This window comes from Colwellia sp. MB3u-4, from assembly GCF_014077065.1.
Lineage (GTDB): Bacteria > Pseudomonadota > Gammaproteobacteria > Enterobacterales > Alteromonadaceae > Cognaticolwellia.
This window is the reverse complement of the sequence record NZ_JACGVE010000074.1, coordinates 115343-173013: the sequence shown is the minus strand read 5'-3', so window position 1 is coordinate 173013 and position 57671 is coordinate 115343. Positions and strand designations below refer to the sequence as shown.

The 57671-nt window shown below is 39.2% G+C and carries 54 protein-coding genes (2 of these 54 running past the window's edge); 33 read left to right on the top strand and 21 right to left on the bottom strand.

Annotated features, from left to right (window positions below; genetic code table 11):
* On the bottom strand, positions 1-468 hold the 5' portion of the coding sequence (locus H4J61_RS06260) for an RNA polymerase sigma factor (RefSeq protein ID WP_182135838.1). Its footprint begins 102 nt before the window's first position; 468 of the gene's 570 nt are visible here — the first part of the coding sequence; it begins with the start codon at positions 466-468; its stop codon lies beyond the left edge, outside the window.
* A 992-nt stretch (positions 469-1460) separates the two neighbouring features.
* Between H4J61_RS06260 and H4J61_RS06255 the strand changes: the two genes are divergently transcribed.
* The 5 genes from H4J61_RS06255 to H4J61_RS06235 all read left to right on the top strand — a co-directional run bounded on the left by H4J61_RS06255 (position 1461) and on the right by H4J61_RS06235 (position 8540).
* Positions 1461-4298, top strand: coding sequence for a TonB-dependent receptor (locus H4J61_RS06255; protein ID WP_182184398.1), 2838 nt, complete (start codon positions 1461-1463; stop codon positions 4296-4298).
* 116 nt (positions 4299-4414) lie between these two features.
* On the top strand, positions 4415-5968 hold the full coding sequence (locus H4J61_RS06250) for a tryptophan halogenase family protein (protein WP_182184379.1): 1554 nt from the start codon (positions 4415-4417) through the stop codon (positions 5966-5968).
* 27 nt (positions 5969-5995) lie between these two features.
* Positions 5996-6709 carry a SapC family protein gene (locus tag H4J61_RS06245; protein WP_182135835.1) on the top strand — a complete coding sequence of 238 codons (714 nt, stop codon included), beginning with the start codon at positions 5996-5998 and terminating at the stop codon, positions 6707-6709.
* A gap of 34 nt (positions 6710-6743) precedes the next feature.
* Positions 6744-7454 carry a DUF6445 family protein gene (locus tag H4J61_RS06240; protein WP_182184378.1) on the top strand — a complete coding sequence of 237 codons (711 nt, stop codon included), beginning with the start codon at positions 6744-6746 and terminating at the stop codon, positions 7452-7454.
* 105 nt (positions 7455-7559) lie between these two features.
* On the top strand, positions 7560-8540 hold the full coding sequence (locus tag H4J61_RS06235; protein WP_182184377.1) for a Gfo/Idh/MocA family protein: 981 nt from the start codon (positions 7560-7562) through the stop codon (positions 8538-8540).
* 182 nt (positions 8541-8722) lie between these two features.
* Here the strand turns inward: H4J61_RS06235 and H4J61_RS06230 are convergent, their stop codons facing one another.
* The 3 genes from H4J61_RS06230 to H4J61_RS17895 all read right to left on the bottom strand — a co-directional run bounded on the left by H4J61_RS06230 (position 8723) and on the right by H4J61_RS17895 (position 10715).
* Entirely contained in the window at positions 8723-8953 is a 231-nt protein-coding gene (locus H4J61_RS06230) for a TIGR02922 family protein (protein ID WP_182135832.1), read from the bottom strand.
* 623 nt (positions 8954-9576) lie between these two features.
* Positions 9577-10296 carry a cytochrome b/b6 domain-containing protein gene (locus H4J61_RS06225; RefSeq protein WP_182184376.1) on the bottom strand — a complete coding sequence of 240 codons (720 nt, stop codon included), beginning with the start codon at positions 10294-10296 and terminating at the stop codon, positions 9577-9579.
* A gap of 26 nt (positions 10297-10322) precedes the next feature.
* Positions 10323-10715 (bottom strand): DUF3240 family protein, encoded by a 393-nt coding sequence (locus tag H4J61_RS17895; protein ID WP_259363145.1) that lies wholly within the window; start codon positions 10713-10715, stop codon positions 10323-10325.
* Positions 10716-10874: 159 nt separating this feature from the next.
* Here H4J61_RS17895 and H4J61_RS06215 point away from each other — a divergent pair, with 159 nt between their 5' ends.
* The 3 genes from H4J61_RS06215 (at position 10875) to H4J61_RS06205 (ending at position 13723) form a co-directional block, all read left to right on the top strand.
* Positions 10875-11366, top strand: coding sequence for a LuxR C-terminal-related transcriptional regulator (locus H4J61_RS06215; protein ID WP_182184375.1), 492 nt, complete (start codon positions 10875-10877; stop codon positions 11364-11366).
* Positions 11367-11955: 589 nt separating this feature from the next.
* On the top strand, positions 11956-12987 hold the full coding sequence (locus H4J61_RS06210; RefSeq protein ID WP_182135829.1) for a CNNM domain-containing protein: 1032 nt from the start codon (positions 11956-11958) through the stop codon (positions 12985-12987).
* A gap of 199 nt (positions 12988-13186) precedes the next feature.
* Entirely contained in the window at positions 13187-13723 is a 537-nt protein-coding gene (locus tag H4J61_RS06205) for a hypothetical protein (protein WP_182184374.1), read from the top strand.
* Between the two features lie 104 nt (positions 13724-13827).
* Here H4J61_RS06205 and H4J61_RS06200 read toward each other — a convergent pair whose 3' ends face one another.
* Positions 13828-14976, bottom strand: coding sequence for an iron-containing alcohol dehydrogenase (locus tag H4J61_RS06200; protein ID WP_182184373.1), 1149 nt, complete (start codon positions 14974-14976; stop codon positions 13828-13830).
* Positions 14977-15134: 158 nt separating this feature from the next.
* Here H4J61_RS06200 and H4J61_RS06195 point away from each other — a divergent pair, with 158 nt between their 5' ends.
* Positions 15135-16031: an AraC family transcriptional regulator gene (locus H4J61_RS06195; protein WP_182135826.1), complete on the top strand. Its 897-nt coding sequence runs from the start codon at positions 15135-15137 to the stop codon at positions 16029-16031.
* 306 nt (positions 16032-16337) lie between these two features.
* Here H4J61_RS06195 and H4J61_RS06190 read toward each other — a convergent pair whose 3' ends face one another.
* The 6 genes from H4J61_RS06190 to H4J61_RS06165 all read right to left on the bottom strand — a co-directional run bounded on the left by H4J61_RS06190 (position 16338) and on the right by H4J61_RS06165 (position 22406).
* Entirely contained in the window at positions 16338-16679 is a 342-nt protein-coding gene (locus tag H4J61_RS06190) for a hypothetical protein (protein ID WP_182135825.1), read from the bottom strand.
* 386 nt (positions 16680-17065) lie between these two features.
* Complete coding sequence (locus H4J61_RS06185) at positions 17066-18700, bottom strand: methyl-accepting chemotaxis protein (RefSeq protein ID WP_182184372.1); 1635 nt, start codon at positions 18698-18700, stop codon at positions 17066-17068.
* Between the two features lie 177 nt (positions 18701-18877).
* Positions 18878-19546, bottom strand: coding sequence for an alpha/beta fold hydrolase (locus H4J61_RS06180; RefSeq protein ID WP_182184371.1), 669 nt, complete (start codon positions 19544-19546; stop codon positions 18878-18880).
* Positions 19547-19744: 198 nt separating this feature from the next.
* Positions 19745-20644, bottom strand: a complete 900-nt coding sequence (locus H4J61_RS06175) for an endonuclease/exonuclease/phosphatase family protein (RefSeq protein ID WP_182184370.1) — start codon at positions 20642-20644, stop codon at positions 19745-19747.
* A gap of 146 nt (positions 20645-20790) precedes the next feature.
* A complete protein-coding gene (locus tag H4J61_RS06170) occupies positions 20791-21516 on the bottom strand; it encodes a PepSY domain-containing protein (RefSeq protein ID WP_259363143.1) in 726 nt (241 codons plus the stop codon).
* Entirely contained in the window at positions 21513-22406 is an 894-nt protein-coding gene (locus H4J61_RS06165) for a PepSY domain-containing protein (protein ID WP_259363142.1), read from the bottom strand. Before H4J61_RS06165 ends, H4J61_RS06170 begins: the two co-directional genes overlap by 4 nt.
* A 345-nt stretch (positions 22407-22751) precedes the next feature.
* On the opposite strand from H4J61_RS06165, the gene H4J61_RS06160 reads away from it, so the two are divergent.
* The 3 genes from H4J61_RS06160 to ahpF all read left to right on the top strand — a co-directional run bounded on the left by H4J61_RS06160 (position 22752) and on the right by ahpF (position 26947).
* A complete protein-coding gene (locus tag H4J61_RS06160; protein ID WP_182184369.1) occupies positions 22752-23171 on the top strand; it encodes a hypothetical protein in 420 nt (139 codons plus the stop codon).
* Between the two features lie 1494 nt (positions 23172-24665).
* Positions 24666-25235 carry an alkyl hydroperoxide reductase subunit C gene (ahpC, locus tag H4J61_RS06155; protein WP_182135820.1) on the top strand — a complete coding sequence of 190 codons (570 nt, stop codon included), beginning with the start codon at positions 24666-24668 and terminating at the stop codon, positions 25233-25235.
* A gap of 110 nt (positions 25236-25345) precedes the next feature.
* Positions 25346-26947, top strand: a complete 1602-nt coding sequence (ahpF, locus tag H4J61_RS06150) for an alkyl hydroperoxide reductase subunit F (RefSeq protein ID WP_182184368.1) — start codon at positions 25346-25348, stop codon at positions 26945-26947.
* A gap of 249 nt (positions 26948-27196) precedes the next feature.
* On the opposite strand, the gene oxyR is transcribed toward ahpF, so the two are convergent.
* Complete coding sequence (gene oxyR, locus H4J61_RS06145; RefSeq protein ID WP_182135818.1) at positions 27197-28099, bottom strand: DNA-binding transcriptional regulator OxyR; 903 nt, start codon at positions 28097-28099, stop codon at positions 27197-27199.
* A gap of 270 nt (positions 28100-28369) precedes the next feature.
* The gene (locus H4J61_RS06140; protein WP_182184367.1) at positions 28370-28672 is read right to left on the bottom strand and encodes a hypothetical protein; all 303 of its coding nucleotides are present in this window, start codon (positions 28670-28672) and stop codon (positions 28370-28372) included.
* A gap of 283 nt (positions 28673-28955) precedes the next feature.
* Here H4J61_RS06140 and lexA point away from each other — a divergent pair, with 283 nt between their 5' ends.
* From lexA to H4J61_RS06115, 5 genes are all read left to right on the top strand, one after another.
* The gene (gene lexA, locus H4J61_RS06135; RefSeq protein ID WP_182135816.1) at positions 28956-29570 is read left to right on the top strand and encodes a transcriptional repressor LexA; all 615 of its coding nucleotides are present in this window, start codon (positions 28956-28958) and stop codon (positions 29568-29570) included.
* A gap of 586 nt (positions 29571-30156) precedes the next feature.
* Positions 30157-31713 carry a cytochrome c oxidase subunit II gene (coxB, locus tag H4J61_RS06130; protein ID WP_404851940.1) on the top strand — a complete coding sequence of 519 codons (1557 nt, stop codon included), beginning with the start codon at positions 30157-30159 and terminating at the stop codon, positions 31711-31713.
* A gap of 12 nt (positions 31714-31725) precedes the next feature.
* Positions 31726-33330: a cytochrome c oxidase subunit I gene (ctaD, locus tag H4J61_RS06125; protein WP_182184366.1), complete on the top strand. Its 1605-nt coding sequence runs from the start codon at positions 31726-31728 to the stop codon at positions 33328-33330.
* 11 nt (positions 33331-33341) lie between these two features.
* The gene (locus H4J61_RS06120) at positions 33342-33926 is read left to right on the top strand and encodes a cytochrome c oxidase assembly protein (protein ID WP_182184365.1); all 585 of its coding nucleotides are present in this window, start codon (positions 33342-33344) and stop codon (positions 33924-33926) included.
* Between the two features lie 30 nt (positions 33927-33956).
* Entirely contained in the window at positions 33957-34841 is an 885-nt protein-coding gene (locus tag H4J61_RS06115) for a cytochrome c oxidase subunit 3 (RefSeq protein ID WP_182135813.1), read from the top strand.
* 70 nt (positions 34842-34911) lie between these two features.
* Here the strand turns inward: H4J61_RS06115 and H4J61_RS06110 are convergent, their stop codons facing one another.
* Positions 34912-35121: a DUF2909 domain-containing protein gene (locus tag H4J61_RS06110; protein WP_182184364.1), complete on the bottom strand. Its 210-nt coding sequence runs from the start codon at positions 35119-35121 to the stop codon at positions 34912-34914.
* Positions 35122-35172: 51 nt separating this feature from the next.
* On the opposite strand from H4J61_RS06110, the gene H4J61_RS06105 reads away from it, so the two are divergent.
* The 5 genes from H4J61_RS06105 to H4J61_RS06085 are packed head-to-tail and all read left to right on the top strand — an operon-like array spanning position 35173 to position 39156.
* On the top strand, positions 35173-35919 hold the full coding sequence (locus H4J61_RS06105; RefSeq protein ID WP_182184363.1) for an SURF1 family protein: 747 nt from the start codon (positions 35173-35175) through the stop codon (positions 35917-35919).
* A gap of 52 nt (positions 35920-35971) precedes the next feature.
* Positions 35972-36532, top strand: a complete 561-nt coding sequence (locus tag H4J61_RS06100; RefSeq protein WP_182184362.1) for a hypothetical protein — start codon at positions 35972-35974, stop codon at positions 36530-36532.
* Positions 36533-37540, top strand: a complete 1008-nt coding sequence (locus tag H4J61_RS06095) for a heme A synthase (RefSeq protein WP_182135809.1) — start codon at positions 36533-36535, stop codon at positions 37538-37540.
* A 9-nt stretch (positions 37541-37549) separates the two neighbouring features.
* Positions 37550-38467: a heme o synthase gene (gene cyoE / locus H4J61_RS06090; protein WP_182135808.1), complete on the top strand. Its 918-nt coding sequence runs from the start codon at positions 37550-37552 to the stop codon at positions 38465-38467.
* Positions 38467-39156: an SCO family protein gene (locus H4J61_RS06085; RefSeq protein WP_182184361.1), complete on the top strand. Its 690-nt coding sequence runs from the start codon at positions 38467-38469 to the stop codon at positions 39154-39156. The genes cyoE and H4J61_RS06085 overlap by 1 nt, the downstream gene beginning before the upstream one ends.
* Positions 39157-39396: 240 nt before the next feature.
* On the opposite strand, the gene H4J61_RS06080 is transcribed toward H4J61_RS06085, so the two are convergent.
* On the bottom strand, positions 39397-40446 hold the full coding sequence (locus H4J61_RS06080) for a polysaccharide deacetylase family protein (protein ID WP_182184360.1): 1050 nt from the start codon (positions 40444-40446) through the stop codon (positions 39397-39399).
* A 101-nt stretch (positions 40447-40547) separates the two neighbouring features.
* On the opposite strand from H4J61_RS06080, the gene H4J61_RS06075 reads away from it, so the two are divergent.
* Positions 40548-41879 carry an MATE family efflux transporter gene (locus H4J61_RS06075; RefSeq protein ID WP_259363139.1) on the top strand — a complete coding sequence of 444 codons (1332 nt, stop codon included), beginning with the start codon at positions 40548-40550 and terminating at the stop codon, positions 41877-41879.
* Between the two features lie 55 nt (positions 41880-41934).
* On the opposite strand, the gene H4J61_RS06070 is transcribed toward H4J61_RS06075, so the two are convergent.
* Together H4J61_RS06070 and nfuA are read right to left on the bottom strand one after the other, a co-directional pair.
* Complete coding sequence (locus tag H4J61_RS06070; RefSeq protein ID WP_182184359.1) at positions 41935-42171, bottom strand: hypothetical protein; 237 nt, start codon at positions 42169-42171, stop codon at positions 41935-41937.
* Positions 42172-42198: 27 nt separating this feature from the next.
* Positions 42199-42777: a Fe-S biogenesis protein NfuA gene (gene nfuA, locus H4J61_RS06065; RefSeq protein ID WP_182184392.1), complete on the bottom strand. Its 579-nt coding sequence runs from the start codon at positions 42775-42777 to the stop codon at positions 42199-42201.
* A 235-nt stretch (positions 42778-43012) separates the two neighbouring features.
* On the opposite strand from nfuA, the gene H4J61_RS06060 reads away from it, so the two are divergent.
* A complete protein-coding gene (locus H4J61_RS06060) occupies positions 43013-45565 on the top strand; it encodes a M14 family zinc carboxypeptidase (RefSeq protein WP_182184358.1) in 2553 nt (850 codons plus the stop codon).
* A gap of 4 nt (positions 45566-45569) precedes the next feature.
* On the opposite strand, the gene H4J61_RS06055 is transcribed toward H4J61_RS06060, so the two are convergent.
* On the bottom strand, positions 45570-46337 hold the full coding sequence (locus H4J61_RS06055; protein ID WP_182184357.1) for a ComF family protein: 768 nt from the start codon (positions 46335-46337) through the stop codon (positions 45570-45572).
* A 90-nt stretch (positions 46338-46427) separates the two neighbouring features.
* On the opposite strand from H4J61_RS06055, the gene bioH reads away from it, so the two are divergent.
* The 3 genes from bioH to H4J61_RS06040 all read left to right on the top strand — a co-directional run bounded on the left by bioH (position 46428) and on the right by H4J61_RS06040 (position 48695).
* Complete coding sequence (gene bioH, locus H4J61_RS06050) at positions 46428-47210, top strand: pimeloyl-ACP methyl ester esterase BioH (protein ID WP_182184356.1); 783 nt, start codon at positions 46428-46430, stop codon at positions 47208-47210.
* Between the two features lie 163 nt (positions 47211-47373).
* The gene (locus H4J61_RS06045; protein WP_182135801.1) at positions 47374-47682 is read left to right on the top strand and encodes a hypothetical protein; all 309 of its coding nucleotides are present in this window, start codon (positions 47374-47376) and stop codon (positions 47680-47682) included.
* A gap of 5 nt (positions 47683-47687) precedes the next feature.
* Complete coding sequence (locus H4J61_RS06040) at positions 47688-48695, top strand: putative metalloprotease CJM1_0395 family protein (protein WP_182184355.1); 1008 nt, start codon at positions 47688-47690, stop codon at positions 48693-48695.
* A 114-nt stretch (positions 48696-48809) separates the two neighbouring features.
* Here H4J61_RS06040 and pyrE read toward each other — a convergent pair whose 3' ends face one another.
* Positions 48810-49451: an orotate phosphoribosyltransferase gene (gene pyrE, locus H4J61_RS06035; RefSeq protein ID WP_182184354.1), complete on the bottom strand. Its 642-nt coding sequence runs from the start codon at positions 49449-49451 to the stop codon at positions 48810-48812.
* A gap of 18 nt (positions 49452-49469) precedes the next feature.
* The gene (rph, locus tag H4J61_RS06030; protein ID WP_146879660.1) at positions 49470-50183 is read right to left on the bottom strand and encodes a ribonuclease PH; all 714 of its coding nucleotides are present in this window, start codon (positions 50181-50183) and stop codon (positions 49470-49472) included.
* A 167-nt stretch (positions 50184-50350) separates the two neighbouring features.
* Here rph and H4J61_RS06025 point away from each other — a divergent pair, with 167 nt between their 5' ends.
* The 4 genes from H4J61_RS06025 (at position 50351) to H4J61_RS06010 (ending at position 54371) form a co-directional block, all read left to right on the top strand.
* Positions 50351-50914: a thioredoxin family protein gene (locus H4J61_RS06025; RefSeq protein WP_182184353.1), complete on the top strand. Its 564-nt coding sequence runs from the start codon at positions 50351-50353 to the stop codon at positions 50912-50914.
* Positions 50892-51662: a gluconate 2-dehydrogenase subunit 3 family protein gene (locus H4J61_RS06020; protein ID WP_182184352.1), complete on the top strand. Its 771-nt coding sequence runs from the start codon at positions 50892-50894 to the stop codon at positions 51660-51662. Before H4J61_RS06025 ends, H4J61_RS06020 begins: the two co-directional genes overlap by 23 nt.
* Positions 51659-53383, top strand: coding sequence for a GMC family oxidoreductase (locus H4J61_RS06015; protein WP_182184351.1), 1725 nt, complete (start codon positions 51659-51661; stop codon positions 53381-53383). Before H4J61_RS06020 ends, H4J61_RS06015 begins: the two co-directional genes overlap by 4 nt.
* Positions 53384-53507: 124 nt before the next feature.
* Complete coding sequence (locus H4J61_RS06010; RefSeq protein WP_182184350.1) at positions 53508-54371, top strand: YicC/YloC family endoribonuclease; 864 nt, start codon at positions 53508-53510, stop codon at positions 54369-54371.
* Positions 54372-54683: 312 nt separating this feature from the next.
* Here the strand turns inward: H4J61_RS06010 and H4J61_RS06005 are convergent, their stop codons facing one another.
* Positions 54684-56108 (bottom strand): hypothetical protein, encoded by a 1425-nt coding sequence (locus H4J61_RS06005; RefSeq protein ID WP_182184349.1) that lies wholly within the window; start codon positions 56106-56108, stop codon positions 54684-54686.
* A 180-nt stretch (positions 56109-56288) separates the two neighbouring features.
* On the opposite strand from H4J61_RS06005, the gene H4J61_RS06000 reads away from it, so the two are divergent.
* Positions 56289-57305 (top strand): YafY family protein, encoded by a 1017-nt coding sequence (locus tag H4J61_RS06000; RefSeq protein ID WP_182135794.1) that lies wholly within the window; start codon positions 56289-56291, stop codon positions 57303-57305.
* A gap of 310 nt (positions 57306-57615) precedes the next feature.
* On the top strand, positions 57616-57671 hold the 5' end (the start) of the coding sequence (locus H4J61_RS05995) for a hypothetical protein (RefSeq protein ID WP_182184348.1). Its footprint extends 232 nt past the window's final position; the window shows 56 of its 288 coding nt (coding positions 1-56); its start codon is at positions 57616-57618; its stop codon lies beyond the right edge, outside the window.

The window sequence follows — 57671 nt, the reverse complement described above, 5'->3', positions numbered from 1 at the left end:
GGTTGCTATATGTTTTTCCACGGTACTTTCACTAAGGCCTAATTGAGCAGCGATCTCACGCTGCGAATATCCATACACTTTTTTTAATACAAAAACTTTGCGACATTGTGTGGGTAATTGTCTGACGGCTTCGCAAAAGTGCGAAAATTCATTGTTAATTAAAGTGTTTTCATACATTTCATCAACGTCATTTGATAATAAATACTCCAAAGCTTGTAGATCGTCAACACGGTCAACAAGTTTAACACCGGCTCTTTTTTGATAATCTAGCGCTAAGTTCCGTGCTGTTCTATACATAAACGATTTTGGTGAAGTAATATTTTCTTTATTTTCTATTTGGCAAATACGTACATAGGTTTCTTGAACAATATCTTCAATTTCATCCGGAGGAACAATGCGAGATACCACGCGAGAAATACTTTTTCTCGATGCTAAATATATTTTATAAAATAAGGTGTCGCTCGACATTAGGTTACTTCTATTTATTATTGTAATTTTTGGTAATGATTTATAGTTAACGTTTGATGTGCAAACCATTAAATTACCTTAGTAACCATTAAGACGATTCATGTTAAAAAATCCGCTAGCAATAAATGACATATTATAACCTATTAACAAATATTTATTTTTCAAAGCGGATACTAAAAAGCAGCGACTAAAAAAGTTACTGTGCCATTTTAATCAGAGAGCTGAAAACTCACTCAAAGAGAACTCAAAGATATTAGCCACACATTTTAAATGTGCTTTACAAAAACCGCTGCTATCGAATTTATTGAATCTATTCATCACTTGTAATTCTGCGTAGAGTTGAATAAGGTCGATCAGTTGTAATTTAGTTGTCATAAATAAAATAGATACCATAATTTTGAGCAAGTAGTTGTAATAAATAAAATATAAACAGTAACGTTAAGCAAGTCTAAAAGTCAGTGGGTGGCCGCTGGGTTTATATTTTTGTTTTATTCGTCTTTCGTTTTTTGCCAATAAAAAGCACCATAAAAATTAAATAAGGCTTAAAAAAAGTAATGCTGGGTTTTCTCTCAAAAAATAATTCAACCATAATTTCTAAATCCTTATGGAGGAAAAAAATAGACCAGTCGTCTTTGTTTTATGTATGGCGAAAATCTATACATGTGGAATATTTGAAATTTAAAGTACATTTTTTCTGTATTGTTATGCTTTTTAGCCTACCTAGTTGGGTGCATGCCAAGGAAAAAATATCTTTCAATATTCCCAGACAAAGAGCCGACATATCGTTAATAAGTTTTGCTGAACAGGCCGATATAACGTTACTTTTTCCGTTAAATAAAATTGCGGATAAGCAAACAAATCGAGTTTCAGGTAGTTTTTCTGTGATGAATGCGCTGAATAAGTTACTCAGAAATACCGGGCTTAAAACAGATATTAGCGAGAGTGGGCAGTTATCTATCTTAATAGATTCAAGATTTGAGAGAACAAACAACATGGCACATTATAAAAAAAATAAAGTAGCAAGTGCAGTATTAGCGGTTTTAACTACAGTCGCAGCGGCACCTTCAATTGCAGAAACAGCAAGTACAGCTAAAGAAGTAGAAATCATTGAAGTTCGGGGGATTCGGGGGGCACTGAGCCGTGCTATGGACACCAAGCGTGAAGCAAGTGGTGTTGTAGATTCAGTTTCAGCAGAAGACATAGGTAAGTTTCCAGACACTAACCTTGCAGAGTCACTGCAACGTATCTCAGGTGTTTCAATTGATCGTTCAGGCGGCGAAGGTCAAAAAATTACTGTTCGTGGTTTTGGTCCACAATTTAACACGGTATTAGTTAATGGTCGTCAACAAGCAACTGAAAGCGCAGGTCGCGATTTTAGTTTTGACACTATTGCGGCTGAAATGGTGAAGACGCTAGATGTGCATAAAACATCGACAGCAACCATGCAGTCTGGCGGTATCGGTTCTACTATTAATATTGAAACAGCTAAACCTTTCGCTATTGGTGGTTTTAAGTTAGCGGGTAGCCTTAAAGGTATTTACGATGGCAATAGTGAAGAGACCACACCACAAGCCTCTTTATTAATCAGTGATACCTTTAACGATGACACTTTTGGTGCTTTATTTGCTGTTTCTTACTTAGAGCGTGAAACGCGTTTAAATAGAGCACAATCTGCTGGTTGGCGAGAAAACTCATCATTCACTCGTGGGACACCAAAAACAGCATCAGGAGATGATTACGTAGGTAACGTCTTTATTCCTCAAAACTTTGATTCTTTAGTTACTACTGAAAAACGTGAACGTACTAATGCTAATTTAGTTTTACAGTACGCGCCTGCCGATAACTTAATTGTTACTGCAGATGTTTTATATTCTGATTTTGATGTTAATTCTGATACCACATCATACGGTCACTGGTTTACTTCTGATAACGCAGAAAACATTGTTGTTGATGAAAATGGCACGGTTACTGAGATGTATCAACAAGTGGGTTTAGCGACTGATTTTCATGCGAAAAAGGGCGACCGTTTAACAGAGTCTACTTCATTTGGTCTTAATTTTGACTGGGATGTTAATGATAACTTAAACATGCAGTTTGATATTAGTAACTCGAATGCGACACGCGCGGCTAACAATGGTCGAGGCGGTAACTTAGCGTTATTAGGCTATGCTAACCGTGTGCAATGGAATCTTGATGATAATATTTTGCCTTATTACTCAGATTTCGCAACCGCCAATGATTCAATATACAGTGGTCAGCAAGAAGGCGATGGTGTTAACCAAGACCCGACAAGTCCTGATTATGTTGCCCCTGCAGGTGTATCTGATTATTTAGATACGGCTAACAGCGGCGCACACGTGATGATCCGTGGTGGTGATGAAGTTGAAGACGATATTACGCAACTTCGCTGGGACAGTGTTTGGGCGGCTGATGGCGACACAGGTTTTGCTAAAGCAAGATTTGGCGCTATGTTCTCGTCTGAAACTAAAACGGTAAATACCTGGAATAATGATGAAAGCGGTATTCACTGTACTTACTGTAACTATAAAGATTTTCCAGATGTTAGCGCTTTCCCTCAGGAAGTATTTGATGCCGGTGATGACTTTTTAAGTAGCGTAAGTGGCAGTGGCCGTTCACCGACACAATGGTTAAGTTTTGATGGTGAAGCCTTATTTGATTTCTTAGGTAATATTGAAGGTGTCGACTTTGACGCCGTTAAAACCAACAACTCTTTTGAAGTTGAAGAAGAAACAGCATCTCTATACTTAGAACTTGATTTTTATGGCGAAATAGCCAATATGTTTATTTATAGTACCGCAGGTTTCCGCTATGAAACTACAGATGTTGCGGTGAGTGCTTCGCAAGCAAACCCTCAAAGTTTACGTATTCTGGATGCAACTGAAATGTTAGCGGCATACGGTGATACAACTAACTTTACGGAAAATAATAGTTACAGTGAAATTTTACCTAATTTCAGTGTTAAATTAGAAATAAATGAAGATTTAATTGCTCGTGTAGCCGTTTCAAAAACCTTAACACGTCCTACCTTAAGTAGTTTAAGACCTATCACTTCTTTGCAAACGACTCGTCAAGGTAACTTACAGTCATCAAGTGGTAATTCAGCTTTAGTCCCCTTTAGTTCTGATAACTTAGATTTGTCACTTGAGTGGTATTATGACGAAGCAAGCTATGTTTCTGCCGGTTATTTTAGAAAGCATGTTGCTAACTTTATTACCAACACCAAGCTAGCAAAAACTTTTGTAACAGCTGATGGTAGTTTATTAACAGATCCGTCTACGGGTACTGATGTTAGTGCGCCTGATAGTGAAGATAGTGTGGCGACTTTTACTAATACGGCTCCTAGTAATGGTGAATCAGCAATAGTAGACGGTTGGGAAATTGCAGCCCAGCATACTTTTGGTGACACAGGTTTTGGTCTTTTAGCGAACGCAACGCTTGTTGATAGTGATGCTGAACTTGATAATACTGACATTACACAAGTATTTGCGGTTACCGGTTTAAGTGACTCGGCTAACTTAGTGGCTTTTTATGAAAATGGTCCATTACAAGCACGTATCGCTTACAACTGGCGTGACACTTTCTTGCAAAGCCTTAGCCAAGGTGGCGGTGATGGTGTGACTTACGTTGAAGATTACGCACAGTGGGATGCTAGTGCTAGTTTTGATGTCACTGAAAAAATCACCGTGTTTGTTGAGGGTATTAACTTAACTGAAGAATACACTCATAGCCGTGGTCGTTTCTCTAATCAAATACTCGACGTTGTTGATAGTGGCCGTCGTATTTCATTGGGCGTACGCGGTAGCTTCTAAGCTTTATAATTTATAATCTTAGTTATGCATAAAGACTTTTACTTCCTCTAGAAGTAAAAGTCTACTTCAATACTCTCTTACTAAACGAGAGCTAAAATAACATTAGCAGATTAACTATGAATAAATTGACCAAAAAAGTCGTTGTTGTTGGTGGCGGAATAGCGGGCTGGCTGACTGCTGGGCGTTTAGCAGCAAAACATAAAAGTAATACGGAACAAGGTTTAACTGTGGTTTTAGTTGAGTCTCCTAATATCCCGGCTATTGGCGTTGGAGAGGGAACTTGGCCCACTATGCGCAGTACGTTGAGTGCGTTAGGTATTAGTGAAACAGATTTTATTCGCGAATGTGATGCCAGTTTTAAGCAAGGCGCAAAATTTGCTAAATGGGTTGATGGTAGTGAAGATGATTTTTATTATCATCCCTTAGTGCTGCCACAAGGATTTTCACAAGGCGACTTAGCGGCGCATTGGTTGGCAAAGCAAGGCCAAGCAGGGACTAAATCATTTTCTGAAGACGTTTGTTTTCAAGAGTCGGTTTGTGAAAATGGCTTAGCGCCTAAAACGATTAGAACGCCTGAGTTTGCGGCGGTTGCAAATTATGCCTATCACCTAGACTCTGTGAAGTTTTCTGTGTTTTTACAAAAGCATTGCACAGAAAAGCTTGGGGTTACTCATATTATTGATAACGTTACGGGTGTTAATTCAGCCCCAAACGGTGATATTTCATCCGTGAGTACTGAAAATAATGCGGATGTTACCGGTGATCTATTTGTTGATTGCACTGGTTTCTCTTCGCTGCTTTTAGGTCAGCATTATCAAGTGCCATTTAAGAGCTGCAGTGACGTATTATTTATTGATACGGCGTTAGCAGTACAAGTGCCCTATGATGATGCCGATTCGCCAATTGCCTCTCATACCGTGTCAACTGGCCAAGAAGCAGGTTGGATATGGGATATTGGCTTACAACATCGCCGCGGTGTTGGTTATGTATATTCGAGTAAATATTCATCTGAAGAGCAGGCCAGGGCAGTATTAGCTAAGTATGTTGGTGATAAATTTTCATCACTAACGGTACGGAAAATTCCAATTGTTAGTGGTCATAGAGAAAAAATGTGGCAAAACAATTGTGTGGCGGTAGGCTTGTCGGCAGGATTTTTAGAGCCATTAGAGGCCTCTGCTTTGGTGATGGTAGAATTGTCAGCACAAATGATCAGTGAACAATTGCCGCAGTCTCGTGACATTATGGACATAGCCGCCAAGCGCTTTAATGAAACGTTTCTTTATCGATGGGAAAAAATCATCGACTTTCTTAAGTTACATTACATTTTAAGTAAAAGAACTGATAACGCTTTTTGGACTGATAACCGCAATCCTGACTCTATTCCTGAAAGTTTAAAAGAAGCGATGGCGCTTTGGCAATATCGAGCACCTGCTGATCATGACTTTACCAGTAATAATGAAGTTTTTCCTGCGGCAAGTTATCAGTATGTTTTATATGGTATGGGTTTTAAAAGCGATTATAGCCAAAACACTTATGCACTCGATAATATTGATTTTGCACAACATCAATTTGCGCAAAATAAAAAACTCACCGACAAAGCGGTAGCGACACTGCCGAAAAACCGTGAATTAATTAATAAAATTATTGAATTTGGCTTTAACCGAATTTAAGTCATCAGCGAACAAGAGAAATTATACATGGCTAGTTTAGTCGCAGTAGATAATAAAAAGCATTTAAACACTAAAATAGATCTCAATAAAGTTGAACACCATGGTGCTAATTTACCCCTGATTCCGGTTGTTTTAGCTGAGTTTATTCATTTAGCAGTACAATATCCGATTGTACTGACTAAAAATGGCGACACAGGACAGTTTGTATTTTCTGCGATGTTAGGCTTTGAGGAAAATGAAAACTTATTTTGGCAGCAAGCACAATGGCAAGGACTCTATGTGCCATTGCAAATAAGGCGACAACCATTTTTTGTTGAAACGAGCGATGAAAAGCATCATAACGAACTTGCTGTTTGCTTGAATACCGATAGTCCCGCAGTATCAGAAGAAATCGGACAGGCACTTTTTGATGAAAAAGGTGATGAATCTAGCTATTTTAAAACCGTGAAAGCAAATCTTACGCAATTACTGCTGGGTGAAAAAGAAAATAAAGTATTAATAGCGACTCTAACGTCAATGGCATTAATTAAACCCATGTCGTTAGACATTACTTTTATGAATCAAAGCGCTACTAAATTAGCCGGTTTATATACCATTGACGAAGTGAAACTCGCAGCATTAAACAATGAACAAATTTTATCTTTACATCAAAGTGGCTTACTGTCTGCCATACATACAATGATGATATCTTTAGGGCAAATTCATACACTAATTGATTTAAAAAATAAGTCTCTAAGTTAATCACTAGAGATTTAGCAAGGGTAAACGTTATTCGATGTTAGATTTTACACTAAATGATAATCCTAGCTTAACTAAGCTGACGATTGGTAAAGAAAATATACCCTTGTTGATTATTGATGGTTTTGCCAACAAACCTGATGATTTAATTTCCTGCGCGGGTGATGGCTCATTATTTAGAGCCGATCAACAAAACTTCTATCCGGGCAAACGTTTTTTAGCACCAGAAATATATAGTGAACAAATTTGTAAAAAATACTTACCGCTATTTAAATCATATTTTGGTTTTGATACCGCCACTAGTGCTAGAGCATTAATGTCTGCATTTGCTGTTTCAGATAGAGCTCCCGAGCATTTAAAGCCGATACAAATGCTGCCGCATTTTGATACCGCCAATATTAATCAATTGGCGGTAGTACATTACTTATGTGAGCCAGAACATGGCGGAACTTCTTTTTATCGACACCGGGCCAGTGCATTTGAGCGCATCACCTCAGCGCGTTTAGTCAGTTATGGTCAGCAGCTTAAAAAGGAGGCTATGGCGCATCAGTTACATAAAAACCCCTGCTACGTAAACTCAGATAATAGCCTTTTTGAGCAATTTCATTCAGTGGCTGCCGGTATGAATAGAGCCGTGATCTATCCCAGTATGGCCTTACACTCAGGTGACATTAATCCGATATTAGGTTTGTCTTCAGATCCTAAAATAGGCAGGCTAACTATTGGTAGTTTCATTTATGTTGAATAATTTAAAGAAAGTATTTTCTAGCTGTAGGTCGTTGTGCCATCTCTAGGGCGATTAGACGCATGAGAAAATCCTTTTCCTGTCACTTTTTATATTGAGAAATAGTCAATGAAGTCACTGAAAAATAGAAATATACGTTGGGGAATTATTGGTTTAGGTAATATAGCCAATAAGTTTGCGACAGATTTATTAACCGTGGAAGGTGCTGAACTTTATGCGGTTGCATCAAGAACACAGCAAAAATCTGATGACTTTGCCGAAAAATATCAAGCAATTAAATCCTACGGTAGCTATGAAGCGTTAGTAAACGATGAAAACATTGATGCTGTTTACATAGCAACGCCACACTCTTTACATCAAGAAAATACCCTGTTGTGTTTAGAGCAGGGCAAGGCGGTATTATGTGAAAAACCTTTTGCTATGAATATCGATGAAGTGAATAGCATGATTGCTGCTGCCACTAAACATAATACTCTGCTGATGGAAGGACTTTGGACCTATTTTCTGCCGCATTATAATTTTGTCTTAGCAGAGCTGAGTCGCAAAACTTATGGCAATCTTCTGAAAATTGAAGCTGATTTTGGTTTTGTTAAGGTCTTTAATGAAGAGTCTCGGCTTTTTAACAAATCGCTAGGAGGAGGCAGTCTTTTAGATATTGGCATTTATCCTATTTTTGCTGCACTTTCAACACTTGGCGTGCCAGATACCATAACAGCCAAGGCAAGCTTTTTTGAGAATGGCGCTGACTCTTCCTGCGCTATGGTATTTAATTACCATAATGCCGTAGCAACACTAACGTCAACACTATTAGAGCCTACCCCCAGTGAAGCTATTTTTTATTGCGAGCAAGGCATTATTAAAATTAATAGTGGCTTTAATAGCCCGTCAACGGTGACTTTAATTAAAGATAATAATGAAGAATCGGTATTTTTTGACTGTAAAACCCATGGCTATAATTATCAAATTAGCCATTTTAATGAACTATTACGCGAAGGCAAAAAAGAAAGTCATATCATGACGTTTAATTTTAGTCGCCAGCTGATTACAACTTTAGATAAGGTTAGAGCCATTATTGATTTGAAATATTGATTTGAAATATTAATTTAACATCTTGAGTTAAATTATTGACACCTAAAACGGTTGCCCAGCTTTTAGTTACTTTGTTAGTTACTTTGTTAGTTACTTTGTTAGTTATTTTTTAATAATAAAAGCAGGCATAAACTGATGATTGAAAAATTTAATATGGCTTAGCTGTCGATAAAGCTTAAAGACTAAAAGTTCTCATCTTCGATGCCAAGTGACATAATTCTATCACCGATTTTGTTTATGATAGTTATCTCACCAAGACAGACGGCTAATATAGACTTATCCTGTTTGAACTCCTGTGGGATAATAACCCTGCCAGATTTATTTTTAGGATAGCTTTTAATTTCATGCTTTAATTCTAAGCTGTCTTCTTGGTAATAAATAATAGTGACGGTAGTTAAATTTTCAGTCTCCAATTTGAGCTCCTTTAAAGTAATTATTAGTGGCTAAGATACTTAAACTATCGTCTATTAAACCAAGGTTGTCCAACTATATTAAGATAGTAGCGCTTTGATGTTCTGTTAAAATTTAATCAATAAAATGAGTTAGGCGCACAAAGTGAAACCTCAGTAGTATTTACCTGTGTAGGTTATTAGCGTGATGTGGCCTTTAATTTTAATGCGGAATATAGCGGTTGTAGGTTGTGATATATAAGAATCATGGTGCGCTAAAGAGTCGGGGTTACACTGTCTTTAAACAAAAAACAATACTCGCCTTTACTGAGTACTCTTCTGGCCTAAAGGCGCTATTTTTTATTAATATCCCTAATCTAACATTAATATGGTTAGGTCAATATAAGCTATATTTAGCCTGTTTGTTGAGGAACTTATCGGCTTGCTAATCTTGATCGCGCGATTTTTATAAAGTGTATTTCCAGACCTATTTTTCACACGCTATTTTCACTTTCTATATTGGTGATGTGGATTCAAATTTTTTCATTCAAACAGCCGTTAAACACCACCTGCTAGAGTGGTGTTTAGGATTATTGTCAGTATTTTTTCGTTTTTAATTATCTTTAGTTTTTAATAAAAATTAAGCTTTAATGCTCATCAGTCTTATGCTTGGGTAGGTATTTATAACCATTGAACATGGCAGAAACAAGGGCGCTTTTTTCCCGTCTTTCAGCAATAATCACCCCAATAATATGCAGTGGAATAAGCAATAGCAGACAGTAAAAAGCATAAACATGAGCGGTAATAAAAGGTTTTCGAAAATCTCTCATCACTTGATAAGCCGCTGCATCAATGTTTTCTTTTGAATAAGGTCTTATCGCCGCTATATTGTCTTTATTGATGGCAATACTTTCAGCAAAATATTGACCAAAGGGTGGGTAGTAAATGTCGGTGCCGGCGATAACAAGACCTGAGATCATTTGCACTGTCATGGCGGATAACAGTGCTAGTATCATCAATTTACCTGCAGGGCTATGGCCTTTGTAAGCTAACTTTTTACCTTGTGTAAATGCAACTAATTCAGCTTTAAAGCCTTTTTTAAAAGGCAGGATTTTATGCCACCGCTCATAACCTTTACCAACAAAAGCTATGATTAATCTAAAAATTAAGTTACTCGCAAAAACATATCCCACCAACACATGTATGGTTTTTAATAATACTTTACCTTCGGTACTCAGGCCCAATGTTTTGCCATTTAATATAACTGTGCCTATCGCAATGAGTAATAAAATTGCAATGACATTTATCCAATGAAAAAGCCTGACTTTACGACTCCAGACGAAAACTTGTTGCCTATTAATATTCATATTATTTCTCTTTTATTGCTGTGGAGTTAAAAGTGGCCAGATTGTAAAACAGGAGTGATCCAGTATTTTAACTTGGTGGGTTGGCAAATTGGCTTAAGTATATCTTTAAGTTTTTCTATGTCTTTAAAAAATAGCAGAACTTCAAATTGATAAAACGCTCGATAGCCTTCAACACTAGCAATAGTGTCACCAGGTTTGTAGCTTACCTCGCCAATTAAATGCTGACCTACCATAAAGTTTGCTTTTTTAACGGTGGAAAATTTTAGCTCAAAAGCGCCAAGCGAAGACAGGTCAACGACTTGGCTTTTTTCAAAGGCAAATGCTGACGATATTTGAAATAGCACCATAAAGCATAAATAAAATAGCGTATATTTGCAGCTAAGTATCTGAGGTATTTCTTTCACCAGTAATAACGACATACAATAAATTCACAGGTAATTAAACGTTGTAAGGTAATTATTACTGTTATTATATCAAGGGTCATTAGACATAGGTCGAACCTTACTTAATTTAGGTTTATTCTTCGTGATGGTACATTTGTCTATTGTATATTTAACTTATTGATATAAAGAGGTTTTATGAAGGATAAAGTGATAGTGTTAATTTTAGTTATAATAATGCTATTAAATTTTTTTGACGTGATCACTGATATTTCTTTAGGTGTACCTATGTGGCATGTTTTCTCAGAAAGTCTTATTGTGATAGTTTCTGGTTTTGGTGCGCTGCTTTTAGTTAAAGATATACGTTCTCGCACATTAAATACCGTTAGGCTAAAACAAGAGTTAGTCGTTTCAGATGATAAATTGAGAAATATTTCTCAAGAAATGAAAAATGCTCGCCATGCCTACAGTCATGTTATTCATGGCCAGTTTGAACAATGGCACTTAACACTTAGTGAGCAAGAAATTGCCATGTTGCTGCTTAAAGGACTAAGCTTCAAAGAAATAAGCGGTGTTAGAAATACCAAAGACAAAACGGTTCGCCAGCAAGCCTCTGTGATATATAGCAAAGCCAATGTAGAAGGGCGGCATGAGTTTGCAGCTTGGTTTTTAGAAGATTTTATGGCGTAAATAAAGCGCTCTTACTTTACTTTAGTTTTAGTTTTAATAAGTATGGCCCAGCGACTTTAATACTCAAAACTTTTAATGACACAGCGCAATATATTGCGGTAATGCCATGCAGTACAAGTGATAAAACTTTATTACTGGTACTTTAAATCATGATTGACTCGCTTGATAAACCTTGATGAAGCCAAGCAGTAAGCCTTAACAGTTTTAAGACTAAATGTGTTGAGGGTTTCTGGCGCTTTGTTTTTAATGACAACAATTTTTAATGACACACTTTTCAATGGCAACACAATGTGGTTATTTTTAGCCGCCTTGTTGGCGAATAAGTTTACATAAAGTTTAGCTGTTTGCTGTAAATTTTTAATATGCTTTCAAAAAAATGTATTATTTATATTTGTGCAAAATTAATACAGCGAGTTACCGTCAAAAAATTAAAATCTATCCTGGCAATAAATTTGTCACTGCTTTGTTTAATTAATCACCTCAATCCCTACTAATACCATTAAGCTAAGCACTCAAACCAAGTGCTTTGCCTACATTGTGATATGCTATTTAGCAGTGAAATTTAATATTATAGATTTGGAATGACTAAGTGACTTTACTGTTTATTTATTTGGCAATTGCGATTGGGGTGTCATTTATATGCTCAATACTTGAGGCGGTATTATTATCGATAACGCCAAGTTTTGTTGAGCAAATGCAAACAAAAAAACCTAAGCATGGACTGGTGCTAGCAAAAGTTAAAACGCATTTAGAAGAGTCACTTGCCAGTATATTAATTCTTAATACCTTTGCACATACCATGGGGGCGGCAGGTGTTGGCGCACAGGCTATCGGTATATTTGGTGAAAAGTGGGAAACCATGATTGCTGTGCTGTTAACACTGGTGATTTTGTATTTTTCAGAAATTATTCCTAAAACCTTAGGAGCAACATTCTGGCGCAGTTTGGCCATACCTTCTGCCTTTGTTATCACTTGGTTGGTGAGAATTGTTTATCCATTGGTTTGGCTCTCAACTCGGTTAACGCACTCATTCAAGCGGGGTAAAGCCAATGAAATTACTCGGGAAGAAATTATAGCCCTAGCGTCATTAAGCTACAAAGATGGCAGTCTGTTCTCGCAAGAAAACGAATATTTATCAAATATATTAAATTTGCGAGAATTACACACTGGCGATGTATTTACGCCACGCACGGTAGTGCACATGTTACATCAAGACATAACCGTCACGGCGGCGCTAAATCATGAACAAACTCGGCAATTCTCCCGCATACCGGTTTACGGTAAAACCATTGATGATATCACCGGTAAAGTGATTAAAGGGGATTTGTATGAAGCTGAACGTAACGGGCATGGTGATGAGCCGATTAGTAATTTTGTGATTAAGTTAGCCGCGGTATCTGAAAAGTTACCGGTTCAGCAGTTGTTAGATATGTTTATTAAAAATCATATACATATCTACTCAGTTGAAGATGAGTACGGTCAAACCTCAGGGGTTGTTACTTTAGAGGATGCTATTGAAACCTTGCTTGGTCGTGAAATTGTTGATGAAAGCGATACGGTAACTGATATGCAAGCACTGGCGCGCGATAAGTATCGTGAGCGATTAAGAGGACTTAAGTAGCATATTATTGTGTAATGGTACTACACTTTGTTGAGTTCATCGGTTAATTAGACCATAAAGTCTATAATTATTTCCACCCGTTTATTGGCACTTTTCGACTATTTTTGCTATTAAATGTCATCTGCTTATTGGTTTATGCTGTGAACCAAAATAAAAGCGCTGACGTATTGTTTTTCAACAGATTAAGCAGGAGCATAACATGCGAATAATAAGCTATTTTTTGGTGCTATTGTTGCTAACAGCTTGTAGCACACAATATCCAAATAAAAATATTACCGGAGAAATATTTCCAACCGTAGTGGGTCAAACCTTAGAAAAAAAATCATTCACCATTCCAAGTGATTTTACTGACGACGTAACCTTACTTTTGATTGGTTATGTGCAAAATTCACAGTTTGATATTGATCGTTGGTTAATTGCTTTAGATGTAACCGATACCCAGGTAAAAGTTTATGAAGTACCTACTATTCAAGGCTTATTTCCACAAATGTTCAGTACCTTTATTGATAATGGTATGCGATCTGGCATTCCAAAACCTCTATGGCAAGGGGTAGTGACAATTTATGACGATGGTGAACAAGTTCAGGCTTTTACCGGTAATGAAAATATTTCTAATGCCCGTGTGGTGCTGCTAAATAATAAAGGCGAAATATTGTACTTTTATGATCAAGGTTTTGCGGTAGACGCGCTAAACGAGATCAGAGGTGTGTTATCAAATCAGCCGTTAAGTAAATAGCGGCAATACTAAGCGAGTACTGAAAATACTACTCGCTTAGTTTTTTTATTGAGCGTTACTCATTTTACAGACTATTAGCTTACAGACTATTAGCTTACAGACTGTTACTTAACCGCTAACTGCAATATTTCACGACTTTGCGTTAAGGTAATGGCTTGGTGTTCACCTAGCGCTGTCATCTTGTGTGCTTCAAGCTGTGCAATGATCTTATCAATAGCGCTAGCTTTATCATCGCCGTGTTCAGTTAATTGTGTAGCAACATTTAAGCTATGGTAGAAGGCTTCAATAGCAACAATTGTGCGTTCAGCTAAATCATCACCTGCCGCTAAGGCAAAAACATTATGACCTAGCTGCTCTAACTTAGCTTTTTTAACCGTCAGTTGGTTGCGCAATAATGAGGGTTGTACAATCGCTAGCGAGCGTGCGTGATCAACGCCGTAAAGTGCGGTCATTTCATGGCCAATCATATGTGTTGCCCAGTCTTGCGGTACACCGGCACCAATCAAGCCATTAAGTGCTTGATTTGCTGTCCACATGAGATTTTCACGCCATTGTAGTGTTTCATGTTGGTCATATTGCTTAGCCAAAGTTAGCAAGTTTTTAAGTAAGGCTTCTGCGTAACCGTCCTGTACCATAGCACCCGTTGGCATAGTTAAATATTGCTCACAGGTATGTACCCAAGCATCAACCAAACCATTAATTAATTGACGTTCTGGTAATGTTTTCATCGCATCGGCATCAAGCACGGCAAACTTTGGTTGCACGGCTGGCGAGGAGAATGGCAGTTTATCTTGAGTTGCTGCGCGGGTAATAACGGAACCCGAATTAGACTCTGAGCCGGTAGCAGGTAAGGTTAATACAGCGCCAATGGCAATAGCTTTAGTAACGGTATGCTTACCTAATAGAATGTCCCAGCCGGCACCGTCATAACATGCAGCGGCAGCAATATATTTCGCACCATCGATCACTGAACCGCCACCAACCGCTAGTATAAAATCAACTTTTTCCGCTTTAACTAGGGCAACAGCCTTATCTAAATTCTCCATCGTTGGATTAGGCTCAACACCGGAAAACTCTGTCCAAGTATGCTGGCTTAAGGCATTTTGTACTTGTTGATAAACACCATTTTTTTTGATTGAGCCACCACCGTAAATAACCAGCACTTTGCTAGTGCTTGGAATAGCGTCAGTTACACTGGCAATTTTACCTTGGCCAAAATGGATCTGAGTTGGGTTAACGTATGAAAATTCCATGGGATACCTCATTTAATATTTATCGAATAAAAAGCATAGCAGCTTATGTTGAGTTGCATATTACTGTAATAAATGTTGTGTAAACAGACGTTTTTATCGATAATCATTGCCTATTTGTATAAATGTGATGAGAAACATGTTTATTGTTTGAGTGAGTTATGAAAAATTTAGCACAACTAATGCAGTCTTTTGCGCATTTAAAATCATTGAATACATTGAATGGCAGCTATCAAACGCTGATTCCGGGTGTAAAATTTTATCGTGCTAGTGCCGGTAGTGATCGAGAGCCATTACTTTATCAGTCAGGCATTATTGTCATCGGGCAAGGGCGTAAAAATATTTATGTTGCAGAGAATTGTGTGCAATATGGCTCAGGTGACTATTTAGTGTTAGGTGTGCCAATGCCATTGGAATGTGAGGCGTTTTCTGATCATGGCTTGCCTATTTTAGGGTTAATTATTGATGTTGACTCGCATATATTACATAAACTAGTTAACCAAATTAATGAACAAAATACGTTAGGTAATCTAGCAACACCGAGTCATAAAACGCCATTAGATTTTGGTGTTAAATCAAATAGTTTAGATGATAATTTCAATAGTGTTATTACGCGATTAATCAAAGTGCTACACGAAGATGTTGAAGCAAAAATTCTTGGGCCAGCGATTGTTGAAGAAATTGTCTACCGAGCCCTGGTGGGTGATAATGGCCACATATTATTTGATTTAGCTCGTCATGATGGTCATTATGCTAGGATTGCTCGTGTGCTTGATACGCTGCACACAGAATATGCCGAGGTAATATCGGTTGAGCATTTGGCTAATCAAGCACATATGAGCGTTTCAGGTTTTCATCGCGCTTTTCGACAAGTTACCAGTGAAACACCCTTACAATATTTAAAAAAAATACGTTTAAACAAAGCCAAAGATCTGATTGTAACAGAAGGTAAACAGGCAACAGAGGCGGCAATGTTGGTGGGGTATACTAGCCCTTCACAATTTAGCCGCGAATTTAAGCGCCATTTTAACGCCACACCCAGAACCATAGAGAGTTGACTGTTGCTTAGCTATTTTAAAGGTTAATGATTGCCATCTCAGGTGAAATTAACTTGGCGGTTCATATTTGCCCCATGACAGTAATCGCCCGCTTAACAGCTGACGGACTAAAGTCCGACCTACATAAAAAATGGCCTACATAAACAATTACCCAAGGCTAGATTGATACCCGTAAGCACAGTGTAGGTGTACTTCAGTCAATCAAGTTAACTGGAATTTAACTGTTATCAGCACAAACGCCGAGCGATAAAAACTATCCCTATGAATATCGCATCAACAATAAGGCTAACGCGCTATTTTTCGTGGTTATTTATAGGTAAAGGTAACTTTATCCATTTCAGCCACTAAGCCCTGCTGTGAGGGTATGAAAGTCACTCTTTGAGTTTTGGCAATGGCGTTACTGAGCATAATCTCTACATCACCTTCCATCACAGTTTTACCTTTTTGAAAAGAAGCACGACTTGATTTAGTCGACAAGTTGCCATGGGCAAAAGCAATTCTGACATTGCCGCTATAGGTATGGCGTTTGCTGTTTTCTGAAATCACTTGTTTTATAGCCGTGATTTCCATTTCGTTTGCCGACGTAAAACTCGATATCGCACTTAATACCACAACAGTTGATCGCGTTAATTTTTTCAATAATATCATCTTGATTCCCTCACCTAGATTTATTAAATACTGCTTTGGTAGGGGGTGTTAATTTTTCATGTTTCTTTTTTTGCATTCAATACAGCTTGATCGCGGTGCAAGGTATCTAGCAACCTGTGCTATGTAAACTCCTCACAGCAAACAGCAAGTGATATTGAAGGCAATCAGTAGCACTGTTAGTCCTTTTCATCATCATCAGATGTTTGACTAAAATAATGGCTAAGTATATGCACTGTCCTATGATCAAAAGCGAATAATCACGGGTAAAAATCATCAAAAAGTTTAACAAACCCTCAAAGTTACCATACTAAACTTTTATCTGATTGGCATCGTTAATTTGAAACTTTCATAATTATTTCACAATAGCACTGAGGTGTTGCTCAACATTATTGTGCTTTAAAGCCGATACGAAAGCCGCCCCAGTGTTGGCCGTTGACGATAATTGGCGCAGAAACATCATGCATAACTTCACCTGTATCACGCTTGTATGTTTGCAGAAGAAATTTATGCCTGTGCTGGCCACATCGAATGCCTGTGCTATCGTCAAATATTCGCTTAGTGCGATTATTAATGCTGTCAGTGGCGATGTTACCGGTTAGCGGTTGCGAATAACGTTGGTTATGAGTAGGAAAGTAGCCGTTGATATCGACGGCGCCAGCAAAGACAACTTCAAGGTTTTCTTTTAAAATAGGCTCTTGAATAGCCGGTAAAAATTTATCGGTAAAGTCATCGAAAGTGCTGTGATATTTTTGCGGATTGGTATTGGCAATCTTACTATAACTAAAGTTAAAAAGAGCTTGTTGGCTAATTTCATTGCGTGAAATTTTATCACTGAACATAGTGGCTACTTGTTGTGCGGCAAGCTGTGCTTGCCAACAAATTTTTTCCACTAAAGAGCCAGTGTTGAATTCAGCCAGATCGATGAATATTGACTCGGTACTTTCGCATAGCGCTTTTGCTTTATCTGAAACTATATGGGTTTCTTTACTTTTTTCGAGCAAAAAGTCATGCAAATTTGTGATCGCCATGGAAATTTCATCACTGGTGGCATTGTGTTCTTCTAGTGCGTTACTGATGAGGTTGCTGGCATCAGACGACTCAGTCATTTTTTGATTGATATCACTTAATGAAATAGCGAGTGAACCCATACTGCTAACAATATTATGGCTTTGCTGAACAACTTGCGCCATAACCTCAGTGGTTTGTAACGTTTCCTCATTGATCTGGGTGAGCATGCTACCAATTTGATCTGTTGCCTCAGCTGTCTTCGATGCTAATGCTCTGACTTCATCAGCCACAACCGCAAAGCCTCGACCTTGTTCGCCAGCACGCGCAGCTTCTATTGCGGCATTTAATGCCAAGAGGTTGGTTTGGCGTGAAATTCCATCGATAACATTAGTGATATTTTGAATTTTAGTGGCTTTTTGCGAGAGCGATTTTATTTTTTCAGCGGCATTGATCACATCACTATTGAGTTGCTCAATCACCTCGACATTGTCATTTAGCTGCTTTGAACCGGCCGACGTTGCTGTCATGGCTTGGCTAGATTGTTGCGACGCTATTGCAGCATTGTCATTCATCACCTTAATACTAATAGACATTTGCTCCGCAGCACTGGCCAGCCGATCAACATCTTCACTAGATAATTCAATAGCACTACTGAGCTTTTCAAGGAAAAAACTGACTTCTGCAGAGTTAATAGCTAACTCGCTGGCTTTATCGTCAATATTTTTTCCTGCTATGCTGGTTTTACTCGCCTGATTGCAGAGAATATCCTGCAAAGATTGGTTGGTTGAAATATCAAGCTTTAAAGCGTGAAGCAATAACTGACGCTGATTTTGTTGATTTTTCTTGATTACAAAGTTGATACTGACGAAAAAAATAACAAGGCTTGCTATAAATATAGATGATACATACCAAGTTATACTGGTTGTTATCTGTGCTAAGACAATTAATAGCAATGCTATTAAAGTGGCCGCAAGTAAAGCTAGTGAGACTGCAATCTGACGATTTGTTGACATGACTTATTACCGCGTGGTTATTTAACCAATTTATTTTTGTAATTTACCGTAGTCAACGTGGATGGGATTGTCAATCAGACTTTAGTCTTTATTGAGATGGTTTATGCTCGCAGGCAGTCAGATATTATTTTTAGTTATCAGGGCTTAAACAATATCGTCAGTACTATTATCGTTATATTAGCGGTTAAATTTACCTTGTTTGAGGTAACTAATGACTTGCGCGATAACTGCGTCATTTCGCATCATAAAGACATGAGAGGTTGGTATTTCAATATGATCATTCATGCCATCAATTTTAGTACTTTCGACCGAGACTTTACCGTCGTCAGCATCAGGAATGAGGGTTGATAACAAGAAGTTTATGCTTTGGGTGCCCGCAATAATGCCGACATCAAAATTAGCCTTGCCTAATTGGTTAGGCACACTTAATGCGCCAGTACCTAATTGCATGCCTGCATCACCATTTACTAAGTGAAAACCGGGTAAATTACCCAGTTTGTCAACAATTTCAGTACCTTTGTTTGGTGGCCCAAGCATAACCACTTTATTGAGGTTTTTAATACTATGGTGACTGAGAAATTGCCGTACTAAAATGCCACCCATTGAATGGGTTACAAAGCTGACCGGCATGTTGTGGCATTGTGCTAACGCATCTGAAATGGTTTGTTCTGCTAACTGTTCAATAGAGTAAGCACGTGAAGGATAGTCAATATTTAACACGTGGTAACCTTGCTCGGTTAAGCGTTGTGCCATTTTGTCCATTGAATGTGCTGAGCGCGCTAAACCGTGCAATAAAATGACGTATTCTTTCGTTGCACTCTGAATATTATTCTGGATATCATTCATGGTTAATTTCACCGTTTAGCGTAAACGTTGCTGCTTACATTGTCACTAGCTCAGGCATGGCTTGTTGCGACAACTTTTGAAACAGTGTCTGCTTAGCACAATGACTGACAAGATTAATAGCCAGACTATAATACGTTATCAAAATACCACCCAGCATTAATGCTTAATGAATGCTAATGCTGGGTGATTAACAAGCGCTTACAGTGCCAACTTTATTGAAATAGGGCAGTGATCACTCAGTTTTTGACTAAGCTCTCGCGTGTATTTTGGCTCAAAGATTAATTGCTTAAATGAGTTTTCGACATAATGCGCTTTTGCTTTGGGATCAAAAACTATATGGTCGATATAGTCTTTGTAATACCCGCCCCAGCATTGTGATTCTGCTGTAATAGTAGGCGCCCAAAGTGCTTCGCTACCTTCATCATTAATGGTTTGCCACAAGCCTTGTACTTCAGTGTAATTTAACGCTATGTCTTTAACAAAGCGGCGGTTAAAGTCACCGAGTAATATAAAGGGAATACCTTCTTCAGCGCGGGCATCAACCCAAGCTTCTAATGGCTTGGCTTGCTTGGCAAGTTCTGTACAGGCAATTTTTGCATATTGTTCTTTTTCATTGCTGTCGGGCATTTTAGCAATGCTGGCTTGATCAAGTGCGTTATCGAAACAGCCTGATTTCATGTGCACAGCTAATAAGCGCACGCTCTTACCATTTTTTGTTAGGGTAACGTCCATGCCTCGGCGCGCAAGGCCTTGGTCAAGTTCACGGTATTCGACCGCACTGGCTTTATAGCCGCTGCTTTTTCTTACCGCGACACCAACACGCTGCACCCAGTCTTTTGTGGTGAAAAAATAGTCATAGTCGTCACCAAAAACTTTTTGTGCCCATTTTGCGCTTTCAACTTCTTGTAAGGCAATGACATCGGCATCTAGTTCGCGTGCATAGCGCGCTAATTTTTGGTAATCGGAGTCTTTGCGTTGGTTATATTCATGAGAACCCAACCAGGCGATATTCCAAGAAGCGACTTTTAAGGTTTCTGCAAAAGTTGTGGTGCTTAAAAACGTAAGTGCAATGCTAAGCAGGCCAATTAATTTTTTCATTAGGTTATTCTACAATATACATGGGCAGCTATAGTAACCGCTGGCAGAGCAAATTAAAATAAAGTGTTTAGCTTTGTACTATTACTATCATCAGGATGAGGAGCAGAACTATGGCTAGAAATATGGCTAGCACTATGGCGATGGAGCTAAAATTTCTTTAAGCGGTATTGGCCTTTTCGCAGCAAATGTAATGTCCATATCAAACCAGAAAGCGTGAGCCATAAGGTGATAAAAGCAAATAATATCATTTGAATTGTGTTGAAGCTGCCGGCACTGCCGTAATCCATAAAGTGCAACATAAAGAAAAAATCGGCAAAGCGTTTATCACTATTACTATGGCCTATTAAACGACCCGAGCCTTGTTCAACATAAACACTGGTGGCTAAGTCATCAGCAAAATTAATTTGCCAACTGGGATTTTTATGTTTGAGAAAATCGGCAATTGGCGGCGTTATTAACGCGACAGATTTAATATTACCTGGGCCATTATAAGTCGCTTTGGCAATAGCTTTGGCGAATGTTTCATCCACCAAGGTTAGCTCATCGGTAATAGCATTAACGATATGGTAACTGTTAGCAAAGTGGCGATATAAACCTTGCTGTTGAGTTAGCAGGTAATAAGGCTGCGAGAGAATACTGACTTGGTTGAGTTCAAGCGTAGCCGGGTATAATTTTAGTATGCTTTTAACGGGTAACAGTGCTTGGTTTGCCAGCGTTGGCTGCTCGGCCATGGCCGTTTGACGATAAGCATTACCGCGGGCTTTTTTGTGATCAATGACATTGAAGACTAAGCCACTGGTTAGCCAAATAAGTAGTTGCAGACCGATGAGTAATGAGGCCCATTTATGAATTTTTCTTATCCAAAGCATCATGACTTATCTCCAAAAGGTAAACGGTTATCTTGTTGCGCTTTTTTAGCCCTATCGCGGCTTTTTCTACGTGAGATTATTATCGGTTTGATCACTTTGAAATAAGTCAGTACTAAACCACTAAAGGCAGCAAAAAATCCCAATGAAGCAATAAAAAACAGCAACCAATTACTGACATCTTCGTCGTCGCCATAATCCATGATATGCAAGCGAAACATCCAATCAAACAAATACCAAAGTTGATGACGTTTGCTAACAAGTTTACCGTTACTCACTGAGATATAAAGCGACGGTGAGGCGAAATTGTCAAAATTAACCTGCCATACGGGCAAATGTCGAGCACTTAAGCCAAAGTGTGGATTTGTGGTTATTAGCTTGGCATTCAGTACTTTTCCATCACCAGAATAAAGCTGCTTTGCTATGGTAATTGCGGTGTTTTTATTTAATGGCGATAACGGTTCGCCGCTCTGTGCATCAATTATAAATGCTTGTTTAGCTATGTTAAAGCGATAGACTTCACGGTTCACTAGCAGGCCAACACTTAAGTTTTTAGCCCGTGGATATTGTTGAAATAAGGTTGACGATGAGTATGTTAAGTTCTCTGATTTTATTTTATTTTGATGGTTGATAATTAAGCTATCACCGTGAATATAATCAAGATCAAAAAAGACCATATAAGCACCCGTAACAGACCAAATAACAAATTGTGCACCAATAAATAACATCAACCATTTATGCAGCTTATGGCTGAGGTTAAAGAGTTTTAAAGGCTTTTTTCTTATTGTTCTAGCTTTAGTCAATGTTGTTTTAATTAGGTTATTCTCCACAATAGCTATTCTGCTGGCAGTAGTTAAGGGTGTGAGTGTTACCGCGTTAACGAATCCACCCATCATGGGTGCAGCAGTGCGATTGATGACTTTTGATCATACGCTGTGACCTTATAATATCGATAAAAGTGCAACAATAGCAACTGAATAACGATGAGATAGAAAGGTCTGTCTTTGTTTTTTAATGGCGTGGAGCTTAGTATTTAGTCTGCTCACTATTGAACTTAATCCTAGTGAACTTAATCGCGCGATTGTTATGGACGGATATGAAGATAAATGCACAGAGATGCAAAAAATAATTTAGTCAGTTAGCTATGGTATAATAACATAGGCAAAACCATCAAATGATATAGCTGTGGTGAGCGCTCATTATTTACCGATAAACTACTTATTAAAAAGGCGTCAACCATCATGGATATTATGACTGAAACCTTGCCAATTTCTATTCAGGTGAGTGATGACCTAGTGGCCGAAATAAAAAATATTGCCGCCATTAGTAATAAACTCGAAGCGCAGTTAAATTTTCATACCATGACGGCGAATTGGTATGGCGATGAAGCAGATATTTTACAGATCAATTTTTATCTTGTCGCGATTAACGAATTTGGCAATGTAGCAAAACAAGCACCGAATGTTGAAGTAGAAACGTTTGCAGATGACGTTTTGTTGCTGAGCTCAAGCAACAAGTTAATAGATTGTCATGTTGCTATTACAGCAGCGGAATCTGAATTAATACGCCAACAGCCGAAACTATTGTCGGGCTACCTTGCTAAAAAACTGTCCAAGATACTTAATTTAATTGCTGATAGGCAGCAACTTACACAGATATAAAATTATTTTTTATTTGGATTAAGTTATTTTAATTAAATAAAATCAGGGTGTTGTGAGAGGATTTATTATTGATGAAATTTATTTGTCAATAAAGTTGAACTAAGCACTATAAAGTTACTCTTACTTAGCAAGAGATTCTCCCCTCGGTTTTGTTTTTATTAGTGTTTTTATATTTTTATACGCTCCTCAATTGAGGGGCGTTTTTTTTGCCTATATTTTGGCGGATGAATTATTGAAAGTGTTCAAGGAGCAAAGCGATTAGTTTTTGTTCCATGAGTGGTGAAATTATTTATTTTCACCAAATATTCGTCGAGAGATTTAGATTTATTTTTATTTAAATTGAACTAACCATAATAATAGCACTCTTACTTAACAAGAGATTTCCCCCTCGGTTTTGTTTTTATTAGTGTTTTTATATTTTTATACGCTCCTCAATTGAGGGGCGTTTTTTTTGCCTATATTTTTTGGCGGATGACTTATTAGTTATTAAAAGTGATGAAGGAGCAAAGCGATTAATTTTTGTTCCTTGAGTAGTGAAATTATTTATTTTCACCAAATTTTTGTCGAAGGATTTAGGTTTATTTTTATTTAAATTGAACTAACCATAATAATAGCACTCTTACTTAACAAGAGATTTCCCCCCTCGGTTTTGTTTTTATTAGTGTTTTTATATTTTTATACGCTCCTCAATTGAGGAGCGTTTTTTTTGCCTATATTTTGGCGGATGACTTATTAGTTATTGAAAGTGTTCAAGGAGCAAAGCGATTAATTTTTGTTCTTTGAGTAGTGAATCATTTATTTTCACCAAATCTTCGTCGAGGGATTTAGATTTATTTTTATTTAAATTGAACTAACTATAATAATAGCACTCTTACTTAACAAGAGATTTCCCCCTCGGTTTTGTTTTTATTAGTGTTTTTATATTTTTATACGCTCCTCAATTGAGGGGCGTTTTTTTTGCCTATATTTTGGCGGATGAATTATTTGTTATTGAAAGTGCTCAAGGAGCAAAGCGATTAGTTTTTGTTCCATGAGTAGTAAATCATTTATTTTCACCAAATCTTCGTTGAGGGATTTAGGTTTATTTTTATATAAATTGAACTAACCAGGGTAATGGCACTCTTACTTAGCAAGAGACTCTCCCCTCGGTTTTGTTTTTATTAGTGTTTTATATTTTTATACGCTCCTCAATTGAGGGGCGTTTTTTTTGTCTTTTTTTTGCTTTGATCATAGCTAAAGAAATTAAGCTGATATTAATATGCAATCTTATTTTTCATATAACTTCCTGCAACATTTAAATTTTAGCCATCTATAAAATAAAGTTAACTAGTCACAGCAACAATGTCCTCTCTTTCTACATTTCATTCTACAATTCACTCATAGCTTTTGCCTATCGATATGATAAATTCAAACGATTGTTCCTATTTTAAATGCCGGCGTATCATTGTCCCAACTTAACAAGTACTCATATTTTTAAAACAAGTGGAGATAAACATGTATAAATCAATTATCAATTCAACCATCCAACCATTTAACGCAACAGCATTTAGTAAAGGCGAATTTGTCGAGGTTTCAGAAGCTGATGTTGCAGGAAAATGGGCAGTATTTTTCTTTTACCCTGCTGACTTTACCTTTGTTTGTCCAACAGAGTTAGGCGATATGGCTGACCATTATGCACAACTACAAGAAATGGGCGTTGAAGTTTACTCAGTATCAACCGACACACATTTTACCCATAAAGCTTGGCACGGTAGTTCAGACACTATTGGCAAAATTACCTACCCAATGATTGGTGACCCAACAGGCAAAATTACGCGCAACTTCGGTGTCATGATTGAAGACGACGGCCTAGCATTACGTGGCACGTTTGTTATCAACCCTGAAGGCGAAATTAAAATTGCTGAGATACATGATCTAGGTATAGGTCGTTCAGCAAAAGAGCTAGTGCGCAAAATTCAAGCGGCACAATATGTAGCTGAACATGACGGTGAAGTATGTCCAGCAGCATGGCAGCCAGGTGCAGAAACATTAACACCATCATTAGATTTAGTTGGCAAAATCTAAATAAAGTAAAAAACTACCGCGATACTTTTAAAATATCGCGGTATTTACCAAGCCAATTCAGCATGACCTAAAAATCATCCTATTCATCAGTTTTCTCAAAGGAATAACCCATGTTAGATACGAACTTAAAGCAACAACTAACGACCTATTTACAGAATTTAACATCGGCTGTTGAATTATCAGTATTTTTAGGTGACGACGTTAAATCAAAAGAACTAAATACCTTGGTGACAGAAATTGCTGAAATGTCAGCATTAGTCTCGGTTGTTGCAGCAGATGCAAGCAACGAGCGAGTGCCATCAATGTTAGTAAAATCAGTTAAAACTGGCGGCGAAATGCGCTTCGCTGGCGTGCCGATGGGGCATGAATTTACTTCGCTGGTATTAGCCTTGTTACACAGCGGAGGACACCCAATAAAGCTTGATAAAGCGGTGATTGAGCAAGTGGCCTCACTAGAAGGTGAGCATAGCTTTGAAACCTATATTTCTTTAAGTTGTCAAAATTGCCCAGACGTAGTGCAAGCACTGAACATGATGGCGGCCATTAATCCGCAAATTAAGCATGTGATGGTTGATGGGGCATTATTCCAAGAAGAAGTTTACCAACGAGATATTTTATCAGTACCGGCAGTTTACTTAAATGGTAAAGCGTTTGGCCAAGGCAGAATGACGGTAACTGAAATTTTAAACAAAGTTGATACCAATGCTGGCGCGAGACAAGCTAAGGCGATAAACAACAAAGCAGCTTTTGACTTATTAGTTATAGGTGGTGGCCCAGCAGGTGCATCATCAGCGATATATAGTGCCCGTAAAGGGATACGCACAGGTATAGTGGCAGACAATTTTGGTGGCCAATTACAAGAAACCATGTCCATTGAAAATTTTATTTCAGTGAATGCAACTGATGGGCCTAAACTAGTGGCTAACCTAGAAGCCCATGTTAATGAATACGATGTTGATATTATGAATAATCAACAGGTGAAAAAAATTATAGAAAGTGATGTTGAAGGTGGTTTAATCACCGTTGAATTAGAAAACGGCGCTATCTTACAAACACGCTCAACCATTATTGCTACAGGCGCAAGATGGAGAGAAATGAACGTTACTGGTGAGCAAGAATACCGTGGTAAAGGTGTTGCTTATTGTCCGCACTGTGACGGACCATTATTTAAAGGCAAATCAGTTGCGGTGATTGGTGGCGGTAACTCAGGTATCGAGGCAGCCATTGATCTCGCTGGCTTAGTTAAGCATGTTACTGTTCTTGAATTTGATAGCGTACTACGCGCTGATGCAGTATTACAAAATAAAGCGCGTTCGTTGCCAAATATCGAGATTATTGTTAATGCTCAAACTACCGAAGTATTAGGTAATGGCAAGCATGTTACTGGACTAAACTACCTTAATCGTGCAACAGATAAGCAAGAGAATGTCGAACTTGCGGGTATTTTCGTACAAATTGGTTTAGTGCCAAATTCAAAGTTTTTGCAAGGAACTGTTGATTTAACCGAGCGAGGCGAGGTGATCATTAACCACAAAGGCGAAACCAATATTGCGGGTGTTTATGCGGCGGGCGATGTAACAAACACGCCATTTAAGCAAATTATTATCGCTATGGGCAGTGGTGCAACAGCAGCATTAGGTGCATTCGATTATTTAATTAGAACACCGAACCCGCTTGAAAACACTGAAAGCGTTAGCGAAGCTGCAGCCTAATAGCGCATTATTTCCTAGCTTAAATTAACACTGAAACGCCAGTGCAATAAGTACTCAAAAAATAAACGCTATCGTTGGCAAGGGTAGCGTTTTTTCGTTAATAGCGCGCTTGCTGTTGCACTGATTTAACCTTCCCCCCATGTAGGTTCCATGCAGGCGTGATATAGCTTGGACTTTAGTTCATCAAGTTAAATGAAGTTTAACCGTTTTTGCTCGAAGCTCATAAGCGGGTTGTGAAACATAGCTAATTTATTCATCAAATAAACCCGTTACTGCTTGGCGCACTTCATTAACCACAGCTCTAACACTTTCCATGCGCGCGTAACCGGCACGACAAAGTAATGATATTTCACGCACCGGTTGTGGGCTTTCAAAAGGAATGTAATGAATATGCTTCTGTGGAGCATAATTAATTGTCGCCAACTGTGGTAGCAGGGTAATACCCATATTACTGGCCACCATATAACGTAAGGTTTCAAGACTGGTGGCTCGAAAACTATGATCTTCCTCCGCACCAGCACTAAAGCAATAGCCCATGGCTTGATCTCTCAAACAATGGCCATCTTCTAAAGTGAGGATTTTTTGATTATGTAAATCATCAAATGTTACTTTAGTTTTATTAGCCAGTGGATGTGAAGGAGACGTGGCCATCACCAATGGCTCGGTGAATAAATCGTAACGTTCAAAACGCGCCATTTCTGGCAACCAAGGCAAAATTAAAATATCGAGTTTACCTGTTTCCAATTGTTGCAGTAAATCTTGGGTTCTATTTTCATGTAAATAGAAGTTTATTTTAGCTAGATTGCTGTTTAGTGCCGGCATAATATGCGGCAATATATATGGCGCTAACGTCGGTATTAAGCCTATATGTAAATCACCTGACAGTGGATCAAGTAGCGCTTTTGCCGCTTCTTCAAAGTTATTCGCGGCGTTAAGTACTTGCCGAGCTTGTTGTACTAACTTTTCTCCTGCGGGTGTTAGCATAACATTGCGCGGTTGGCGTTCAATTAAGGTTAGCTTAAGGCGTTGTTCTAGTTTTTGAATTTGACCACTTAGCGTTGGTTGACTAACAAAGCAAGCCTCAGCGGCATGGCCAAAATGCTTATATTCGGCAATGGCGGTTAGATATTCTAAATCACGAATTTTTATCATAGTTTAAATCTATTGATATAAGGTAGTTAATAGCTAAATTTATGTTAGCTTAAGGTACTGAGTTTAGCTAGCATATTGAAAAGCAAAGCCTGCACTGAAGCGTTAATACCCAGACTAAACCATGTTTGCAAAGGCTAAAACTTGCTAACGACGTGGTTAATTGAGGCGCTTATTGCATCACTGCATATTTAAGCCGTTGTTTAAAATGACTTAGGGTACTTTGAAATCTTGAAATCTTGAAGAGTTAAGAAGTTGAGGGAGATTGAAGCATTATAGCTTTGATCGCTCATAGGCCGGAATGTTAATAAAATTTTCATCACCTTTGGCAACCGCTTCTTTTAAGCTCGCTTTTCTATTTTGGCGAGACTCAATACTTTCACCAAATACCTGAAAGTGAGCTTGCGCGATAACATCGACAGCCTCTACATGAGATATAACGCCTAACGCTTTACCCGCATGGATAAAGCCTTCAACTCTGAATTTTTGCTTATCATCTTTTTTATGATTTTTTGCGAGGCTAAAAACTTTTAGTAATTGTGCTTGGCAACAATCTAAATATTCGTGTTTATTCATTATCTTCCATTCACCTTCTAAGGTTGATTTACCTATATACCTGCTGTTTAAGCAAGGTTAATAGTTATATTTATGGGTATTTTTAATGACCTTAATCGTGAAAGCCGCTTTACAACAATATGGATTGAGCACTTAATTTTTTGCTAACATCACTAATTGCAACTAAAGCCCAAACTAGCAAAGGCGACTGATTATTTTCTTGCGTTTATTTACAGCCTGTATACAATAACAGTAATACTGTGTAAAAATACAGGCTTGCTCTTAAGTAGCTTAAGGAACAACTATGCGCCCTTTAACACCCAGACAACAGCAGATTTTTGATCTGATCCGAGAAAAAATTTCTGATACAGGTATGCCACCAACACGTGCCGAAATTGCTACTTGTTTTGGTTTTAAGTCGGCCAATGCAGCAGAAGAACATTTAAAAGCGCTAGCGAAGAAAGGCTATATTGAAATGCTACCTGGCACATCGCGTGGTATTCGTCTTGCACAAGAGTTTATCGCTGAAGATGGTTTGCCACTTATTGGCCGTGTGGCAGCCGGTGAGCCTATTTTGGCACAAGAACATGTTGAGCAGCATTACAAAGTTGATGGCAATTTATTTCATCCTCCGGCTGATTATTTATTGCGTGTTAATGGCGAGAGCATGAAAGATATCGGCATTATGGATGGCGACTTGTTGGCCGTTCATCAAACAACCGACGTGCAAAATGGTCAAGTGATTGTTGCTCGTGTAGAAGACGATGTTACCGTTAAGCGTTTTAAACGTGAGGGCAATGTGGTTTATTTACATGCTGAAAATGAAGATTTTGCACCGATTAAGGTCGATTTAAAGTCTCAGCAATTTAATATCGAAGGCCTAGCCGTTGGTGTTATTCGCGCGGCTGATTGGATGTAGTTCACGTTTCATTTACTTCATAAATGCTAATACTTAGCTAAACTAGATTTTCCTACACTATTTTTTCCTAAATTATATTTCGCAGATTTAACTATCACTTGGTTTAATTCAAGGTGTTAAAATCTGCGTATTCCACATGCTTGATAACCATTTATCTACCTAATATGTAGCTAAATTTTTTTGGTTAGAGCTATCCTTCTGTTCGGCAATAAATACCGCTAATAGCTTGCTTTTTATACAGCAAATTTCTGTGTTGATTATTTATTATTCAGCATGAAAAACAGGCTTTGAACAAAACATGAACATTGCAGCCATCCTTTTAAAAATCTACTTATCGTCCGGTTTAGGGCTTTTACTCTATTGTATTTACTGGTTTTTATTTATCATGCTTTTGAAATTAAAAATTGACCCCTATCAAGTTTTAAGTAATTCTAGTCTGGAAAACGTACAAAAAAAACAATAGGGCGCAATTGACAACTGTTGATTAATGCGTCACTTAAATAATAATAAATGTATGCGCTAACTAGCCGGTTTTCATAATGAAAATACGTTATTTGGCCTAAATTAAAGGTGAAGGAGATGTCGTGTGAAAAGACGTAACCTAGGTTTGCTGTTGCTAGGGGGCTTGTTGTCTAGTTCAGTGTGGGCAGATATGTCGCTGAACCTAACCAAAGGTGTTACTGAGGTTAGTAGAGACGTATATGATTTACATATGCTGGTGCTGTATATCTGTACTGGTATTGGTATTGTGGTCTTTGGTGCAATGTTTTGGTCTATGGTGTTTCACCGTAAATCAAAAGGTTTCAAACCAGCAACCTTTCATGAAAGCACAAAAGTTGAAATTCTTTGGACGGCGATCCCTGTCGTTATTCTAATTGCTATGGCTTTTCCTGCCACTATTACGCTTATCGATATGGAAAATAACGATGATGCGGACTTAACCATTCAAGTAACGGGTTCTCAGTGGAAATGGCATTATAAATATTTTGATCAAGACCTTGAGTTTTATTCAGTGCTTTCTACCCCGCGTGAACAATACGAAAACCAAGATGGTACCTCAGCAGAAAAAGGTGAACATTACCTGTTAGAAGTTGATCGTCCTTTGGTTATTCCAACCAATAAAAAAGTGCGTTTTGTTATTACTTCTGATGATGTTATCCATGCTTGGTGGGTACCGGCATTTGCGGTAAAACAAGATGCTAACCCAGGCTTTATTAATGAAGCTTGGACCAAGGTAGATGAACCCGGTGTTTATCGTGGCCAATGTGCTGAGTTGTGTGGCAAAGACCACGGCTTTATGCCGATAGTGGTTGAAGTTAAGTCTGAAGCCGATTACGCCATTTGGCTTGATGAGCAAAAGCAAATGAAAGCCAATGCAGCAGCTGCTGAAGCGGCGTCGTTAAATGCTTCGGCTTCAATGGACGAATTAATGCAACTGGGCGAAACAACCTATACCGCTTACTGCGCAGCGTGTCACCAAGTCAGTGGACAAGGTTTACCACCCGCATTTCCAGCTCTTAAAGGCAGTGCTATTGCCACAACGGGTCCTGCTAGTGCGCATATAGATATTGTCGTTAATGGTAAAGCAGGTACCGGTATGCAAGCTTATGGTAAGCAATTAAGCTTAAAAGAAATCGCGGCGGTTGTAACTTATGAGCGTAATGCTTGGGGTAACAATACCGGTGAAGCTGTTCAAGCGGCTGACGTGCAAGCGGTTAGTGGTGCAAGTACCTCAGATACGGTTGAGCAAGCGGTTGAAGACGTTAAAGAACAAGTTGCTGAAACCGTTGCCAAAGTCATACCAGAAGAAGATTTATCAAAGGTTTATAGCCAAGACGAATTAATGACCCTGGGTGAAGATGTCTACATGACAGCTTGTGCTGCGTGTCATCAAGCTACTGGTGAAGGCATGGCGCCTGTTTTTCCTGCACTTAAAGGTAGTGTGATTGCTACAGGTGATGTAGCAGTGCATTTGGATATGGTGCTTAACGGCAGCAAGAAAAATCCAGCGATGGCGGCTTTTGCCGGCCAATTAACTAAAACGCAAATTGCGGCGGTTGTCACTTATGAGCGTAACGCTTGGGGTAATAACACCGGTGATTTAGTCCAGCCAGCAGCCGTTGCTGCTGCTAGCGCGAAGTAGGGAGGCGTTATAATGACTACAGATGTAATTGATGATCAATCCGAGCATGATTCACATGACGGTGAGCACCATGATCATAAAATGACCGGCATAAAACGCTGGCTATATACCACAAACCATAAAGACATTGGTTCGATGTATTTATGGTTCTCTTTTATCATGTTTTTAACTGGCGGTGCTATGGCGTTGGTTATCCGAGCTGAATTATTTCAGCCTGGACTACAGATAATTGAGCCTGATTTCTTTAACCAAATGACCACAGTACACGGTCTTATTATGGTATTTGGTGCGATAATGCCAGCCTTTACCGGTTTGGCTAACTGGATGCTACCTATGATGGTTGGTGCGCCAGATATGGCACTACCTAGGCTGAATAACTGGAGCTTTTGGATATTACCCTTTGCTTTCGCTATTTTATTGTCGTCTTTCTTTATGGAAAGTGGTGCACCAAACTTTGGTTGGACCTTCTACGCGCCTTTATCAACCACCTATAGTAACGGTAGTACAGCGTTCTTCGTTTTTGCGGTACATATTATGGGGATCTCCTCAATTATGGGCGCAATTAACATCGTTGTAACCATCATGAATATGCGTGCGCCTGGTATGACTTACATGAAAATGCCATTATTTGTGTGGACATTTTTCATTACGGCTTACTTGTTAATAGCGGTGATACCGGTGCTCGCGGGTACCGTTACTATGGTGTTAACCGATACCTATTTTGGCACCAGTTTCTTTGATGCCGCCGGTGGTGGTGACCCAGTAATGTTCCAACATATTTTCTGGTTCTTTGGTCATCCTGAAGTTTACATCATGATTTTACCTGCATTTGGTATTGTCTCTACAACAATTCCAGCTTTCTCACGTAAGCCTCTATTTGGCTACAGTTCAATGGTTTACGCGACCGCATCAATTGCATTTTTGTCGTTTATCGTTTGGGCGCATCATATGTTTACCACGGGTATGCCGTTATTTGGCGAATTATTCTTTATGTATTGTACGATGTTAATTGCCGTACCTACAGGGGTGAAAGTCTTTAACTGGGCAGCAACAATGTGGCGTGGGTCTCTTAGTTTTGAAACCCCTATGTTGTTCTCTATTGCCTTTGTAATTTTGTTCACTATTGGTGGTTTTTCTGGCTTGATGTTAGCAATGACCCCAGCTGATTTTCAATATCACGATACTTACTTTGTTGTTGCTCATTTCCACTATGTATTGGTTACTGGGGCGTTGTTTTCAATTTTTGCTGGCGCTTATTACTGGTTACCAAAATGGACGGGTTACATGTATAACGATACGTTAAGTAAGTGGCATTTTTGGTGTTCACTTATTTCAGTAAACTTATTGTTTTTCCCAATGCACTTTTTAGGTTTGGCCGGTATGCCGCGTCGTATTCCTGATTATGCTTTGCAGTTTGCCGACTTTAATAAGTGGGTCAGTATTGGTGGCTTTGCCTTTGGTATTTCGCAGTTAATCTTCTTGGTATTGGTTATCAAGTGTATTAGAGGCGGAGAAAAAGCGCCGATGAAACCTTGGGATGGAGCTGAAGGTTTGGAATGGACAGTGCCTAGCCCTGCGCCATACCACACGTTCACAACGCCACCAAAAATTGATTAAGTGGAGCTAAAATGACTAACGGTGAATCGCAAAACAAGTTATCAAAGCAAGCACAAGCGAAAACGCATGATGCTTCGGTGAAAAAAACAGTAAAAAAACTGATGTTGATTGTTTTTGGTATGTTTGGTTTTGGTTTTGCGCTGGTGCCGTTATACGACGTGTTTTGTGATATCACCGGGTTAAACGGAAAAACATCTAATGTTGCGGCAAGTTACAACGTCAAGAGCATAGATACCGAACGTACGATTACCGTACAATTTTTGACTCGAACAGCCAAAGGTATCCCTTGGAAGTTTGAGCCCATGGTGAATGAAGTAGAAGTACACCCAGGTGAGCGCAAAACCGTTATATTTTACGCTAAAAATGAGTCTACAAGCGATATTGTCGGACAAGCTGTGCCGTCAGTATCACCAGGGCGGGCGGCGGTTTATTTTCAAAAGATAGAATGCTTTTGTTTTAATAGCCAACCGTTAAAAGCCAGTGAGGATGTTGAAATGGGATTGCAATTTTATGTCGATTTAGACATACCCGATGACGTATCCACCATCACCCTATCTTACACCTTGTACGACATTACAAGCTCGGTTGATTCTTAAGTGCTTGGCACTTAAATGAGGGGAACAACAATGACAATAAAAGAATACGAAAGTTATTACGTACCAGCGCAAAGCAAATGGCCAATAGTGGGCGCTATTGCCTTGTTTTTGATTGCCGTAGGTGCGGCAAATTATGTTGCAAATTTGAATAACCCTGAAAATGCAGGCGGCGGCTGGGTATTGCTGGCGGGTATTGCCTTGATTATTTATATGATGTTTGGTTGGTTTAACAATGTTATTACCGAGTCAATGTCAGGAAAATATAGTCACCAAATGGACAATTCATTCCGCCAAGGTATGAGTTGGTTTATTTTTTCAGAAGTGATGTTTTTTGCCGCTTTTTTTGGCGCCTTACTTTACGCCCGTACTTTTTCAGTGCCCTGGCTTGATGGTGCCGGAAATAATGCCGCAACGGCAATAATTTTATGGCCTGAATTTACCGCGACTTGGCCATTAATTAAAACGCCAGACGGTACTGAAACTACTGCTATGGGTTGGTATGGCTTGCCATTAATTAACACTATTTTGTTGTTAACTTCATCAATTACTGCCCATTTTGCTCATGTTTCGTTAGAGCAGAATAAACGTGGTTTATTGAAATTTTGGTTAGGGCTGACCGTTGTGCTAGGTGTGGTGTTTTTGTTTTGCCAAGGCTTAGAATACGCCCATGGTTATGCCGACGAAATGAAATTGTATTTAGACAGTGGCATTTATGGCAATACCTTTTATTTGCTGACAGGCTTTCACGGTATGCATGTGACCTTAGGGACTATTATGCTGTTTGTGATGCTTATTCGAGTATTTAAGGGGCATTTTACGCCGAAAAACCATTTTGCCTTTCAAGCCGCGAGTTGGTATTGGCATTTTGTTGATGTAGTGTGGGTAATACTGTTCGTGTTCGTTTATATTATTTAACGCTATTGTGTTTGAATAAGCAGTTTAAGGTACGATATTTATCTTGATAAATATCGTACCTTTTGACTTTTTAGTACGGACTAGGGTTAGGTGTGATCACTCCGGTGAGAATACCCAGTAGTAGTAATAACACCAGTACAACAGAGGTCATAACCCGTCGGCCTATAAACTTAGACATGGATGCTTTATTCGGGTCATTTTTATTCATAATGAATAACGCTCGAAATAGGTTATAAACCATAAAGGCTAATAAGCCGACAACAATAAATTTAATTAACACAGTATTCTCTCTTTTATCATCTGTTTTTAGTTAGTCAACATGCGGTAGTCTATGAAGTCGGTATCACTTAAGCACAAATTCAAGCAACTTAATTGGCCGATGGTTATATTTACCATGCTAGTATTTTCGTTATTAATCAAGCTCGGATTTTGGCAGATTGACCGTGCGCTTGAAAAAGAACAACGTCAACAGCACATTAGTGAATTAAGCCAACGCCAAGCCTTATCACTAGCGCAAGTATTAACACTGAGCGGTTTACAAGATGGTATTAACGATTTGCCTATTCAGTTAAAGGGGGATTTTGTTGGCGATAAAGTATTTTTACTCGACAACCAACCCAATAAAAGCCGTTTGGGTTATCGTGTTTATCAAATCATTGAAAGTAATGGTGATGCTATATTAGTTAATCTAGGTTGGGTGCAAGGCTCAATTGACCGAAATATATTACCTGAAATCAGCCCGATTACTGGCCAACACAGCATCACAGGCCATGTGCGAGAAGTGGAAGTGGGTATTCAATTACAAGCACAAAACTTAACTAATCCGTCCTGGCCATTACGCGTACAGCAAATCGAACTAGATAAGTTTTCAGAATTAATTGGTAAGAAACTATTGCCCTTTGTCGTTTATTTAGATAAAAAAGAGACTATAGGTTATATAAAAAATTGGCAGCCCATCGTAATGCCACCAGAAAAACACCGAGCCTATGCGTTTCAATGGTTTAGTTTAGCGTTAGCTTGGATCAGTTTGATGGTTTGGGCGGCGATAAAAATGGCTAAAAAAGATCGGTCTGAATAAGCAGGTTAGACAAATACCGAAACCAAATAATAAGAATAAAAGGCTAAGTTGTATGAGTTCTTCAAAGTTAAATAAATCGCGCCGCAGTATGCTAATTCTCTTGGCGGTGTTCATCATTCCCATTGCACTAGCTAAATTGGCGTTGAATCAGCAATGGTTTAATTACGGAGTGACCAATCAAGGGCAACTGATTGAAAATGAGTTAACCTTAGCGCAACTTGGCTTAAGTATTGACGACTTTGATCACCAATGGTTGATGTTATATACCTTACCAACCCGTTGTGATGAGCAATGTGAAAATACCTTGGTCAGTGTTAACAACACTTATATTGCCCTAGGTAAAGAAATGCCACGTGTGAAACTCGTCGGCTTAACGCAACAAGATTTACGTGCAGAGCAAGCAGAAAAAATTCAACTTAATCGTTGGCATATTCAAACTATGCCCGCTTTGGCAAAGGTGGCGATAACACAATCACAAGTCTTGATTGTTGACCCCCTAGGTAACGTCATTCTTAGCCATATACCACCAAAAAATGCCGAGCAGTTGCCACAATTTGGCAAAGCCATATTGGCAGACTTTAAGAAACTGCTGAAGTATTCAAGGATTGGCTAAATGAGAACACAAAGCTCTTCCGACCTTAGAAAACTTGTTTTTGTTAGTATATTATTAGCGATTGTGGTGGTCAGTTTAGGCGCTTACGCACGGCTAACTCATGCAGGTCTTGGTTGTCCAGATTGGCCAGGTTGTTATGGTTTAGTTGAAGTGCCTAAAACCAGTGCCCAAATTATGGCTGCTGAGCAAGCGTTTCCTGAACGTCCTGTTGAACCAGAAAAAGCATGGAATGAAATGATCCATCGCTATTTCGCTGGTGCATTAGGGCTATTGATCCTTATTATTGCCTTAATGTCGCTAAAGCGTCGTGCGCAACGAGGTCCGTTAGGACTGCCAATTTTACTGCTAATAGTGGTTACTTTTCAAGCGGCACTTGGTATGTGGACTGTCACTATGAAGTTAATGCCTGTGGTGGTAATGGGGCATTTACTGGGCGGCTTTACTACGCTGTGTTTATTGCTATTACTGTATTTGCGTTTGAGTGATTTTCGAGTGCCGGGTGGTGACATTGGCCTGAAAAAATATTTTAAATTTGCTGTGATTGGTATTTTTATTTTAGTTGCACAAATTGGTTTGGGCGGTTGGACATCATCTAACTATGCCGCGCTTACTTGTGCTGAACTCCCTATATGCCAAGCAGGTTGGGTGGAGCAGATGAACTTTGAACATGCTTTTGATCTTATTCCGCCGGAGAAAGAAAGTTATGAATTTGGCCACCTCGATCATGCCTCACGCTTGACCATTCATGTTATGCATCGCTTAGGTGCTATAGTAACAACACTGTACTTATTTTGGTTGGCTATTCGCATTTATCGTAAGGCGCAAGCACCATTTTTTAAGAACGCCGCATTGAGTTTAGGTTTTATACTCAGCGTGCAAGTTGGCTTGGGTATTAGCAATGTTTGGTTCTCACTACCGCTAAATGTTGCGGTTAGTCACAACGTAGTAGCCGCCATGTTAATGATGTCATTAATTACCATGACATACAGTTTAAAACGTAAAACTTAGGAGCATATTATGAGTCAAAGCAACACAATAGAAGCGAACCATAGCGCACCTAGTACACCCATTTGGCGTGATTATTATGAAATTACCAAGCCTAGGGTCGTCGCGTTATTAGTATTAACTGCGCTAGTGGGCATGTGTTTATCTGTGCCAGGTGTTATTCCATGGCAGGTGTTAGTGCCGTCGATGATAGGTATTGGTTTTTTGTCATCTGCCGCGGCCGCGATTAATCATATTGTTGATCAGCGCATCGACAGTGAAATGGGGCGTACTCATAATCGCCCATTGCCGAATGGCAGACTTTCCGCGCGTAATGCGTCGACATTTGCTATGACTCTAGCGGTAACTGGCTTCGCTATTTTATATAGCCTGGTTAACCCGCTCACCGCTTGGTTAACTTTTTCAGGCTTAGTCGGTTATAGCTTTGTTTATACTATGTACTTAAAGCGTGCTACCCCGCAAAATATTACTATTGGCGGTTTAGCCGGTGCTATTCCACCTTTATTGGGTTGGACAGCAATGACCAATGAAGTGCATCCTAATGCGTTATTATTAGTGTTATTAATCTTTACTTGGACGCCACCACATTTTTGGGCGTTGGCTATTCATCGTAAAGACGAGTATGCAAAAGTAAATATTCCTATGTTACCCGTCACACATGGTGTTAATTTTACCAAAACTCAAATTTTGTTATATACCGTCTTGCTCTTCATAGTGGGCTTGTTACCTTATTTAGTGGGGATGAGTAATTGGTTATATTTAATTGGCGCTGTGGTATTGAACTTAGTGTTTTTTGCTTACGCATGGAAACTGAAATTTAATGCCGATGAAAATACGGCAATGGACACTTTCAAGTTTTCTATTGTGCATTTAATGGCGTTATTTATTATTCTTTTACTCGATCATTATCTATTACCGGTAACAGGTTAATGAATAAAATTGTTATTCTGATTGTAGCCTTGGGGGCATTAGCCGCAGGTGTGATGTTATTTGGTCAGATAAATAAAAAAGCCCCTGCTGAATTTGCCTTGCATTATCAACAAGCAAGAGATGTTAAAGCCTTTGTATTAACGGATCATTTGGGTGAAGCCTTTAACAACGAGTCGCTAAAAGGTCATTGGAGTTGGGTGTTTTTTGGTTATACATCGTGCCCAGATGTTTGCCCAACTACCTTACAAGAAATGAACTTCATTTATGATGATTTAAAAGCGATCAGCAATAAAAGCCAAGTGTTATTAGTGTCTGTTGACCCAAAACGAGATACACAAGCAAAGCTTGCCAGCTATATCGGTTATTTCAACCCGGAATTTAAGGCCTTATATGGCCATCATGGTGTGTTGTTTCCATTTGCTCGTAATTTAGGGTTAATGTATGCGATAACTGAATCAGAGCCAGCGTCAGAGCAAAAGTCAGAGCAAAAAGTTAATAGCGATGCTCAAGACAATCATGGCGCAACTGCGACCCGTTATTTAGTCGATCACAGTGCGTCATTGGTTTTAATTAACCCTGCAGGTAAAGTAGAAGCTATTTTTAAACCTAAACAAGCACTGGGTGAAGTTCCTGTGATTGAAGGCGATAAACTGGTCAGTGACTTTGCAAAAATTGTCGCTTTGTATTGAGTTAGAGTTAAAGTAAATTTTAAGTTTTAAGCTGTCAGTTAATAGCTGTCAGCTTAAAGGTCACTTGTTGATTGGCCTTATCCATAATATTGATTCAGCCCATTATATTGATTTAGCAATTTAGTGAACAGGTTAAGGCTTACTTGCAGGCATAAATCCTACCAACAGAAAGTATTATTCGTTAACACTATTGGCCTTAATACCCATAGTGTTAACAGGTGATATTTACCGTGAATAAGGCTACAGCGGATACCACTCACCGTTTTCTTTGAGAATAAACCAAGGTTTTGAAAACCAATAGTAGCGTCCAGGTTCGCTAATGCTGGGGGCGGTACAATTGCAACGCACACGACCTGTTGGCAGTGCTGCGCTGTAATTAATAGTAAACATTTCATCACCTTGCCATTGAATTTCTTGACGGCCTAAACCAGAAATATAGCAATGTAATTGTTCAGGATTAAAGTCGTTAACATCAACCTTAAAACTTACTGAAGTTGACTCACCCTGTTGAAAAATAGTTTGTTGATTTTCTGCCTCAACGCGAATACTAAAAGGTAAAGCATTGAGTTTATCGCGCAAGCTTGGTAATTGATCGTAAGGCTGTGATACCGGAAAACGTGGAATAATGGTCGTGTTAGTATCCAAGCCAACAGCGCCTGATTGTTGCGAGAAAGCGACAAAGTTATTGTCTTGTATCCACTGCTGAATTTCAGGACTATATTCACCGTAGGGATAAGCGAAATAGCGCCAACTCTGTCCGGTTTTTTCTGCAATGATTTTTTCTGCATTGAGCAAGGATTGGGTGTTTTTCGCTAACCATTGTTGCATTGTCATGCCATCAGGAATTCTCACTAATGAATCGTGCTCCATGCCATGATTAGCAATAATTACCCCGTCGTCTGCCATCACTTTGAGTTGCTGCCACGAGAGATAATGTTCGGAATTTTGTTCGACAATGCCGGGATTAATAAAGATGGTAAAGGGATAATTGTGTTGATCTAATATCGGTTTACCCTGGGTTAAAATATCTAAATAAGCATCATCAAAGGTAATTACCACAGACTTATTGGGTAATGCTGTTTGGGTTTTAATTGAATTCATTAAGCTTGATAAGGCAATCACCTCAAAATTGTTGTCTGCTAGGTATTGCATATGCAGCGCAAATTGGCTTGGAGAGATACTGGTGCTGGCTGGAGTGGTATCGCTGACATGGTGATATTGTAGTATGACAGTGGCGAAGCTGGTGATGTGGAGGCAATAGCATAATGCTGCCAACAAACGATATTTCATGTTAATCTTCCCGAGGTATTGATAGAGCGTTAGGCGCTTAGGTAAAGTAGCTTTTTTTCAACTATTTAAACAGTTTATTTGCCATAAAGGTTGGCTTTTTTTTGAAATTCACAAATATAGAACGCCATAAGCAGTTATTTATTCTTGCTTTACCCATGATTTTGTCAAACATTACTGCGCCTTTGCTAGGTTTAGTTGATACCGCTGTTATTGGCCACCTAGAATATTCTTATTATTTAGGCGGCAGTACGGTTGGCGCCATGATCATTACCGCCATCACTTGGTTGTGTGGCTTTTTACGTATGTCGACTACCGGCTTATCAGCGCAGGCGTTTGGCCAAAAAAATAATGCATTAAGTTGTTTGATATTGCTACGCGGGATTATTGTTGCGTTTGCCATTGGTTTGGTCGTTATTGTATTTCAGAATTTTTACCTTGATCTTGCACTATCATTAGCCGGTGGCTCTGAGCAAGTGCAGTTTTATGCGCAAGAATATAGCGCCATTCGCATTTGGGGTTTGCCAGCCGCACTGGCTAATTTAGTTATTTTGGGTTGGTTGCTGGGTAATCACCAAGCCAAAGTAGTGATGTGGTTAATTATTGCCACGAACTTGATTAACTTAGGCCTAGATTTACTCTTTGTTATTGGTTTTGCTTGGCAAGTTAAAGGTGTGGCCATGGCAACGCTGATTGCAGAATATAGTGGCTTATTTATCGGCTTAGCCTTTGTATACAATAACTTTAAACAAAAGTTTATAGGCTTATTTGCTAGCGCACAGCAAATGTTTGCTGCGGCTCTAGAGCGAACCGCTTTGTTAAGCTATTTTAAACTGAATCGAGATATATTAATTCGCACTTTATGTTTAGAAATATGCTTTATTTTTATGACCTTTCAAGGTGCGCGATTAGGTGACGATGTGATTGCTGCTAATGCTATCTTAATGAATTTTTTGTTATTAATATCGTTTGGTTTAGACGGTGTGGCCAATGCAGCGGAAGTGATGGTAGGTAAGGCGAAAGGAGAGAATAATCAAAAAAGCATGTTTGTCAGTGTCAATATTGCGCTTTTTTGGACTGGCATATTTGCGCTCGCTTATAGTTTATTGTTTTATCTGGCGGGCAATTATTTTATTGTCAGTATCTCCGATATATCGGCTGTGGTTGATTATGCCCAGCAACATTTATTTTGGATTGTCGCTTTACCCTTACTGGCCTGTTGGTGTTATTTATATGACGGTGTGTATATTGGTTTGATGCAGGCGCATATTATGAGAAATAGCATGATAATCGCCACTTTTGGCTGCTTTTTTCCGGTATGGTGGCTATTAAAGGATTATGGTAATCATGGTCTGTGGGCGGCATTTTCAATATTTATGTTAGCACGGGGTATTACATTAGCTTGGCATTATCAGCGAAATAAGCATAATTTTTAGCACTTATTATTTATAGCTTAGTGTTTTTAAGAGAAGCACTTTTAAGGTGAGTAATTTAAGGTTTAGTGTGATTAAATATATGATACAAACGATTAGCAAATAATCCGATATAAGCGTAAATAGCAAGTAAACAACCGCCAGCTAAAATAACCACGCCGAGAATTTGCCAAAGATAGTGCTGATAGTAACCGAGAAATATAAAACAAACGCCGATAATAAAAAGACCAAGTCCACTGAGAAAACGCTGCATACTGCGTTGTGGATCTTGGCCTATCCTTTCTAATAATGACATTAAAACCTTACTGAAAACAGCAGGTTATTAGTAGTATGAGTGTTCGCCACGTTCATGCTCTGTCATATCTTTTACGCCATTGATTTCACCCGCCATCATTTCGATCAATTGCTTCTCAATGCCGTCTTTAACGGTAACATCGATTTGGGCACAACCATTACAGCCACCGCCAAATTGTAATACAGCATAACCGTCTTCAGTGATTTCCATTAGCGTACAATCGCCGCCATGACTCGCTAGCTGAGGGTTAACCTCAGCTTTTAAGAAGTAATCAACACGCTCAAATAATGGCGCGTCATCGGCCACTTTACGTAACTTAGCATTTGGCGCTTTTAAGGTTAATTGCGAGCCCATTTGGTCAGAGGTGAAATCTATTTCTGCTTCTTCTAAATAAGTCTTACTGTCGGCGTCTATGTAAGCTGAAAAGTTTTCAAACTTTAATTCAATGTCGTCAGCTTCTATAGCGTCAGCCGGACAGTAGGATACACCACATTCAGCGCTTGCTGTACCCGGGTTTACAACAAACACACGGATACTCGTACCTTCAGCTTGCCCAGAAAGTAGTTTTACAAAGTGTTCTTGTGCAGTTTCTGAAATGTTAACCATCATACTATTTACTCTCCCTACTGGGCTTGAACTTTTCAATACCCGACTATTTTACTCAAGTATAACAATTTTACGCTTGTCTGTCATTTGGTGCTAGCCCTAGATAGCATAATTTATATAGCCAGCAGCTGAAAAGTTAACAATAAAACAGATAAATGGGCAATTATCGCGAGATAACTAGTTCATATGGCATTATTTTGTTATTTTATCTAACTATTGAACCAGGAGATCTCGCATGTTGTTATCGTTGTATCGAATTGTAATATTTTGTTTATTAAGTGCTTCGTTTACCGTTTTTAGTGCCGATGTAGGTACATACTTGCCCAAAGGCGCAGTTTATAGCGAAAAAGTGCCAACGCCAGAATCCGCTTTGGGCTTTGGTATTGGTGAACGCCATCCACGCCATGATCAAGTAATAAACTATCTAGAGCAAGTCGCGGCATCGTCAACTCGCCTCCAAATTGAAGAAATGGGTCGAACTACACAGTTTCGCTCACAAATTTTATTAACTATTTCAAGTCCTGAAAACTTAAATAACCTTGAGAAAATTTTAGCACGGCGCTCAGATATAGCCGCCTCTGCTAAAGACCCTATTGTGGTTTGGTTAGGTTATAGTGTGCATGGTGATGAAATTAGCGGTACTAATGCGGCTATGGTGCTGGCTTATCATTTAGCCGCATCGCAAGATAAAGCCGTGGCCGATATGCTTAACGACACTATTATTGTGATAGAGCCGAGCATTAACCCAGACGGCATGGATCGATTTGTTAATTGGGTGGCGACCCATAGTGGTATCACTGAGAATTCAGATCCAAACCATATCGAACATCATCAAAACTGGCGCACGGGCCGTACCAATCATTTTGGTTTTGATTTAAACCGCGATTGGTTGCTATTGTCGCAAAAAGAAAGTCAAAATCGCCTACCCTATTTTCATCAATACCAGCCAAATGTTTTAGGTGATTTTCATGAAATGGGCGCTAATAGCAGCTATTTTTTTCAGCCAGGTATTCCCACACGAACGCATCCTTTAACACCAGAAAAAAATACCGAGCTAACGCGGTTACTCGCGACCTATCACGCCAAAGCACTCGATGAAAAAGAGCGTTTATATTACAGTGAAGAAAGCTTTGATGATTTTTATTACGGCAAGGGCTCAACGTATCCAGACATTAATGGTGGCATTGGTATTTTGTTTGAACAAGCCAGTAGTCGAGGTTTACAGCAAGATACCATTAATGGCTTACTGACCTTTGAATACGGGATACAAAACCATGTGTTAACGTCGTTATCAACCATTGAAGGTGCGTGGAAAAACCAACAAAAATTTAAAGCTTATCGACAAGACTTCTACCAACGGGCACAAAAAAAAGCTAGCGATGAAAACTTTAATGGTTATATTTTTACTGAAACCCAAGATCATTATCGCCTAGAGACTTTTTTAAATAAGTTGCAGCAACATCAAATTAAGGTTTATCCCCTTAAGCAAGATTATAAAATTAATGAGTTAACTTATTTTGCTCAGTATAGTTATTATATTCCATTAGAGCAGCCGCAATACCGAGTGATTAAAGCGCTATTTAATCAACAACAAAGTTTTCAAGATAATACCTTTTATGATGTCTCAGGCTGGACGTTACCACTCGCCATGAACATAAAGTTTGCGCCTGTTGGACGTACTTGGGGTTTAAAAACGGAAGAGAAACCATGGCAACCTAGCGCTGTAAAAGCTGCTGATGTCAGCAAGTTGGCTTACGCCTATGCATTTGAATGGCATGATTTTTTAGCGCCCAAACTGTTAAATAAAATTACCAAGGCTAAGATCAAGGCAAAAGTAGCCACTAAGGCGTTTTCCGCGACAGTTAATGGCGCAGTTAAAACCTTCGAACAAGGCACTATTATTATACCAGCGGGTACTCAGCAAGTAGAAAACTGGCGTAGTATTCTTACTGACTTTGCGGCTAAAAGCCAGATAGCGCTTAACGCTTTAGATACGGGATTAACCGCAAAGGGCATTGATATTGGCAGTAGTTCATTTCGCCCAGTTTCAGCGCCGAAAGTATTATTGGTGGGTGGTAAAGGGGTATCTCAATATGAAGCAGGTGAAATACTTTACTATCTTGATAGTCTACTGGAAATTCCGGTCACGGTCGTTGAAATGCCACGCTTAACCGCGATTAATTTAGCTGACTATAGCCATATAATTATGGTTGATGGCCGGTATAATGCGTTAGACAGCAAGGTACAGAGTGAATTAACTTCATGGTTAGCTAATGGTGGTGTGCTATTTGGTCAAAAACGCGCCGCACTTTGGTTCTCAGAAATAGAATTATTAAAAATTGATTTTGTCAGTAAAGCGCATATCGACCAGTTATTTGATACGGATAAATTAACTTACGGTGATAAAGAGCAACTGGCGGGTCGCAAACGTATTGCTGGCGCTATTTTTCAAGCTGAATTAGATGTCAGTCATCCGCTAGCATACGGTTATCAAAACATTAAGTTACCGGTATTTCGAAATAGCACCATAATTATGGAGCAAACATCGCAGCCATTTATAACGGTAGCAAAATACAGTAATGTACCTTTGCTTAGTGGTTATACCGATAAAAATTTAGTGAATCGTTTAGCGAATAACCCGACACTAGTGGCTCACAATGTCGGTAAAGGTCGCATTATTGCGAGTACTGACAACCTAGCTTTTCGTGGCTACTTTTTGGGCAGCATGAAGATTATTGCCAACAGTTTATTCTTTGCTAAAGCCTTTAGTGCCAACTTGGCAGAATAAAGCGCTAGCTAGGAATCGCTAAACATAAACTCAGGAGTGTAATACTTTGCACTCCATTTTTTTTTAGCAGCTTACAAATTTCATTGGCGGTTGTGCCTGTGGTCACCACATCATCAATCAAAATAACATGCTCAGGTAAGCTTGCCTTTGGCTTGATATGTAAGCTAAAAGCTTGTTTTAAATTTTTTCTGCGTTCGCTACCTGACTTACCCACCTGACTGTCTGTCAATTTTTTCCTGATCACTAGATCTGCTTGATAAAGATAACCAACACTTTGGGCGAACTTGCGCGCAATCAGGTCTGCTTGGTTAAACCCGCGTTCTTGCCACTTTTTTAAATGTAATGGCACCGGCACGACCCGGGTGTTGTCGGGCATTAAATTAGTGCTTTCAAGGCTAATATATTGCTGCCAGTGCTGAATAAGTAGATAAGATAACAGCTCGGCTAATTCGGTTTTATGTTGATATTTTAACTGACTAATCCAAGTATTGAAGGGCCACACATAAGGCGCAATGGCTAATAGGTGATCAAAATGTTTGATGGGGATCAGTTTTGTAACGGCGGGCCATAATAATAAATCATAAGGTAGATGTTGGTGATTAAAATAAGGTAAATCTGCTTGGCAATACTGACAAAGTAATGGGTGATGTTGGCAAGTGTTACCACATAAGGAGCAGCCGCTTATTTTTAGGCTGACTTTTTTCATCTCTTGGCGCAATGTCTGCTGTAAAGTTAATAGTATTTCCCTATTGCGCTTGCTGCTAAATTCCATTTTCAGCCTCCTTTAGTTAAACTGTGCGCCTACCGGATATTGAGCACATTAAGCATGACACTCAGCATGACACTCAGCATGAAAAAGAGCATGGCAGAAAGATTAAAAATTACCAGCCAAGGCCAAGGTATTCCTTTGGTATTCATCCATGGTTGGGGCCTTAATTCGGCTGTTTGGCAACCCTGTTTAGCGCAGCTGCAAGCCAACTTTCAAGTGATCACCGTTGATCTGCCAGGCTTTGCGACTAATAAAGCAGTACAACTGACTCAATATTCATTAGTTGAGATAGCAGAGGCTATTGTACAAGCGGTCGATAAACCCGCCGTTTATATTGGTTGGTCGTTAGGGGGATTAGTCGCCAGTCAAGTTGCTATTCAGCACCCAGCGCAAGTGTTAGGGCTAGTGACTGTGGCGAGCTCGCCACAGTTTGTAGCACAAGATAATTGGCCGGGCATTAAGGCCAGTGTTTTGGCATTGTTTCATCAACAACTTGCTCAAGACACGACAAAAACTATTAGTAATTTTTTGAAAATTCAAGCCATGGGTAGTCCACATATTCGCCAAGACATTAAACAAATTCGTGAGCTAGTTATGCAATATGAACAGCCTACGCGACAGGTGTTAGACGACTCATTAAGTTTATTAGAAAGCTCAGATTTGTCTTTACAGCTACAAAATATTCATCAACCATTTTTACGCCTATACGGCAAGCTTGATGGTTTAGTACCCAAACAAGTTATTGCTTTGATTGATCAACTTGCCCCTCACAGCCAAAGTTATATATTTGAACAAGCCTCACATGCGCCATTTATATCTCATCAGGCTGAGTTTTTAGCGATATTGAAACGCTGGTTAACTGAACATCTTAGTTAAAGAGTAACGGTTTACTTTTTAACACTTTTGGTTGATAATTGAGCAGGCAACTGAATGTTAAGTTGAACCGTAAATTTAGCAGATAACTACAGAGTATAAGTACAGAGTATAAGTACAGAGTATAAGTACAGCGTAAGTGTCAGTAATCATTGAGGAGTATTTTGTGGAAATTCAATCCGCCTTTAATCTTGGTGCACAAGGCCTTCAAAAAGCGAATGAAGATGTTTTTAAAGCGGCCGAAAATATAGCGACTAGTACTAGCCTAGCGGCTGAATCTTATGGCGTCGCTCAAGCAAGTAATGCTCCTGTGGCTAATGTTAACGAGCTAGCTCAACAAAAGGGTGATAGTCCGGTAAACCTAACGCAGTCACTCATAGATTTGCGGGTGGCAGAATTTCAAGCGAAGGCATCTGTTGAAGTGATGCAATCAGCCGATGAAAACTTAGGCTCGTTATTGGACGTTACCGTTTAGCGGTTATGAATATCACGCCACAAAACACTCATCTACCCATACAAACTGTGGTAAACCTGCAGACAGATAGCTTACGTCGTGAAAATCAGCAAAGAGAAGTCATCACAAAACCTGAGCCATCGAGTCAATCAGGCGCCGAAAAAGGTCCGGCCTCTGACAAAGAACGTGGCCGCACTCCCGCACAAAACAATCAGCAAGTAGATTTTGCCAGCTTACGTAAACAAGCTGAGCTCGCTAACGATGTTATTGGCAATAGTTCACACAATAGTTCAGGTGATGGCTCAGGCAATAGCTCAGGGCAAGACTCAGCAAAGCACTCAGAACAAGAGGCTAATAAGCAAAATAGCGAGAGCTCTGGAGAAGCAAAACCGGGGCAAAAAAGCGCAAGTCGTGACCAACAATCGAGTGCGGAAGAGTTGGCCAATACACAAATTATTCGCAGCTTGGAAAATCGCGATAAAGCGGTGCGTAATCATGAAAACGCTCATGCTGGCGTTGGTGGTTCATTTACTGGCGCGCCATCTTATTCATATGAAATTGGGCCAAATGGTAAAAAATATGCTGTTGCTGGTGAAGTCTCTGTTGATTTAACGCCTATTGCAGGTGAGCCAACAGAAACCATTGCTAAAATGAATAAAGTGCAAGCGGCTGCCTTAGCACCGGCTAATCCATCAGCACAAGATATTCGCGTTGCTGCTTCGGCGGCTAGTATTATTTTAGAGGCTCAGGCAGAGTTAACGAATATCAGTGCTGACAATGTTGAGGCTAAGCCGCAGTTAGGTCAGTTATATCCTGATAAAGCGCTGCTGCAAAGTGACACTAGCCTTGAAAATAATGACAGTAGTAAAGCTTTTGATCGTCAAATTGCCCAAACCTTATCAGCGCAAGAAGCCTTAGTGCCAAGCCGACCAATAGCGGTTGATGAAAGAGCGGGCCGCATTGAAAAATTTTACGCTACTATTAATCAAGCCTATGAAAAATCAGCAAGCTATCAATTCGAGCTAACTGCCTAGTGATCGCTGAGCCTGTGATACGATTTTTAGTAACAAAAAAGCCTGCAATTTTGCAGGCTTTTTACGTTTGGTGACGCTACCATTTACTGACTATAGCAAGAGTTAATTTATTACTTAAATACCGTAATCTTCACGATATTTTTTAATGCTAGCCAAGCTGTTAGTCATGTCTGGTTTTTCTTCCAAGTAGCTGATTAAGTCAGCCAAGGTAACAATAGAAATGACCTTGGTATTAAAGTCGCGCTCAACTTCTTGAATGGCAGAAAGCTCTGCTTGGCCTTTTTCTTGTCGGTCTAAGGCAATCAGAACACCGGATAATTCAGCACCGTGAGCCTGAATAATTTGCATTGACTCACGAATGGCAGTGCCTGCGGTGATGACATCATCAACCAGCATCACTTTACCTTCAAGGGGTGAACCTACTAAGCTGCCACCTTCACCGTGGGTTTTAGCTTCTTTGCGGTTAAAGCAATATGGCATATCAATATTGTAACTGTCAGAAAGTGCAACTGCTGTGGTGGTGGCAATAGGAATGCCTTTGTAAGCAGGGCCAAACAACAAATTGTAGTCAATGCTAGAATCTTGCAATGCCGCGGCATAAAAACGTCCTAAACGTGCTAAATCACCACCGGTATTGAATAAACCCGCATTAAAAAAATAAGGACTAATACGGCCTGACTTTAAGGTGAATTCGCCAAAACGTAACACTTGTTTAGCTAAAGCAAATTCAATAAATTCGCGTTGATAATCTTTCATAATTAGCTCCTGTCTGGCTTAATTTAAAGCGGTTTTTTGAATATCAAACAGTTCGTTAATACTGTTCTTAGCAAGTGCGAGCATTTGTTGCATTTCGTCAAAGCTAAAGGGTTCTTCTTCAGCTGTGCCTTGCACTTCAATTAACTTGCCGGTTTCGGTCATGACAACGTTCATATCAGTATCAGCGGCAGAATCTTCCACATATTCTAAATCAGAAATCGCTTCACCTTTATAGATACCCACAGAAACAGCAGCAATCATGTGCTTAAGGGGATTGTTATTAATAATACCTTTAGCGCGCATATGGTTTAGTGCATCAACCAAAGCGACACAAGCGCCGGTAATTGAAGCGGTACGTGTGCCACCGTCAGCTTGAATAACATCACAGTCAATCGTAATAGTGTTTTCACCCAATGCAGCTAAATCAACCGCAGCACGTAATGAACGCGCTATTAAACGAGAAATCTCTAAGGTGCGGCCACTTTGTTTGCCATTGGCGGCTTCGCGACGCATACGCGTGTGAGTAGAGCGAGGTAACATGCCGTATTCAGCGTTGATCCAACCTTTGCCCTGGCCTTTCATAAAACGCGGTACACCGGTTTCCACTGTGGCGGTACATATAACTTTGGTATCACCAAACTCAATAAGCACTGAGCCTTCTGCATGAGCGGTAAATTGACGCGTAATGGTTACAGGACGTATTTGCCCTAAAGTTCTGCCGCTTGGACGCATGTTGCATTTCCTATCATAGTATAATTGCTGCGCATTATAATCGTTCGGATAGCAATTTGACATAATGACGTTACAAGTATTTTGAAATATAGTTAATTAATATAAGGTCACTCTATTGTGGGTTTGTTGTTAGTGGCCATTGAATATTATTGACGTAGAGAGAATTTATGAAATTTCAGCTGTTTATTGTTTTATGGTTAGCGAGTGTATTGTTATCAAGTTTATTGCTCACCAGCCCAGTAAGTGCGCAAGCTTCTGCACACCCGTCAACAATTGCTACTGCAAACGAATTGCCGTTATACAGTAAAGTTTATGACGATAAGCGCGACCCGTTTAAAGACGCGCAAGCAGCCATTGGCATCGCGCAAGCCAGTAACAGAAATGTGTTAATTGAAATTGGCGGCAATTGGTGTACTTGGTGTCATAAAATGGATGCTTTTCTAGCGAAAAATCCTAAAATTTACCAAGCGCTGCATGATAATTATGTTCTGCTTAAAATAAGCGTGAGTGACAGCAATGAAAACGAAGCTTTTATGAAGTCATTGCCACCCGTGCAAGGTTACCCGCATATGTATGTTTCAACCAATACCGGCCAAATGTTGTTGTCCAAAGATACCGCTGAATTACTTGACGACTTGCAGTATTCTGCGCAGTACTGGCTGACTTTTCTCGCAAAATGGCAGGTAAAAAATAATAAGGAAAATTTAAATGATTCAAGTGCAAAAGGTTAAAGCTATGGTTCGAAAGCAAACAACGAACAAAGCAATGTCGCCAGTGAACTCATTTTTTGATGAAAATTTTCGCACGCCCAAATGGCTACAAAAGAAAGTTTCCAGGCGCAGTGCACTAAAATCTGCAGCGGGCGCGACTATGGTTGCCGCTATGCCATTACGTGCTTGGTCAACACTGGCGAGTGAGCAATTTGCCCAGGTATTGCAAACTGACCCTTGGTTAACCCTTGAAGCGGTAATTGCGCATTTATTACCTGAGTCGCCAACGGGCCCTAGTGCAAAAGAAATTCAAGCAACACAGTATTTATACAATGTAGTGTTTCAACAGCCCACCGACAACGATGAAATTGAATTTATTTATAAAGGCGTTGGCTGGCTAAATGGTTTCAGCAACAGTGAATTACAGAAAAATTTTGTGTTATTAAGCTTTGATGAAAAAGAAAAAATATTGCGGGCCATTAGTCGCTCACGCGCGGGCGAGAATTGGTTAAGTAATTTAGTTAGTTATATTTTCGAGGCCATGCTGACACCGCCAAGTTATGGTGGTAATCCTAATGGTATAGGTTGGCAATGGTTAGATCATCAAGCGGGTTTTCCCTTACCTCAAGCTGGGCAGCGTTATTATGAATTACCTGGTAAACAACCTATTGTGCTGAGTAACAAAGCGCCGTTTTCCAAGACAACAAGCACACAAATTGTCAGCCATCAGCAATATATGGGCAAGCAAATAGGAACTCGAAAAGCATGAAATATGACATTTGTATAGTGGGTAGTGGCGCAGGCGCTTCACCAGTGGCTTATACCTTAGCCAACGCAGGCGCTAAAGTGTTAGTGCTAGAGAAAGGCGCTTGGTTAACAGAAAAAGAGTTTTATAAAGATGAACTCGCGATCAGCTTACGTGATGCTTACAACCCTAAACTTGAAGACGAGCAGCATGTTATTGAAGAAGAATATGAAAACGCCGCAGGTGAAAGCTTTTGGCAAGGCGAAGCAACCAGTGAATCAGGTTGGAGCTTTTGGAATGGCACCGTAGTTGGTGGCTCGTCAAATTTTATGAGTGGCTACTTTCATCGTTTAAAGCCGGTAGATTTTCGTTTGAAAACTGAATTTGGCGCCATTAAAGGTGCCAATGTCGTTGACTGGCCGATCAGTTATGATGAGCTAGAACCTTACTACGCGATAGTTGAAAAGGTGGTTGGTGTATCAGGCAGAGCCACTGTACATCCACATCAAGAACCTCGTTCAACCGACTTTCCGTACCCACCCTTGGCTGAACATGCCATTTCATCGTGGATAGACGAAAGTGCAGAAAAAATAGGTTATCACACAGTGCCAGTGCCTAGAGCGATACTATCTCAACCGGCAATGGGCAGAAATAGCTGTGAATATTCAGGTTATTGCAGCAGTTATGGTTGTTCGTCAGGCGCGAAAGGTGGTGGCCGAGCGGCATTATTGAACCACGCAGTGGCTACGGGTAATTGCACCATAACACCCCATGCAAAAGTGTATAACATTGCGACCGATAGCCAAGGTGAAATATCTGGCGTGCACTATTATGATCAAGCAGGGCGCAAAAAAACTGTTCAGGCTAAATATTATGTAGTGGCATGCCAAGCCATTGAAACCTCACGTTTGTTATTGGCTTCTAAAGGCGAAAAATTCCCTAACGGTTTAGCCAACAATACCGGCCAAGTAGGTAAAAATTTAGTTTTTAGTGCCGGTGGAACAGGTCGTGGTGATTTCTTTTATAAAGACTTAACCGAAGAGAAAAAAACACAACTTACCCAGGTAGGGCCTTTTATTAATCGTGCGTTACAAGACTGGTATCAAATTGATGATAAAGCTTTTACCGGCATTAATCGCGATGGCAAAGCCAAAGGCGGCACCATAGATTTCTTGTTTTATCAAAATCCTATTTCGCGTGCACAAGGCACGCAGTGGCAATATGATGAAAGTCAAAATAGTGAAACACTAGTTTGGGGTGAAGCCCTCAAACAAAGCATGAAAACTGAATTCACTAGTTATAAAACACTCCGTTTTGAAGTGTTTAATGACTGGTTGCCAACCGATAATTGTTTTGTTGCCTTAGATGATGAAGTCACCGATAAGTGGGGCGACCCTGTGGCAAAAGTACGTATTGGCGCACATAATCACGATTTAGCTGTAGGTGAGTATCTCGCTGAAAAAGCTGAAAAGTTATTAGTAGAAATGGGCGCGAGCAACGTTTCATCATCGGTGAGCAGTTCGCCACCCACCAACTTAATGGCGGGTGGTTGTCGTTTTGGTCATGACCCTAAAACGTCAGTATTGAATAAAAACTGCCAAACACATGAGGTTGAAAACTTATTTGTTACCGACGCTTCATTTATGCCAACAGGCGGCAGTGTGCCTTACACCTTTACCATTTATGCCAACTCGTTTCGCGTTGCAGACCATATTAAAGCGCGCTGGCAGCAAGCAAAGACTTAATATTGACGTGGAGTGGGTATCTTGCCACCATGATCTCACTAACTACACCTTTTTAATGTAGATACCCAGTAGTAGCTAGGGCATAATTCACCACAATGTTAATTTAAAAAATTTAGGAGACTCAATGATCCATAGTATGACAGCGTTCGCACGCCATGAAATTAAGGGCGAATGGGGCAATGCCGTTTGGGAAATCCGTTCTGTTAATCAACGTTTCCTCGAAACCTATTTTCGTTTACCCGAGCAATTTAGAAGCATAGAGCCAGTATTAAGAGAACGATTTCGCAAGCAATTAAATCGCGGAAAAGTAGAATGTAATTTACGTTTTAATGCTAACCCAGCAGAAAAAAGTAAAATCACCTTAAATACAGCGCTAGCTGCCGAATTAATGAGCCATGCCAATACTATCGCAAGTTTAGCCAATAATGCGACGGTAAACCCCGTTGAAATTATGCGTTGGCCTGGTGTGATGGAAGCAGAAGAAGCTGACATGAATACCATTCAAGCAGAAGTGCTGGCCGGTTTTGACCAAGCATTAAAAGACTTTATTGTTGCTCGTACCGATGAAGGTGAAAACCTTAAGATGCTTCTTGAGCAGCGCTTAGATGGTATTATCGAGCAAGCCGATATAGTCAAAGGCCACATGCCAGAAATAATAGCATGGCAACGTAAGCGCATTACCGACAAGTTTGCGGATGCCAACATTGAACTTGAATCATCACGTGTTGAGCAAGAGCTTGTATTACTGGCGCAAAAAATGGATGTTGACGAAGAAATTGACCGTCTATTTAGTCACGTAAAAGAAACCCGCAGCATATTGAAAAAAGGCGGTGCACAAGGCCGACGTTTAGACTTTATGATGCAAGAGTTTAACCGTGAAGCAAACACCTTAGGTTCAAAATCTATTAATGCCGATATCACCAACTCAGCGGTTGAGTTAAAAGTGTTAATTGAGCAGATGCGCGAGCAGATCCAGAATATAGAATAGTGTTTTGATGTACCTGTAGTTGCACTGCGCAGTAATTAAAACCTCGTTATTCGAGGTTTTTTTATACCTGATTTTTATTATTTGCTAATGTAGGTTGTAGCTAGTGAGCCTAATGAAGAAAATAGGTAAAACACTCACTATGTCGATTTCATCGACATGAAAATTGAACGTGACGATATTTAGGTTTTAGCACTTGTTAAATACACTTTGATTTGTCCGGGCACTAAAAAAGTATCAAAATATCCCTTTATTTAGCGATCACAAACGCATTTTTGTACAATGCAGCGATATTATTTAGTTCAGCCGTTATGGTTACTGGCCCTCATGATCTATTGGCACTTTAATTAATTTGGGCAAGAGGTTTTGCACATTAATGTTTTCTAATTGCTCACAACCAGTTAAATGAATATATTCTAAATATTGCAGCTGCAATGTCTTTGTATCAGCTACTAAAACTATTTGACGGTCTGCAAGGTTTAACGTGGTCAATTTTGATAACTTCTTTAAAGGTTTTAATGAATGTATGGTGATACTTCTAGCGAGAAGTAGCTCTTGCACCGAGAGTAATTCGCCAATATCTTCGATTGAACACCATGTTGTTTTATTTTCTCTGCTTTTCCCGATCAGGATTAGTGTCGTTAGGTTTATTAGCTTAACTATATTAAATAAATGTAAGTTACCCGAATGATAAAGTGTTAATTTTTTCAAGCATTCAGGTACTTGCCACTGTGCAAAATCAATATTATCAATAGCATTACACTCTATAATATTTAATTCTGTCAATTTATTGAGTGAATTTAGTACTTTAATATCTTTGAGTTGAGGGCAATCATAAATTGCTAATTCAGCTAACTTATCGAGCGAGCTTAATGCTTCAATATTTTTAAGCTGATGGCAGCCATTAATTGTTAATTCAGTAAGCATGAGTAAATTTTCGATACCATTAAGTGACAATAATTTCGAACCTCCCAATAAGCTTAACCTTTGTAGTTTTTTTAATTTATAAAAATCATTTAATGAAGTAAGTTGTTTACATACTTTACCGTCTATCTCTAATGTTTCTAGATTTATTAGCTGAGTTATTTCTTTATATGAACCTGAATAACGTGGTAAACATAGCCATAAATAGCTTATTTTTTGTAATAAGATCAAGCCGTCTAACTTACTTAATGAATCACAATCTAGTAACTCTAACTTAGTTAAATTTGGCAGAGTTGTTATTGCGTCTATACAGACTAGCCCATAGCAACTTCGAATCGAAAGCTCAGTTAAATTAGTTAATTTTTCAATGCCTGAGAGCGAAATTAACTGAGTAAGGTCATATATAGTTAGTTTTGTCAGGTTTGTTAGCTTTCCTATTTGTGTTAACTGCTCAAAGTGCGTTATTGGTTTTGCAGGGGAGTAACAACAAACTTTTAACGATAAAACCGCTATTTTTTTCAGCCACTGTATGTCAATTTCATTACCTAACGCATCACATAAACTTAACTCTAGGGTTTTTAATTTCGTTAAACTAAATAAAACTGATAATGACCTTAAACTATAAAAGCCCGTTAACACTAAATGTTCAAGGTTGATAAAATTAATAAGGTTATCGGGTAAATGTTCAACTAACTTAGTATGAACATGTAAAGGTCGGTCATATAATGCTGATAAATCTAAGTAAATGGTGTTACTCGCTGCTAAAGCACTTAACTTTTCTGATAATTGAATAGTTTGAAGTTGTTGCGGTGTCATAGTATTTAACTTTGTCCATATTTAAACAGTAAAGGAGTGATGCGTAACTTGGAAAGTAAAGTTGCTAATTTTCTTCTTAGGGGCATAGAATAAGAAAATATTGCGACGTAATATGTCGCAACGTTTTACCCTAGTCTTTGCCAAAAGATAATAATAACCAAGTATTGATAAGACATTTATATGCCCACAGCTAAATCAAAAACCCTTGTTCGTGTTATGAGTATGATGCAGTTAATTCCTGTTTATCCACGTTGGACAACCGCTAAACGACTGTTAACTGCGCTCGATTGTAGAGGTTTTTCAGTCAGTAAACGCACTGTTGAACGTGATCTAGTCGAGTTAGGTGACGTATTTAGTTTGATAAGTATTGACTCACCGGAAGGGTTTAAGTGGTCTTATGCTAAAGATAATGCCCAGGCATTTTTACCGGCTATTTCAGCCGAGGAAGCTTTGTCTTTGCACCTAGTAGAGCGACATTTAAAAAATCATTTACCGCTATCTGTATATCAGCAATTAGATGCTGTTTTTAAGAAGTCAGCAGATGTGCTAAATAGCGCGGCTAGAATAAGTACTTGGCCAAATAAAGTGGCTAGTTTGCCTCATGGATTATATCTTTCACCTGTTATTTCTGATGAAAATATTCAATCGACAATATCACAAGGTTTATTAGAGCAACGTAAACTTGATATTTGTTATGGCAAGTCAGTTAAAGTTCACACCATAACTCCACTAGGTTTGATCGTGCGTGACACAAAATTAGTGCTAGTTTGCTATTTTTACCAATATGACGAACCGCGGCATTTATTAGTTCACCGTGTAAGAAATGCAATATTATTAAATGAAACGTTTGAAAGCGATTTTAATGCCAAGGATTATCTTAAAAAGAATAGCTTAGACGTGGTTGTTAATGGTGAAAAAGTCGTTGTGAAAATGCGGGTAAGAGGGTATGCAAAGCGTTTGCTTAATGAAAGTGAAGTAAACGCTTCCCAAGAAATTGAAAGCGATGATGACACTTGGGATACGGTCACTATCTCTTTGCTACACACTTTGGAACTTGAAAATTGGATTTTAAGTCAATCTCAAGATATTCAAATTATAGAACCCTTGCAGCTCAAGTCTAGGGTGATCCGTCGTTTGTTAAAGTCCATTGAAAACTATGACCTAGACGAGCCTCAGGAAGAATATGTTATTAGTTGAACATGCGGGTTCATTAACCCTAGCGTGCTATAGCGGTAACAAACTTATTTACCGTTGTTCTCGCTCGTACCGGTGAATAGTGAGTGTAGTCGTCTTCCTCTTCCTCTGATAAGGGCCTGGTATGAAATATATTTAGCGACCTATTTTGTCGCTACTAATTGATATCTTGAGATGGTTATATGAGGTCTTGAACACTGCCCGAACAGGGTGGCTTAGACCTGAAAAGGAAAAAGGGTTGACTGTGGTGGTTAGATTTTTTTGTAAGAACTGTACGGTTCATTGAAATAGCCTTTAGCGAGTAATAACAAAAATGCTTACATTCCAATCATCTAAAAAAGATTATATCTCTGATGTACCTATCCCAGC

Excerpts from the sequence above, each read along its gene's own strand:
- H4J61_RS06255 (WP_182184398.1), top strand. The coding sequence starts at position 1,461 with ATGGCACATTATAAAAAAAATAAAGTAGCAAGTGCAGTATTAGCGGTT.
- H4J61_RS06250 (WP_182184379.1), top strand. The coding sequence starts at position 4,415 with ATGAATAAATTGACCAAAAAAGTCGTTGTTGTTGGTGGCGGAATAGCG.
- H4J61_RS06245 (WP_182135835.1), top strand. The coding sequence starts at position 5,996 with ATGGCTAGTTTAGTCGCAGTAGATAATAAAAAGCATTTAAACACTAAA.
- H4J61_RS06240 (WP_182184378.1), top strand. The coding sequence starts at position 6,744 with ATGTTAGATTTTACACTAAATGATAATCCTAGCTTAACTAAGCTGACG.
- H4J61_RS06235 (WP_182184377.1), top strand. The coding sequence starts at position 7,560 with ATGAAGTCACTGAAAAATAGAAATATACGTTGGGGAATTATTGGTTTA.
- H4J61_RS06225 (WP_182184376.1), bottom strand. The coding sequence starts at position 10,296 with ATGAATATTAATAGGCAACAAGTTTTCGTCTGGAGTCGTAAAGTCAGG.
- H4J61_RS17895 (WP_259363145.1), bottom strand. The coding sequence starts at position 10,715 with ATGTCGTTATTACTGGTGAAAGAAATACCTCAGATACTTAGCTGCAAA.
- H4J61_RS06215 (WP_182184375.1), top strand. The coding sequence starts at position 10,875 with ATGAAGGATAAAGTGATAGTGTTAATTTTAGTTATAATAATGCTATTA.
- H4J61_RS06205 (WP_182184374.1), top strand. The coding sequence starts at position 13,187 with ATGCGAATAATAAGCTATTTTTTGGTGCTATTGTTGCTAACAGCTTGT.
- H4J61_RS06200 (WP_182184373.1), bottom strand. The coding sequence starts at position 14,976 with ATGGAATTTTCATACGTTAACCCAACTCAGATCCATTTTGGCCAAGGT.
- H4J61_RS06195 (WP_182135826.1), top strand. The coding sequence starts at position 15,135 with ATGAAAAATTTAGCACAACTAATGCAGTCTTTTGCGCATTTAAAATCA.
- H4J61_RS06190 (WP_182135825.1), bottom strand. The coding sequence starts at position 16,679 with ATGATATTATTGAAAAAATTAACGCGATCAACTGTTGTGGTATTAAGT.
- H4J61_RS06185 (WP_182184372.1), bottom strand. The coding sequence starts at position 18,700 with ATGTCAACAAATCGTCAGATTGCAGTCTCACTAGCTTTACTTGCGGCC.
- H4J61_RS06180 (WP_182184371.1), bottom strand. The coding sequence starts at position 19,546 with ATGAATGATATCCAGAATAATATTCAGAGTGCAACGAAAGAATACGTC.
- H4J61_RS06175 (WP_182184370.1), bottom strand. The coding sequence starts at position 20,644 with ATGAAAAAATTAATTGGCCTGCTTAGCATTGCACTTACGTTTTTAAGC.
- H4J61_RS06170 (WP_259363143.1), bottom strand. The coding sequence starts at position 21,516 with ATGATGCTTTGGATAAGAAAAATTCATAAATGGGCCTCATTACTCATC.
- H4J61_RS06165 (WP_259363142.1), bottom strand. The coding sequence starts at position 22,406 with ATGATGGGTGGATTCGTTAACGCGGTAACACTCACACCCTTAACTACT.
- H4J61_RS06160 (WP_182184369.1), top strand. The coding sequence starts at position 22,752 with ATGGATATTATGACTGAAACCTTGCCAATTTCTATTCAGGTGAGTGAT.
- ahpC (WP_182135820.1), top strand. The coding sequence starts at position 24,666 with ATGTATAAATCAATTATCAATTCAACCATCCAACCATTTAACGCAACA.
- ahpF (WP_182184368.1), top strand. The coding sequence starts at position 25,346 with ATGTTAGATACGAACTTAAAGCAACAACTAACGACCTATTTACAGAAT.
- oxyR (WP_182135818.1), bottom strand. The coding sequence starts at position 28,099 with ATGATAAAAATTCGTGATTTAGAATATCTAACCGCCATTGCCGAATAT.
- H4J61_RS06140 (WP_182184367.1), bottom strand. The coding sequence starts at position 28,672 with ATGAATAAACACGAATATTTAGATTGTTGCCAAGCACAATTACTAAAA.
- lexA (WP_182135816.1), top strand. The coding sequence starts at position 28,956 with ATGCGCCCTTTAACACCCAGACAACAGCAGATTTTTGATCTGATCCGA.
- ctaD (WP_182184366.1), top strand. The coding sequence starts at position 31,726 with ATGACTACAGATGTAATTGATGATCAATCCGAGCATGATTCACATGAC.
- H4J61_RS06120 (WP_182184365.1), top strand. The coding sequence starts at position 33,342 with ATGACTAACGGTGAATCGCAAAACAAGTTATCAAAGCAAGCACAAGCG.
- H4J61_RS06115 (WP_182135813.1), top strand. The coding sequence starts at position 33,957 with ATGACAATAAAAGAATACGAAAGTTATTACGTACCAGCGCAAAGCAAA.
- H4J61_RS06105 (WP_182184363.1), top strand. The coding sequence starts at position 35,173 with ATGAAGTCGGTATCACTTAAGCACAAATTCAAGCAACTTAATTGGCCG.
- H4J61_RS06100 (WP_182184362.1), top strand. The coding sequence starts at position 35,972 with ATGAGTTCTTCAAAGTTAAATAAATCGCGCCGCAGTATGCTAATTCTC.
- H4J61_RS06095 (WP_182135809.1), top strand. The coding sequence starts at position 36,533 with ATGAGAACACAAAGCTCTTCCGACCTTAGAAAACTTGTTTTTGTTAGT.
- cyoE (WP_182135808.1), top strand. The coding sequence starts at position 37,550 with ATGAGTCAAAGCAACACAATAGAAGCGAACCATAGCGCACCTAGTACA.
- H4J61_RS06085 (WP_182184361.1), top strand. The coding sequence starts at position 38,467 with ATGAATAAAATTGTTATTCTGATTGTAGCCTTGGGGGCATTAGCCGCA.
- H4J61_RS06080 (WP_182184360.1), bottom strand. The coding sequence starts at position 40,446 with ATGAAATATCGTTTGTTGGCAGCATTATGCTATTGCCTCCACATCACC.
- H4J61_RS06070 (WP_182184359.1), bottom strand. The coding sequence starts at position 42,171 with ATGTCATTATTAGAAAGGATAGGCCAAGATCCACAACGCAGTATGCAG.
- nfuA (WP_182184392.1), bottom strand. The coding sequence starts at position 42,777 with ATGGTTAACATTTCAGAAACTGCACAAGAACACTTTGTAAAACTACTT.
- H4J61_RS06060 (WP_182184358.1), top strand. The coding sequence starts at position 43,013 with ATGTTGTTATCGTTGTATCGAATTGTAATATTTTGTTTATTAAGTGCT.
- H4J61_RS06055 (WP_182184357.1), bottom strand. The coding sequence starts at position 46,337 with ATGGAATTTAGCAGCAAGCGCAATAGGGAAATACTATTAACTTTACAG.
- bioH (WP_182184356.1), top strand. The coding sequence starts at position 46,428 with ATGGCAGAAAGATTAAAAATTACCAGCCAAGGCCAAGGTATTCCTTTG.
- H4J61_RS06040 (WP_182184355.1), top strand. The coding sequence starts at position 47,688 with ATGAATATCACGCCACAAAACACTCATCTACCCATACAAACTGTGGTA.
- pyrE (WP_182184354.1), bottom strand. The coding sequence starts at position 49,451 with ATGAAAGATTATCAACGCGAATTTATTGAATTTGCTTTAGCTAAACAA.
- rph (WP_146879660.1), bottom strand. The coding sequence starts at position 50,183 with ATGCGTCCAAGCGGCAGAACTTTAGGGCAAATACGTCCTGTAACCATT.
- H4J61_RS06025 (WP_182184353.1), top strand. The coding sequence starts at position 50,351 with ATGAAATTTCAGCTGTTTATTGTTTTATGGTTAGCGAGTGTATTGTTA.
- H4J61_RS06020 (WP_182184352.1), top strand. The coding sequence starts at position 50,892 with ATGATTCAAGTGCAAAAGGTTAAAGCTATGGTTCGAAAGCAAACAACG.
- H4J61_RS06015 (WP_182184351.1), top strand. The coding sequence starts at position 51,659 with ATGAAATATGACATTTGTATAGTGGGTAGTGGCGCAGGCGCTTCACCA.
- H4J61_RS06010 (WP_182184350.1), top strand. The coding sequence starts at position 53,508 with ATGATCCATAGTATGACAGCGTTCGCACGCCATGAAATTAAGGGCGAA.
- H4J61_RS06005 (WP_182184349.1), bottom strand. The coding sequence starts at position 56,108 with ATGACACCGCAACAACTTCAAACTATTCAATTATCAGAAAAGTTAAGT.
- H4J61_RS06000 (WP_182135794.1), top strand. The coding sequence starts at position 56,289 with ATGCCCACAGCTAAATCAAAAACCCTTGTTCGTGTTATGAGTATGATG.